The following is a 56,712-nucleotide window of genomic DNA, read 5'->3' on the forward strand; positions in this document are numbered from 1 at the left end:
CGAACTACAAGCCGATGGTCCCGAGATTGGGCTTGGCCTTGTGGAAGCCGGTGGCATCCTGGAACGCCTTGCCCAGCTTGAGCACGGCCGCCTCGTCATAAGGCTTGCCGAGGATCTGCACCGAGACGGGCAGTCCGCCGGACAGGCCGGCCGGCATGGCGAGGCCGCACAGGCCCAGATAGTTGCCCACGCGCGTATAGAGTGGCGGGATCGGCGCCTGTTCGTCGATCTCCGCCAGCGGCGCGGCAGGGATCGGCACGGTCGGCAACAGGACCGCATCGTGATAGCGGAACTGCTCCGCGAACGCGCGCCGCCGCTGGGCCATCAGGCGCAGTTCGGCGGCGTAGGCGCCGGGTTCGATCGTGCGGCCATTCTGGACGCGGGCGCGCACCGCCGGCCCGATCGGCAGCTTGGCATCGTCGATGTAGTCCTTGTGCAGCGCGAACGCTTCCGAACCGCTGATCGCCGTCGTGCTCGACATGACGTTGAAGAACCATTCCGGCATGCGCACGATCTCGACCTGGGCGCCCAGGCCCTCGAATGTCTTCGCGGCCTGCTGCCAGGCGGCCTTGACGTCGGCGTGCGTGTTGGGCGTGTCGGGCAGCGAGGCCGGGTCAGGCAGCGCGATGCGCATGCCGCGTACATCGGTGCCCGACCGTACGGCGGCCGTGAAATCCTCCAGCGGTTGTTCCAACGTTATCGGGTCGCGCGGATCGGGGCCGGCCAGCGCATTGAGCAGCAGGGCGCAATCCTCGACGCTGCGCGCCATCGGGCCGATCGAATCCAGGGTCCAACTCAGCAGCAGGGTTCCGTGGAGGCTGATGCGGCCGAAGGTGACCTTCAGTCCGACGATGCCGTTGAAGGCGCTGGGAATGCGCACCGAGCCGCCGGTGTCGCTGCCGATGCCGGCCGGCACCAGCCGCGCGGCCACCGCCACGCCGGTGCCGCTCGACGAGCCGCCCGGTGCGCGCTGCGTCTTGAGGTCCCAGGGATTCCACGGCGCGCCCATGTGCGGATTGGTGCCCCAGCCGCCATAGGCCCATTCGACCATGTGCAGCTTGCCCATGGGAATCATGCCGGCGGCCAGCAGGCGTTCGGCGGTCGCCGACGTCTGGGTGGCGACGCGCTTCTCCCACACCTTGGAGCCGCCGGTGCCGACGCGTCCGGCGACATCGCACAGATCCTTCAGCGCGATCGGCAGGCCGTGCAGGGGACCGACCGGCAGGCCGGTGGCGCGCACCGCGTCGGCTGCATCGGCCAACGCGCGGGCCTCGTTGCGGTAGACCTCGACGAAGCTGTGCAGCTTGCCGTCGCCCTTGTCGATGCGGTCCAGGAACACATCGATGATCTGGCGACTGGAGAATCTCTTGGCGGCCAGGCCGGCGGACAGCTCGGCCAGGGTCAACTCGGCGATATCGGACATCACACTTCCCTCAATCAGCGACGATGAAAGTCACCAGCTGAGGGTAAGCCGTGAGCAGGGCGACGGTCAAAATATCGGCGAGCACAAAAGGCCAGATCCCGCGGAATACGTCACCCAGCGGGATGTCGGGTCGCACGCCATTGACAACATAGCAGGCCAGCCCCACCGGCGGCGTCAGCAGGCCGATGCCGCACAGCTTCACCACCATGATGCCGAACCAGATCGGGTCGTAGCCCAGCGCCATCACCACCGGATAGAACACCGGCAGGGTCAGCAGCATCATGCCGATGGCATCCATGAACATGCCGAGGATGAAGTACACGAGGTAGATGGCGATGATCACCATCACCGGCGGCAGGGCGAGATCGACGACCCAGCTCGCGAAGGCATCCGGCAGGCGCGCGAAGCCCAGGAAGCGCACGAAGATCAGCACGCCCCAGATGATCGTGAAGATCATCACCGTGAGCTTGGCCGAGTCGAGCAGGGCGCCTTTCAGATCGCCCCATTTCATGCCGTACCACAGCGCGAAGCAGAACACCGAGAAGGCGCCCAGCGCGCCGGCCTCGGTGGGCGTTGCCCAGCCCCACAGCATGCTGGTGAAGATCAGCCCGATGACGATCCAGATCGGCGCCGTGCCGGGCAGGGACTCGAAGCGCTGCGCCCAGCTGTAGCCGGTGATGCGCGGACCGATGTCGGGATTGCGGGCACAGCGGATGTAGACGATCGCCGAGTACACCAGCGCCGAGATGAAGCCCGGCACGAAGCCGGCGACCAGCAGCTTGCCGATCGAGACCTCGACCAGGATGCCGTAGATCACCAGCAGGGCCGAGGGCGGGATCAGCGAGTCGAGCGTCGAGCCGGCGGCCACCACGCCGGCCGCCAGGCGACGATCGTACTTCGCCTTCAGCATCTCGGGGATGGCGACGCGCGAGAAGACGGCGGCCGCCGCGGTGCTGGCGCCCGAGACCGCGGAGAATGCCGCCACGGCGAAGATGGTGCCGATCGCCAGCCCACCCGGCAGCCAGCCGAACCAGCGTCGCGCCGCCTCGAAGCTGGTCTCGGTCATGCGTGCGTAGTAGGCGAGGTAGCCGATCAGGATGAACATCGGCAGTACCGACAGCGTGTACTTCACCGATTTGTCGAAGGGTATCGTGCCGGCGGTCATCAGGCCGGCGATGGGATTGGGCAGCATCACCATCAGTCCGACGGTGCCCACCAGCGCCGCCGCGAAGGCGATGCGTACACCGATGATCGCCAGCCCGACGAGACAGGCAGCGCCGATCATGCCGATCGTCAGCGGTTCCATGTGTCAGCCCCGTTTTCTTTGCCGCTGTTCGATCTCGAGCGCGCGCATGGCGTCGTCGATCTCCTTGCGCGCCGCCTCGGCCATGCTCTGTGCGACCGGCACTGCCACCGGCGTGCGCGTCGGGTCCAGGAACAGGCGCAGATAGCCCGCCAGCTGCAGCAGCAGCCGCAGCCAGAGCGTGGCAAGCGCCACCGGCACGACCAGCTTGGCGGGCCACAGCGGCAGCTTGATATCCATGCTCGAGTCGCCGATGCGCCAGGCGCGCTCGAAATTCTGCCAGGTGCTGTAGACCAGCAGCCCGATGACCACGAGCCCGATGACCACGGCGAGTGACTCGAAGAACCACAGCCGCCGCCCGCGCAGGGTGCCCAGCACGATCTCCATGCGGATATGGCCGCCCTGGCTCTGGCAGTAGGAGATGCCGGCGATGGCATAGAGGATGGCGAAGAACTCGATCCAGTCGATATAGCCGTCGATCGGGAAGTCGAAGACCGTGCGGCCCAGGATCTGGATCATGCCCACGATCATCAGCACGAAGATCGAGAGCGCGGCGAGCAGGTTCAGCCCTTCCTCGAGCCGGCCATACCAGTAGTCGAGCCGCGCGATCAGCGGCGCGTCAGCCGGCGGCCGGCCGGCGCTGGGCGAAGTGCCATGTGCGGCGGCCACGAAGCCTCCTGATGTGTTGTCCGGGAGCGCGGGCGTCCCGCCCGCTCATGTCAGATGAAAGCAAGGCTTTTGTCCGGATGCGGGCGAGATGCCCGCGCTCCCGGGGCTCAGCTCTTCTTGGCGGCGTCGCTCGCCGACTTGAGGATCAGGTCGAGCAGTTCCTGGGCAGGAATGCCCTTGGCCGACATGTCCTTCACCCACTTTTCCCACACCGGCTTGCCGCCGACCTCGCGGAAGGCCTCGAGGTCCTTGTCGCTATAGGTGACGAACTCGATCCCGCTCTTCTTGAACAGCGGCAGGTATTTCGCGTCCGCTTCGCTGTAGCCCTTGATCAGGTTGTCCTTGATGTGCGGCCGTGCTTCGTCGAACAGCGCCTTGTAGGCCGCCGGCAGCTTGGCCCAGGCGTCCTTGTTGATCAGGATCGGGCAGGCCTGCGTGCCGGGCGCCATGTTGGTGGTGAACCACTTGCTGATCTCGTACGTCTTGTACGAGCCGTGCGCGTAGGTGCTGGGAAACGACACGGCATCGACCGCGCCACGCTCCAGGGCCGTGTAGACCTCGGTCGCGTCGACCGAGGTCGGCACGGCGCCAAGATTGCGCATGGCCTCGCCGATGCCGCCGATGGCGCGGACCCGCAGGCCCTTGAAGTCGGCCAGTGTCTTGGGTGGCTTGCCACGGCCCATGAACTCGTACTGCGGCAGCAGGCTGGAGACGTAGAACGTGGCGTTCCACTTGCCCATTTCCTGCTGGATATAGGGATGCTTGTGGTAGGCGTCGTGCACCTTCCACTGCGTTTCGAAGTCGGGCAGCGGCAGGAAGGGCAGGTCGAGCCCCGTGTAGGCCGGCTGCTTGTCGGGGTGATACGACGAGCAGATCATCGTCATGTCGAGGCCGCCGACCGACAGGATGTCGAGCAGCTCCTTGGGACCGCCGAAGCTCTCATAGCCGATGGCGATCGCGAACTTGCCGCCGGTGCGCTCCTTGACGTGCTTGGCCAGCGTCTCGACACCGGCCGTGGCGGCGCGCGGCTTGCCCCATGTCGCCAGCTTCCAGTTGAGCTTGGGCCCATCGACGGTCTGCGCGCCGGCATTCGACACGGCGGCCAGCAGGAGCGCAACAGCGCCCGCCGCGATCTTCCACGGATACGTCATGACGTCCTCCCGACAAACAATGGGCGGCGTTGTCCGCCGCTCCGTGCTCTGATGTTAGACCGTGTCCTCGCAGGCTGGCAAACGATCATGTACCAGCCTGCGTCTGTCATCCCGAGCGCAGCGAGGGATCTTTCGATGTAGGCGCACCGCGCTTCACTTTCAGAAGATCCCTCGCTGCGCTCGGAATGACAACTGTATCTGACGCGTGATTCCCGATCCTACGCCGGCGACAGCACGTGGATCGCGCGGCTGGCGATCATGTCGCGTGTCTTGGCGGCGTAGCTCGCCATGTGTGGCGCCGCGGCATGGGCCTTCAGCGCCTCCATGCTTTCCCACTTCTCGATCACGACGAACGTGTCGGACCCCAGCTTGGCGCCGGCCGCGAAGCCGTCAGCATCCGTCGCCGGGCCATATTCGATGCAGCCTTTCTCGGCGTGCACGTTGGGGACGTTGGCACGGAACTCCTTGAGGACCGCCTCGCGTTGGCCGGGCTTGGTGGTGATGATGGCAAGAACATGGATCATGCGGTCTCCTCCGTCGTTGGGGGTGCCTACAATAGACACCCACGGAGGTCTTGTCGTGCTCAGAGCCGTTGCAGCATGTCGAGGACGCGTTGCTCCCAGAGGATGGCATGACTCAACAGGTCGTGGCCCTCGCGCGGGACGCCGGAATAGATCAACAGCTCGCCGGTGCCGCCGGCAGCGCGGTAGGCGTCGAAACCGCGTCGGATGAAGGGCACGCTGAAACAGCTGTCATTGTCGCCATAGAGCCACAGGGTGGGCTTGCGAACCGAAGCACCGGCCTTGGCGAAGCGGTCGACCGTATAGCGGCCCTTCAGGAAAGTCTGCTCGTCGCGTTCGCACCAGCCGCCGCCGGAGAAGTTGATGGCGCCGATCGCCGCATCGGGGCGCGCCGCGAGGTATTCGATCGCGATCATTCCGCCACGCGAATGGCCGCCCAGCATGATGCGACTGGCGTCGATATCGGGCCATGTGCGCACCGCTGCCACCACGGCATCGACGTCGGCGATATCGGCGGCAATGCGGCGATCGCCATAGGCTGCCGTCGGTGGACTGTCGGGGCGGAATTCCGGCAGCAGCGTGCCGCCGGAACCGCCGGTGCCGCGGCGCATCATCTCGAGGACGGCCCAGCCCTGGCTGACGAACAGGCGGGCCAGATCGCCGTGGCGTTTCACCAGGTATTCGTAACCGGGCGTGACGTCGCCGTGTCCCATCAACAGCAACGGCGCCGGCCCCCGACGGGATGACGGATAGTAGGTCGCCTTCAGCGTAATGGGCCGTCCTGTGTCGGGATCCGTCATCGGGATGTCGACCATGTGCCAGGGGCGTGCATCGGTGTTGGTCAGCGCGGTGCGGTGCGGTATCGCGGGCAGCCGATCGAACACGACGTAGCGCACGTCGTGCCATGTCCCGCGCCGCTCAAGGCGGCCGAACAAGCGACCGTCGGGCAAGATCCGATAGCGCGCGGAAACGTTCGGTGAGAGTTCCGCCCGCAACTCACCGTCGACGACGCGGCCAGGGCTGTCGGTGAAGCCGGCGGGGAAGGGGCGTCCCTTATCCCGATCGTATGCGAGTGTTACACGCAGGAGGCCCGCCGACGCGCCGCTCTGCACGACGAGTGCCGCCGGTCGTTCCTCGTTCCAGGCATCGTGCGCCCACACGCCGAGGAAGGCACGTTCGGCGCTGCCGGTGGACGCCGTCGGTGCAACAGTGATGTCGGCTGGCAGTGGAATCTCGGCGCGCGCGATTGTCGCGGTCCCGATGATCGCGCATGTCAACCAGACGCTTGCCAGGCAAGCCCGAACGATCGAGCGCATCCTCCGATCATATAGCCGATCGGTTGCTGATGCGCGTCCCCGGCGGTCAGCTCGCGCGACCGTGACGCAGCAATCGGCCGGGCAGGTTGCCGTCAGCCGCCGCGACGTCCTGGCCATTACGGCGGATCACGGCGCCGTTCACGATCACCGCGTCGATACCGTGGGCATCGGCGATCAGCCGGTCGGCACCGGCCGGCATGTCGTAGACGCGCCGCAGCTTGCTGGGCCCGACGGTGGCGGGATCGAAGACGACGACATCGGCCGGCCGTCCCGCCGCCAGCAGGCCGCGGTCGCTGATGCCGAACATCTCGGCCGGCCGCTGCGTCAGGTGATGCACCGCCTGCTCCAGCGACAGGGTCTTCTTCTCGCGCACCCAGTGGCCCAGCAGATAGGTGGAATAACAGGCGTCGCACAGCTGGCTGGCGTGCGCGCCGGCGTCCGACAGCGCGATCACCGTATGGGGGTCGGTGATCAGGTCGGCGACCTCGTTCTCGTCGAAGTTCAGCACGGCCATGCGGAAGCGCGCGCCCAGCGCATTGTCGAGGCTGAGGTCGAACGCCAGGTCGACGGGATCGATGCCGCGCTGGCGGGCGGCAACGCTCAGCGGCAATTCCTCCAGCTCGCGTGCCGTCGGCGCCCAGGCGATCACCGTGCGGTCCCACCAGTTGCGGAACACCGGCGTGAGTTCGGCCGTGAAGCGCTGGCGCCACGCCTTGTCGCGATAAGCGCGTTCGCGCGCGCCGGGCGAGCGCGCGTCCTCGGCGGCAAGCTCATTCATCATCTTCATGACATCGAAGATGAATGGTTCGGCGAACGTGAACTCGAAATTGAGCGGCCGGCAGCTGACCTGCGGGATCACGAGCGCGCCGCTCTTGCGTTGCTCGGCGGCGAGGTCGAGCTGGCGGCGATGGCCGCCCGGTCCGTACATGTAGGACAGCAGCGCCGTCCACGTCACCGGCACGCCATGCTTGCGGCTGACCTCGGCCATCTCCTTGGTCGAGAACGACTTGCCGATGGTGATCTGCATCAGGCCGCGCTTGAGCGAGCCCATCACCGACACCAGCTCATCCATCTCCTCGACAGTCGCCTGGCGGCTGGGCACCGGCTTGCCGCCGAAGCCGTTGTGGGTGATCGACGCCGAGGTGCCGAAGCCGATGGCGCCGGCTTCCATGGCCTCGCTCACCAGGCCTTTCATCGCCTTGACTTCGTCGGCGGTCGCGGCGCGCTCGGTGGCGTCCTCGCCCATCACGTAGAGACGCAGCGGCGTATGGCCGAACAGGGCCGCGATGTTGATCGCCGAGCCGCGCTTTTCCACGGCGTCGAGATACTGTGGAAAGGTCTCGAACGGCCAGTCGTCGCCCAGGCCCGCCTGGAGTGCATCCAGGCTCATGCCTTCGACCTTCTCCAGCGTCTGCAGGATCAGCTTGCGGTGCGCCGCCCGCGTCGGCGCGACGCCGAAGCCGCAGTTGCCGATCACGGTCGTCGTCACGCCGTGCCACGGCGAGATGCTGAGCATGCGATCCCACAGGATCTGCGCGTCGTAGTGCGTATGCACGTCGACGAAACCTGGCGCCACGACCCGGCCCTTGGCGTCGATGGTGGTGCGCGCATCACCCTGGGCCTTGCCCAGCGCGACGACCTTGCCGTCCTTGATGCCGACGTCGCCGGCGTAGCCCGCCTTGCCGCTGCCGTCGATGATGGTGCCGCCGGTGATCTTGAGGTCGAATGCCATGGCGGCCTCCCTGGGGTCCGTGTCCGATGTGAATGGTTGTTTACCGGCCGCATTGTGCCGACGGCAAATGCCGTCGGCAATGTCGCCGATGCATGGCTGGGGTAGCCGATAGGGGGAGCGGATGCCACCATTTGGGTTGGTACCGGCGATGTAGTAGAGTCCCGAGCCGGAGGCGTGACGGATGAAGCGGTTCGAAAAGCTAAGCGTGACATTGCCCGCTGAACTGGCCGAGATGGTCCGCGGCCGGGTTGAAGCTGGGGACTTCGCTTCTGACAGCGAGTTGGTTGGCGAAGCGCTGCGTATCTGGAAGGAGCGAGATGCCAGCTTGGAACAGGCGCTCCTGCGGGTACGCGCTAAGATCGAGGAAGCATTGAACGATCCACGGCCCTCGGTCTCGGATCACGATGTGGGTCAGCATCTTGAAGAACTGCATGCCGCGACGGTGAAAGCACGCGGCAATGCCGCGTGAGCTTATTTACCGGCCATTGGCTGAAGAAGATCTTCAGGACATTTATCTCTATATCGCCGCAGATAATCCGCAGCGCGCCTTCGACTTTGTGAGTGATATCCGTAGTCGGTGCGTGCTGCTGTGTGACACGCCTGCGTTGGGACCGTCCCGTCCGCGATTGGGTGCCGGTTTACGCATCTACCCCATCCGTCGTCGCGTTGTCGTGATCTACCGTGTCTTGGAGACCGCGATCGAAGTCGTGCGCGTCTTCTATGGTGGCCGCGACATTGAAACGCTATTGGCAGACAGCGAGTAAAACCTTTCGGCTCAAGCGGAGTAGAACGATGGCCACGCATAAGATCGCAGTGATTGCCGGGGACGGGATCGGCATGGAGGTGGTGCCGGCCGGCATCGAGGTGATCGAAGCGGCAGGGCGGCGCTTCGGCGTCGAGTTCCAGTGGACCGAATTCGACTGGAGTTGCGAGCGCTATGCCAAGACCGGCGAGATGATGCCCAAGGATGGGCTCGACCAGCTGCGGGCGTTCGAGTCGATCTTCCTGGGGGCGGTCGGCTGGCCCGGTGTGCCCGACCACGTGTCGCTGTGGGGGTTGCTGATTCCCATCCGGCGCGGCTTCGACCAGTACGCCAACGTGCGGCCGGTGCGGCTCTTCGAGGGCGTGCAGTGCCCGTTGGCCGGCCGCAAGCCCGGCGAGATCGACTTCTACGTCGTGCGCGAGAATACCGAGGGCGAGTATTCGTCGAGCGGCGGCCGCATGTTCGAGGGCACCGAGCGCGAGTTCGCCGTCCAGGAAGCGATCTTCACCCGCCACGGCGTCGATCGCATTCTGAAGTACGCCTTCGACATGGCGCGCACGCGCCAGAAGAAGCACGTGACGTCGGCCACCAAGTCCAACGGCATCATCCACACCATGCCGTTCTGGGACGAACGCTTCGCGGCCGTGAAGGAGCGCTACCCCGACGTCACGACCGACCAGTTCCACATCGACATCCTGACGGCGCACTTCGTGCGCAACCCGCACTGGTTCGACGTGGTGGTGGGCAGCAACCTGTTCGGCGACATCCTCTCCGACCTCGGCCCGGCGGTGGTGGGCTCGATCGGGATCGCGCCCAGCGGCAACATCAATCCGGAGCGGGCGCATCCCTCGATGTTCGAGCCGGTGCACGGCTCGGCCCCGGATATCGCCGGCAAGGGGATCGCCAACCCCATCGGCCAGGTGTGGTCGGGGGCCATGATGCTGGAGCATCTGGGCCACAAGGACGCCGCCGATGCCGTCGTGCGCGCCATTGAGATCGTGCTGGCGGGCGGGGGGCCCAAGACGCCTGACCTGGGCGGCAACGGCGGCACGCGCGACCTCACCCGCGCCATCGTCGAGGCGGTGAAGGTGGCCTGACCCGCCCGGTGGCGACTTTCCTCAGTCACCGATGTTGACGCCGATCACGATCCGATGCTGAGTCACCGCATCGGACGACGCACATTCGCATCGTCGATGAAATAAAGAGAACTCCGCAGGGGGTGTACAATGTCTAGACGTCTCTTCATCGGCCTGATGGGGGCCGCCGCCGTCGTGGCGCTGACCGGCCCGGCCGTAGCGCAGAACTACCCGACCAAGCCGATCACCATGATCGTGCCGTTCGCCGCCGGCGGTCCGACCGACGCTCTGGCCCGCGTGATCGGCCAGAAGATGAGCGAGAAGCTCGGCCAGCAAATCGTGGTCGACAATGCCGCCGGCGCCGGCGGCACCATCGGCGTCGCCAAGGCGGCGCGCGGCGCGCCCGACGGGTACACCGTGCTGTTCACCCATATGGGGACGCTGGCCGTCAACATCGCGCTCTACAAGTCGCTGCCCTATGACAGCCAGAAGGACCTCGTGCCGGTCGGGCTCGCGGGCACCAATCCGATGGTGCTGGTGACCAAGAAAGGCTTCCCGGCCAAGGACTTCAAGGAGTTCAAGGACTACGTGGCGGCCAACCAGAAGAAGGTGCAGTACGGGATGGCCGGCATCGGCGCCGCGTCGCACCTGGGTGGCCTGATGCTCAACAGCATGATGAAAGTCGAAGTGCTGGAGATCCCCTACAAGGGTACCGGCCCGGCGCTCAACGATCTCGTCGCCGGCCAGTTCGACTACATGGTCGACCAGGCTGTGAACGTGCTGGCGCAGATCCAGGCCGGCAACATCAAGCCGCTGGGTGTCAGCACCAAGAAGCGTCTGGCGCAGCTGCCCGACGTGCCGACCATCGACGAGTCCGGCCTGCCGGGCTACGAGGTGACGATCTGGAACGGCCTGTTCGCACCCAAGGGCACGCCGGAGGCGATCGTCACCAAGCTGAATGCCGTCCTGGGCGAGGTGCTGGCCGACGAGGCCGTGCGCAAGCGGCTGATGGATCTCGCCGTCGACCTGCCGACGAAGGAAGAGGCGACGCCGGCGGCGCTGGGTGCCCAGCTCAAAGCCTCGATCGACAAGTGGGTCCCGGCCGTCAAGGCCGCCGGCGTGCAGCCGGAGTAACCACCGAGCGTTCCAGAGCCTGTATTGAACTGGCGGCTGCCGACGCAGCCGCCAGTTTCCGCATGCTGCATCGAATGTGAAGATCGCAACGGTTGCTTCGCGTCCCGGTTTGCGATATGAACGCCGCCCTTGGCGATACCATTGAGCGCGGGAGGCGTGCATGTTGATCATCATCAGCCCGTTCGTCTATCGCGATCGTCCCGGTCTTCGGACCGGCCATTAGGTCGCCCTCGGGTGGCTCGGCCAGCGCAGCGGCCACACCCGTCTAACCCCGTCTTCTAAACGACAGCGCCTTGTGTCGGCGCCGCGATGCGGCGCCAGCGCGGCTTTGTCTCCAGCAAGGATCGGATGGTGCCCGCGCGCCATCCGTATGCGGCCATGACTCTGCGTTCCATTGAAAAAGCCGGTGATCCGTTCCGGCGAACCCTGCGCTTCGTCTTCGCGCAATGGCGGCGTCAGCCCAGACTGGCGCTGACGATCATCGCCTGTGTCGTCGTCTTGACCTTGGTCGAGCTGTTGATCCCGCTGCTCGCCGGCAAGCTGATCGACGTGGTGGCCGATCGACTCGCCGATCGCCGGACGTCGCTCGATGCGGCGATCGAAATCTTCATCGGCCTCGCCGGCATGGGTGCTGCCATGGTGGCGCTGCGCTTCGGCCTGTTCCGCGGCATCGTGCGCTTCACCTTGCACATGATGAAGCAGGTGGCGGAGGAGGCATTCTGGCGCGTGCAGCGCTTCTCGACCGACTGGCACGCCAACAACTTCGCGGGCTCGACGGTGCGCAAGGTCAGCCGCGGCATGTGGGCGTTCGACCAGCTCAACGACACGCTGATGCTGGCGCTGCTGCCCGCGGTCTCGGTGCTGGTGCTGGCCACGATATCGTTCGGCGCCCGCTGGCCCGTCATGGGCCTGGTGATCGGCGTCGGCAGCTCGGCCTATATCGTGTTCGCCTCGTTGATGGCGCTGCGCTACGTGGCGCCGATCGCACAGCTGTCGAACCGCTGGGATACGCGCCTGGGCGGCACGCTGGCGGACGCCATCACCTGCAACCCTGTGGTCAAGGCATTCGGCGCCGAGGACCGCGAGGATGTGCGGTTGGGGCGCGTGTTGAAGCGCTGGCAGTCGCGCACGCGGATGACGTGGAGCCGCGCGGTCATCAACGGCACTGTGCAACAGGTCGTGCTGCTGTCGATCCGCCTGTCGGTGACGGGCGGCGTGATCGTGCTGTGGTGGCAAGGGAACGCCACGGCCGGTGACGTCGCCTATGTGCTGACGACCTACGGCGTCATCAACGGCTACCTGCACAACATCGGTGATCACGTCACCAACGTGCAGCGCGCGGTGAACGAGCTGGAGGAACTGGTCGGCTTCCATGACGAGCCGCTGGGCGTCGACGATCAGGCTGGCGCCGTGCCGCTGCAGGTGAAGGAGGGGCGCATTGCCTTCGACAAGGTGATCTTCCGCTATCCCGGGCAGACACGGTCGGTCTACACCGACTTCTCGGTGGCGATCGCGGCGGGCGAGCGTGTCGGCCTGGTCGGTCACTCCGGCTCCGGCAAGACGACGTTCGTCAAGCTGGTGCAGCGCCTGTACGACCTCGATGCTGGCCGCGTGCTGATCGACGGCCAGGACATCGCCGGCGTGACCCAGACCAGCCTGCGCCGGCAGATCGCCATCGTTCAGCAGGAGCCGGTGTTGTTCCACCGGTCGCTGGCCGAGAACATCGCCTACGCGCGGCCTGATGCCAGCCTGGCGGCGATCCAGGAGGCGGCGACGCTGGCGCACGCGCACGACTTCATCGCGCGCCTGCCCAAGGGCTACGACACCCTGGTCGGCGAGCGCGGCGTGAAGCTGTCAGGCGGCGAGCGTCAGCGGGTGGCGCTGGCCCGTGCGTTCCTGGCCAATGCGCCGATCCTGATTCTCGACGAGGCGACATCGAGCCTCGACAGTGAATCGGAGGCGCTGATCCAGCTGGCGATGCAGAAGCTGATGCGCGGCCGCACCACGCTGGTGATTGCGCACCGCCTGTCGACGGTGCGCCAGCTCGACCGCATCCTGGTGTTCGACGAGGGCCGCATCGTCGAACAGGGCGACCACGAGGCGCTGGTCGCCCGGCCGGACGGCCTCTACCGCCGCCTGGTCGAGCGCCAGATGGACGGACCGGCATCGCGCCTGGTGGCGTAGATGCCTGTGACACCGGTGTAGCGAAGGATCTCCGCGGACTTCAGGGCCGAGCGATTCTTCGCTACAGTTCGAGACCAAAGCAACGGGCACGGGCGCACATGCTTCGATGTTTCTTCCTCGGCCTGGTGACGGCCATCCACCTGGGGCTGTCGGCGGCTGGTGCCCGGGCCGGTGACGGGGCTGCCCTGAACGTGCTGGGCTTCTCCGACGATGGCCGTTATTTCGCGTTTGAACAGTACGGCACACAGGATGGTTCGGCGTTTCCGTTCGCCGAGATCGCCCTTGTCGACACGCAAGCGGCGACCAGCCACGACCGGCCTTTCATGGTCATTCGCGAGGTGATCCAGAGCGAGAATGCCGGGCAGGAAACCGTCCGCGCCAACGTCCTTGCGCGGGCGCGACCCCATCTCGCCGCCATGAAGATCCAGCGGCAGGGCATGGTCGTCGCCATCGACCCCGTGGCGCGTCCGTTCGAGGCGCTGCTGCCGATGGATGTGCCTGTCGTACGCCGGCTGGAGGCCAGCGAGCTGCGGCTGTCAGATCCCACGCGCGGCGGTGCCCTGGTGCTAGGCCTCAAGCAATGGAAGATGTCCAGCCCGCACTGCTCAACCGTGGCGCCCGGGGAGACCTGGGCCTTTGCGGTCACGGTGTCGAAGGACGGCTCGCCGGCCCGGGACATTCATGTCGACGCCGAACTACCCGATGCGCGGCGCTGTCCGCATACCTACGGCCTGGTCGGGGCATACATGCAGGCTCGCAAAAGTGGCGGCGCCGTGATCGCCGTGGTCGTCAGCTACTACCCGGTTGGATTCGAGGGGCTCGATCGCCGCTTTCTGGTCGTCACCGCCGATCTCAAGTGACCTAGGAGCGCGGACCGCTGGTCCGTCCGTGTTCAGACTTTCCGAGGGCGGAGATCGGTGCCGACCGTCACGTCCAGCTCGAACTTCACTTCATACGGCTTGCCTTCGAACATTGAGACGGTGCCATTCGTCTTGAACCGTCCCTCGACGCGGTTGCCGGCGAGCTTCACGTCGGACCCTTTGACGGGGCCGATGGCCGTTATGGGGCTCTGCGGAAAGCTGGGGTGGATGAGCTGGGCTTCGAAGAGCTCGCCACCGGGGCTGTGGAGCGAGATCGTTACCGCGCTGCCGAGTTCGCCGAACTCCGCGTCCGACCGGGGATTTTTCGAGGCTGCCTGGTCCTTCTCGGAAAGAACGATCACGACGGCATCCTTGCCCGACTGACCGTCGCGCTTGTAGGCGCCGGCAAAGCGCAACTTGGCTTCCTTGCCGTTGCCGACGAAACGGCCGGTGACGGTATCGGCAGCGAACACCGCACCAGGCACCAGCGGGATGAACGCACTGCCCGCCATGAAAAATCGCCGATTCATATAATCCCCCCATTGTCCATTGGGGTCGATCATACCAGCCCAGGGCACCGTTATCTGACCAGCCGGGGATCCGCGCCGCCGTTACCTGATGGAGGTCATGCTGGTTTGAGGCCGTCCAGGTGCACCTCGGCCCGGCGCACGGCTTGGCCCGCTTCGTCGCGGATGGCCAGGGCGACCTTGCCCTCCCACCAGTCGACGTCAATGGTGCCGAAATTGGGCGCGCCGTAGACGCCGCCCAGCCGGTTGGGGCCGGCTTCGCGCGGGTTGGGGAAGAACTTGTTCAGCCCGCTCGAGGTGGCCTCCAGCAGCGGATAGGGTGTCCCGTTGGTCTCGCGATAGAGCGCACCCAGATGCCGATCGCCCGAGATCAGCACCACGCCGTTGGCGCCGGTATCGCGGATGGTGTCGTAGAGCTTCTGCCGCTCGCGCGGGAAGTTGCCCCAGCGCTCCCAGCCGTGGCCGTCGGCCACCATCTGGATGCCGGAGCCGATGATCCGCAGATCCGCCGGCACGCGCAGCTGCTCGGCCAGCCACGCCCATTGCGCTTCGCCCAGGATCGTCTTGGCGGGATCCTCGTCGGGCAGGTAGCGCTCCTTGCCTGCCGCATTGCGCTCGTCCGTCGGGCGCCATGGCGACTTCGACCAGCGCACATCCAGCAGGATCACCTGCACCCGCTGGCCGGCCTGTCCGAACAGGCGGGCGTCATGGACACCCTCGCGCGACCGCCGCGGGTCGTCGGCCGCCGCCTTCCAGAAATCAAGGAAGATCGATTTCGCCTCATCCTTCAGCGCGAAGCCGACGCCACCGTCATTCTGGCCGTAGTCGTGATCGTCCCACACAGCCATGTGCTGTACATCGTGCCGCAACCGGGCGTAGCCCTCGATTCCGTCCGTGGCGGAATAAGCCGTCCGCATGCTCTCGATCGTGGCCGGGCCCGCCACGTAGTCGGCATAGACGTTGTCGCCGAGAAACAGGAACAGGTCGGGCCGGTATCCCAACACGGCATCCCACACCGGCTGCGGCTTGGCCTGGTCGGCGCATGAGCCGAAGGCGATGCGGGTGACGGGCCGCGGCTGGGCTTGCGCGATCGTGGGAAGCGCGACGGAGGCGATCGACGCGGCGATCGCCTGGCGGCGAAGGAGGGGGCGCGACATGAGACTCTCGACCTGACCTGAAGCTGACCTGTGGCTCGGGCAACCGGGCGGCGGAAGAATACGTCAGCCGAGCGAAAAGTAAGTGACAATGTTGTCCCGCGCGCTACCACGACTCCATGTAGGGCCTGAGATCCATTTCGAATGTCCACGCGTCCCGCGGTTGGGCGTGCAGGAAGTAATAGGCGTCGGCGATGTGGTCGGGGTCCATGATGCCGTCCGCTGCCTTCAGCGCGTACTTTTCCGGAAAGAGGCGGCTGACGGGCGCGGTGTCGATCAGGCCGTCGATGACCACGTGTGCGACGTGGATGTTCTGGGGGCCCAGTTCCTTGGCGGCGGATTGGGCCAGCGCCCGCAGCGCCTGCTTGGCGCCGGAGAAGGCAGCGTACGCCTTGATGCCGCGCAGTGATGCCGTCGCGCCCGTAATGAGAATGGTGCCACGCCCGTGCCGTGCCATGCGCCGCGCCGCCTCGCGCACGCACAGAAACCCGGAGAAGCAGGCGATTTCCCAGGTCTTGAGGTATTTCTGGGACTCGGTCTCGAGCAGGGGCCACCACACATTGGGACCGATGTTGAAGACCAGGACACGCGGCGGGCCGGCTTCCCGCTCGGCGCGATCGAACAAGGCCTGAGCGTCGTGCTCCTCGCGCGCGTCGGCGCCGATCGGCAGGCAGTGGCCGCCGCTCTCGCAGATCTGGTCGGCGAGCGTCGCGAGCTTCTCGGCCTGCCGCCGCACCGGCACCGCGACCAGGCCGGCGGCCGCGAAGCGGCGCGCGATGGCGCTGCCCAGTGCATCGCCGGCACCGATGACGACACAGGCTTCGCGCGCCGACGCGGTCATGGTTGCCGCGCCGGTTTGGCCGGGCGCCGCCCGGCCACCGGCCCTCGGCGCAGGCGCACCTTGGCGCCGTCGCGTGCGCGCTTCTGGGTCATGAGCGCATCGCGTTCGTCACTCATCAGGCGGCCCGGCTCGATCACGACGTCGCGGGCGCTGATCGGCTGACCGCAGCAATCGCAGACCAGGTTCAGCGCCGTCGCGTGACCGCAGGCTTTGTGCCGCATCGCCGCCGGTGGGCCACCCTTGAAGCCGCCCCAGCGATCGCCCCAATGCTTGAGCGCCACCATCAGGGGCCACAGGTCGAGCCCTTTCTCGGTGAGGTGATATTCGTGGCGCAGCGGTCGTGCGTTGTACGAGCGCTTGGCGATGATCCCGTTGGCCTCCAGCGCCCGCAATCGGGTGGTGATGAGGACAGGCGAGGCGCGGACCTGGGCCTCGAACTGATCGAACCGGTGCGAGCCCAGGAAGAGCTCGCGCACGATCATCAGTGTCCACGGATCACCGACATCGCCGATGGCCCGCGCCACAGGGCAAGTCAGGTCCCCCACGTCGGTACTGCGCATGGCTCCTCCTTGGATTCCGTCATAGCGTGAGCCGGATGCCTTGTCACTTCAAAAAATGAAGTGCTATGGTTCCGGCATGCCGCTGCGCACATGGGGAGGTCGCGAGACTGCAAATCGATGACGCGTGACCGGAATGAGGAAAAAGAAATCCTGGTCTGCCTCGAGTGCGGGCAGCTCATCACCGTGACGATCCCGGCGGGCATGACGGAAGCCGAGTTCGCCCGCGGCATGAACCGCGGCAGATTCATGATGCTGGCGATCGGCGTCGTCGTCTTCGCCGTGATGTGGTCGGTGCTACTGCTGGTGGCGTAACGATCGTGCGTGATGCCCGTCGTAGAGACTCTCGCTACACGTCGGCGATACCTTCGTGCTCGTCGCTCTGCACGTTGACAGCCGACGTGATCGCCGTCCGCAGCCAGCGGTGGCCGCTGTGACTGTGAGTGCGCTCGTGCCATACCATCCCGACGGCGAATCCCTCGACGGGGAAAGGACAATCGACGGCCTGCAGCGCGCCGGCATGATCGCGGATCAATCGTTCCGGGACCAGGGCCACGAAATCCGATTGAGCCACCATCGCCGGCACGAAAAGGAACGAGGTTGCCGACAACACCACGTTGCGGCTGTGACCGAGCGCCGCCAGCGTGTTGTCCACGGGCGTGACGAAATCACCGCCGCGCAGGGATACGATCACATGCTCCAACGCGGCGAATTCCGCGACGGTGAGTCCCGGCCGCAGGCGCGGATGATCGCGGCGGCCGATCAGCACATAGCGCTCGTCGAACAGATGGCTGGTGTACAGATGGGGCGGGGCAACCTGCGGCGTCATCAGCGCCAGGTCGACATCGCCGCGCGCCATCTGCGCCTCCAGGTGCGATATGTCGAGATTGCGCAGCGCGACGCGGATGCCGGGCGCCATCGTTCTCAGCTCGGTGACGAACGGCATGATCACCGCCGCCTGCAGGTAATCGGTGCAGGCGATCGCCACGGTCAAGGTGGCCGTGGCGGGATCGAACGGCCGGTGCGTGTCGACCGCGGCGCGAACCTGATCAAGCGCCTGGTGCAGTGGGTCGAGCAGCTCGATGGCCTTGGCCGTTGCCGTCATCCCGCGCTGGGCGGGGATGAGCAGCTGGTCGTCGAACACGTCCCGCAGGCGATTGAGCTGGGCGCTGACCGCGGGTTGGCTGAGATTCAGGCGGGCAGCCGCCCGGGTGACGTTCTGCTCCTCCAGCAACGCCTCCAATGTGACCAGCAGGTTGAGGTCGAGGCGCTTGCTATCCATGCCGTGGATGGTAGCGGAACACATCCGTGATTTCAAACAAGGCCCGGCGCCACCGACATTCCCGCCAGTACACAACGGTTGGATTGTCCCATGAAGAAGAAAATTCTGATCGTCCATGCGCATCCCGAGCCGACGTCGCTGACGCGCCAGCTCGTCGACGTGTCGGTGCAGACGCTGGAGCAGCAAGGTCATGACGTCCTGCTGTCGGACCTGTACGGCATGCGCTGGAAGGCCGTGTTCGACGCCGACGACTTTCCCGCACGCGCCGATCCGCAGCGACTGTCCTTCATCGCCGAGTCCGGGCATTCCTATGCCAGCGGCCGGCAATCGGCCGACATCGCCGCCGAGCAGGACAAGCTGCTGGCCGCGGATGCCGTGATCCTGCAGTTCCCGCTGTGGTGGTTCGGCATGCCCGCCATCATGAAGGGCTGGGTGGACCGGGTGTGGGCCTATGGCCTGGCGTACGGCTACAAGGACGCCGGCAACCGGTATCGCTACGGCGACGGCGGTTTCAAGGGCCGGCGTGCGCTGCTGTCGGTGATGGTCGGCGGCCCCGCGGAAGACTATCTGCCGCGCGGTATCAACGGACCGCTCGACCAGCTGCTGTTTCCGATCACCCACGGCACGCTGTTCTTTCCCGGCATGGACGTGCTGCCCACGCACGCCGTCTACGGCGCCGGGCGCATCACGGCAGAAGGCGTGGCGGCGGCGAAAGAGGGGTGGCGCCAGCGCCTGGCACGCCTCTTCGAAGAAGCGCCGATTCCCTTCCGGCCGCAGAACGGCGGCGACTATCCGGACGGCCATGTGCTGGCGGGCCACGTCGCGGTCGGCCAGAGCGGATTGACGGCTCATGTCGCCGAACCATCGCTCGCACCGCGTGCGCGTCTGGTGGGAGCCGTGACGTGAAGAATTCCCTTCTCCCCGCGCAGGCGGGGAGAAGGTGCCCGTTTCGGTACTTCGACGCTTTGCGTCGAAGTACCTGAGGCGGATGAGGGGCTTCGCGATGTTGATGCCGATCGCGTTGATGCAAGAAAAACTGCATTCGATCGCGATACCGATGAAGCCCTCATCCGGCCGCCGCTTCGCGGCGTCCACCTTCTCCCCGCCTGCGCGGGGAGAGGGGCATCGCGCGCTCTAAGTCTCGGCCAATCCGGCGCTTCGTCGAAGCGGCACCAAGGGCGCGCCAGCTATCCACACGATGGATGGCAGCCCAGCACATCGGCGATTTCAAGGATCGCATCCGGCGATCGAGATTGCGCCCGCCACACACGCCATCAGGAGTCCTTTTCGATGTCCACGCTGGTCATCATCGGCAGCGCCAAGGCCAAGCCCGGCAAGGCCGACGCCGTGCGCCCGATCCTCAAATCGCTGCTGCTGCCCACCTTGGCCGAGGAAGGCTGCCTTCGCTACGAGATGAACGAATCCGAAGACGGCCAGAGCTGGGTGTTCACCGAACTGTGGGAAAGCCGTGCCCTGTGGGAGCGCCACATGGAGTCGGCGCAGGTGGCCCGCTTCAGGGCGATCGCCGGCGACATGACGGAATACTGGGAGATCTTCCAGGGCCACCTGGTGCGCCCGGGCAGCTGATCCCATCCCTCATCCGTTCGAAGCGAAGCCATGCCCGCCACCAGCCTTTTCCACATCGCCATCAAGACCGGCAAGCCCGACGCGACCCGGCGCTTCTACGAGCAGGTCTTCGGCATGACCGAAGCGCCGCGACCACCGTTCGAATTCCCGGGCTACTGGATGCAGCTCAGCACGCCCTACGGCGGTTCGATCTTCCACGTCTACACGGGGCCGGCGGCCCTGGGTAACGACGGACGCGTACCGGTGGGCAGCGGCGCCATCGACCATATCGCGCTGTCGGCCCATGGGTTCGCCGAGACGCGCGCGCGCTGCCGGGCCTTGGGCGTTCCCTATCGCGAGCGGTCGGTGCCGGGCTTTCCGCTGTGGCAGCTCTTTGCCTACGACCCCAACGGCATCCAGTTCGAGCTGAACTTCCACTCGGCCTTCGAGGCACGCGAGGGCGTGGCGGTGGACCCCGACAACTTCATCAAGGCGGGCCTGGAGTGGTTCGACCCGCAGGCTTACCGGCAGTTCGAGACGGCGTGACGCCGTCTGCGTCAATCGATCAAGGGAGGAAACATCAATGAACATGAAATCAACGGCATGGCGCACGGCCGTGCGCGTGCTGACGGCGAGTGCTGTTGTCGTGGGTGGTGCGGCGACGGCGCTGGCGCAGGCGGACAAGCCGTTGACGATCGGCGTCATCGAGCTGTTTCCCAATCCTCACTTCGCCGAGGCGCGCAAGGGCATCGAGGCGTTTGCCAGGGACAACAACGTCAAGGTGATCGTCCAGAACGCGAACCTGGATGCCACCAAGGAAGCGCAGTTCGTCCAGACGTTCATCACGCGCAAGGTCGATGCCATCCTGATGTCGGCCGTCTCGCCGACGGGCTCGCTGTCGGCGCTGCGTCTGGCCAAATCAGCCCGCATCCCGGTCGTCTGCTACACCACCTGCGTCAACCCGCCGGACGACAAGGACCTGGTCCAGGCCTTCATCAAGAGCGACAACCGGGGCCTGGGTGTCACCACCGGCCAGCAGGCCGCAGCTCATATCAGGAACGCGTTGGGCGGCAAGGCCCGGATCCTGATGCTGACCTGCGAGTCCTATGATGTCTGCAAGGAACGGCGCAAAGGACTGAACGAGCAGCTCGCCGGCCTCGACGTCAAGATCCTGGCGGAGCAGGAGGGCTTCCAGGTCGACAAGGCGCGTCCCATCGCCGACTCGATGCTGGCGGCCCATCCCGACGCCAATGTCTTCATCGCCCAGAACGAGGACGGGATCATCGCCGCGGCGCAGGCGATCAAGGCCAAGGGGCTCGCCGGCAAGGTCGCGGTGTTCGGCATCGACATCAACACCCAGGTCGCCCAGCTGATCGCAGCGCCTGACGGCATCGTTCATTGGACCACGGGACAGGATCCCTACAGCCTGGGCACGCGCGGCCTGGCGGCTGCGGTCAAGGTCGCCCGCCAGCAGTCCGTCGGCGACTTCTATCAGCTCGCGGCCTCGCCGACCTTCAGCAAGGACAACCCGGCCGCGGCGCGGAAATATGCTGCCGACCGTCGCTAGGCCGGACGCGGCCGTCGACGCGACGACGCTGATGAAATCCTATCCCGGCGTGCAGGCCCTGAACCGTGTCGACTTCGCGGTTGCGCCGGGTGAGGTGCGGGCGCTGCTGGGCAAGAATGGCGCCGGCAAGTCGACGCTGGTCAGGATCCTCTGCGGCGCCGAAGCACCCGACGGCGGTACCGTGCGGATCGCCGGCCGCGCGGTCGACATGTTCACGCCGCGGCATGCCCGTGCGCTGGGCATCGCCACGGTCCACCAGGAGCTCAGCCTGGTGCCGGAGTTGAGTGTCGCCGAGAATATCCTGCTGGGGCGTTGGCACCGCAGCCGGCGTGGCGGGTTCATCGCCCGGCAGGCTCTGGAGCGCGAGGCTGGCGCCGTGCTGGCCGCGTTCGGTGTGGCGATCGATCCCGCCGTCAAGGTGCGCACGCTCTCGATTGCCCAGCAGCAGCTGGTCGAGATCGCGCGCGGCCTCTCGTTGCAGCCCAGGGTTCTCATCCTCGACGAGCCGACGAGCTCGCTGCCGGCCTCGGAGGTCGACATCCTGCTGCGGACCATCCGTGCTTTGTCGGATCGCGGCGTGGCGGTGATCTACGTCTCCCATCGCATGGACGAAATCCAGCGGATCGCCCACAGCGTCACCGTGCTGCGTGACGGCCGCCACATCGAGACCCGTCCGATCGCCCATGCGTCGACGGCCGAGATCGTGCGACTGATGACCGGCGGGCCGGATGCCGCCGCATCGGGCCCACGCGGGATGCGGCCTTTGGGCGACGTCGCGCTCAAGGTGAGAGGACTGACGACCGCCAAGCTGCGCAGCGTGACTTTCGATGTCCGCGCCGGCGAGATCGTCGGCCTCGCCGGTCTGCTGGGCTCGGGGCGCACCGAACTGCTGCGCGCGATCTACGGCCTCGATCCTGTCGTGGCGGGCGGCATCGCGATCTTTGGTCGCGAACCGGCCGGCCGCTCGCCGCGCGCCATGATCCGCCAGGGCGTCGGCCTGGCGCCGGAGGATCGCAAGAAGGAGGGGCTCGTGCTCGACATGAGCATCGCGGCCAACCTCGTGCTGGCGGCGATGCACAAGGTCGTGCACCGCATGATGCTGTCGCGCCATCGCCAGGCACAGCTGTCGCAACGCACCGCTGCGCGCCTGTCGATCAGGCTGGCGCGTCCGTCGGATCTGGTGCGCACCCTGTCGGGCGGCAATCAGCAGAAGGTCGTGCTCGGCAAATACCTGAACGCCGATGTGAAGGTGTTCCTGCTCGACGAGCCGACGCGTGGCGTCGACATCGACACCAAGCGCCAGATCTACGCACTTCTCGACCAACTGGCGGCACAGGGGACTGCGGTGCTCGTCGCATCCTCCGAGGTCGAGGAGCTGATGTTGCTGTGCGACCGGCTGCTGCTGATGAAGGACGGCGGCATCGTGGACGAGCGCATCGTCGCGCAAACGAGCCTCGCCGACGTGATGGCGATTGCCATGGACGGCGCACACGAAGCAGGGATGGACGGACGACCATGACGATCAGAATGATGATCTCCAGTGCCGCAGAGCGCCCGGCAGCGCCCCGATGGTTCGGGCGGCTGGAGGGCGAAATCTCGGGCCTGCTGGCAGCGTTGATCCTGGTGAGCGTGCTGGCGGCGCTGTTCGCGCCCAACTTCGCGACGACCGGCAATCTTCTGGACATTCTCCGGCAGGCCGCCTTCACCGGGATCATCGCCTGCGGCATGACGTTGATCATCGTTGCCGGCGAGATCGACGTCAGCGTCGGATCGGCGATCGCGTTTTCCTCGGCCTTGTTCGGGATCCTCACGGCCTCGTTTCAGCTGCCGTTGTGGGTGGCTGCGCTCGGCGTCGTCGCCTTCGGGGTTGCGGCCGGCGCCGGTGCCGGCGCCATCCGCGCGTACTTCAACATTCCGTCATTCATCGTGACGCTGGCGATGTTCTCGGCCCTGCGCGGTGCCGCCATGCTGATGACCGATGCGATACCGGTGCCGATCCTCGATGAGGGCTTTCAGGTCTGGGGCAACGGCACCGTCCTGGGCTTGCCCGTGCCGGCGCTGATCCTGCTGGCGAGCGTCGCGGTGTTCACCGTCCTTGCCGCATGCACTGTCTTCGGCCGCTCGGTGTATGCCATCGGCGGCAACGCTGATGCCGCGCGCCTGTCCGGCATCCCGGTCAAGCGCATCCGAACGGTGCTCTTCGCCCTGACCGGCGGGCTGGCCGCGATCAGCGGCCTGCTGATGACGTCACGCCTGGGCGCCGGCAACCCCAACATCGGCTTTGGCGTCGAGTTCGCAGTCATCACGTCGGTGATCGTCGGCGGTGCCAGCCTGTTCGGCGGCAAGGGCTCGATGCTGGGCACGCTGCTGGGCGGCCTGTTCATAGCCGTACTCAACAACGCCATGGTGCTGCTGGGCATCAACGCCTACGCCCAGGACGTCGCCAACGGCATCGTCGTGCTGCTGGCCGTGCTGGTCAGCACGCGCGCCGCGGACTGGGGGCGCCTGCGCCGCAGACTGTGATGCCGGCGTTGCTGCTGCCAGGGATCTTTACCTTCCCCCGCTTGCGGGGGAAGGTGGCGCGCAGCGCCGGATGGGATGTGTTGCAGCGCAAATGGCGCTCGCCACCGAATGTCGACGCTGTTTCCGCAACCCCCATCCGCCCTTCGGGCACCTTCCCCCGCAAGCGGGGGAAGGTAAAGAATTATGCGCCGTCCTGGCGCTTTGCCTTGCGATAATCGTAGGTCGAGTCGAAACGTTGCTTCAGGTAGTCGCCCCAGGTGATGGGCGGGTATTTCGGCGCCTCGCCGTCGCGGTTGCAGCCGGGTATGCATTCGACCAGCGTGTGATAGGTCGGATCGAAGAAGAACGGGATCGAGTACCGCTCACGCCCCGTGGTGTTGATCACGCGATGCGGCGTCGACAGCCAGCGGTCGTTGGTCCATCGCTTCAGCATGTCGGCGATGTTGACGACGAACGTGCCGGGGACATAGGGCGCGTCGATCCAGCCGCCGTCGCGGCGGCGCACCTGCAGGCCGCCGACCTCGTCCTGGGCCAGGATGGTGACGAAGCCGTAGTCGGTGTGCGGGGCGATGCCGAATTCGTTCTCGGCCCGCGTCGGCGGCTGCGGCGGATAGTGCAGCAGGCGCACGAAGGGCATCGGCTTCTTGAAATAGGGCAGGAAATAATCTTCGTCGAGATCAAGCGCGCGGCCGAAGATGCGCAGCACGGTATCGCCCACGTCCCTCAGGGCATTGAAATAGGTATCGATGGCCGGGCGCAGCGCCGGCATGGCGGTAGGCCACTGGTTGGGCCCATGCAGCGGCACGCCCGCTTTCACGTCCGGATCGTCGGGCCCGAGGTCGAGGCCGGCCAGGAATGTCTCGTTGAAGTTCGGCTTGAGGTCGGCGGTGTATGTCGAGTTGTTGATCGGCATGAAGCCGCGGTGGGAATTGTTGATCTTGACCGTCAGCTTGTCAGCCTCGGGCAGGGCGAAGAAGGCGCGCGACGCATTGAAGGCACCGTCGATCACCGCCTGGTCGACGCCGTGCCCGGCGATATAGAGGAAGCCCACGGTCTCGGCCGCTTCCTGCACCTGGCGGACCACCTGGTCCTTGGCCGATCCGTCGCGGAACCCCGCGATGTCGATGATCGGGATCGTATCGACGGCCACGTCGCTATGCTCAGGCATCTTTGTCCTCCCTCGCGTTCACAGTCCCAGGAACGCCGTCTTGACGAATGGATCGTCCAGCAGCGTCGGGCCGTCGCCCGACAGCACGACGCGTCCTTTCTCGATGACGAAGGCGCGGTCGGCCAGCTGCAGGCTCTGGCGCACGTTCTGCTCGACCAGCAGGATGGTGATCCCCGCGGCGTTCAATTGCCGGATCAGCCCGAACGTCTCGGCCACCACCTTGGGTGCCAGGCCGAGCGAGGGCTCGTCCAGGATCATGAGCCGCGGTTCGGCCATCAGGCCGCGGGCGATGGCCAGCATCTGCTGCTCGCCGCCCGACATGCTGCCGCCGAGCTGGCCGCGCCTCTGCGCCAGGCGCGGGAACAGCGTGAAGACGCGATCGAGGTTGCGGGCCAGGTTGGCCGCGGCGCGCCGGTTCAGGGCGCCCATCAACAGGTTTTCCTCGACCGTCATGCGCGCGAAGATCAGTCGGCCTTCGGGCACCAGCGTGATGCCACGGCCGACCATGGCGGGGCAGTCGAGGCCGCTCACCGTCTCGCCGTCGAAGCGGATCGTGCCGCCGCTCGGCCGGATCGCGCCGGCGATGACCTGGACGGTCGTGGTTTTGCCGGCGCCGTTGGCACCGACCAGCACGACGATGGTGCCCGGCGCCACGGTGAAATCGAGACCGCGCACGGCCAGTGCCCCGCCATAGCCGGCGGCCAATCCCTGGACGCTCAGCAGGTCGGTCGCGGTCATGGTGCCTCCTGGCCGAGGTAGGCCTCGATCACCCGGGGATCGCGGTTGACGTCCTCGGGCCGGCCGTCGGCGATCAGCCGACCGGCCTCCAGGACGATGACGCGGTCGGACACCTTCATGACCGCAGGCATGTCATGCTCGACCAGTAGAACGCCGGCGCCGCGGGCGGCCAGCGCCTTCAGGCTGGCCAGGATCTCCGCCGACTCCGCAGGCACCAGGCCGGCCAGCGGCTCGTCGGCCAGCAGCAGGTGAGGCCGCGCGGCGAAGGCACGCCCGAGCTCGAGCTTGCGCAGTTGCCCGATCGTCAGCTCGGCTGCCGGCCGTTCGGCCAGCGCCGTAAGGCCCGCCAGTGCCAGCGCCTCGTCGACGATCCCAGGGCCGCGCTTGTCGCGGTTGCCGAACAGGGCGCCGACCTTGACGTTGTCGCGCACGCTCAGCCCGCGGAAGGGGCGTGCGATCTGGAAGGCGCGGGCGACGCCGAGCTCGGCGATGCGGCAGGTATTCATGCCGTCGATGCGCCGGCCGCGGAAGGTGACGCTGCCGCGGCTGAGCGGCAGGTAACCGGTCAGCAGGTTGAAGATCGTCGACTTGCCGGCGCCGTTCGGGCCGATCAGGCTGACGATGCGGCCGGCTTCGGCGGTGAACGAGACATCGTCGACCGCCGCCAGCGCGCCGAACCGCCGGCTGAGCCCTGTGACGTCGAGCAGCGGCGTGGTCATCACTCGGCCTCGCGCGCCCGCCGGCGGCGCCACAGCCCGACAATGCCGTCGGGCGCGAGGAGAACCACGGCGATGATCAGGATGCCGGTGATGGCGAGGTGGTACTCGAGCAGGTCGGCCAGGACCAGCTTGGTGACGCCGGTCATGACCGCGGCGCCGATCACCGGCCCGAGGATCGATCCCATGCCGCCGACCAGGCTGTTGACGATCATTTCCAGGCTGAGCGAGCCGCGGAATACCGAATCGCTGGTGATGTAGCCGAGGTTCAAGGCATAGACCGCGCCGATCGATCCGGTCAGCGCGCCTGACAGCACGAAGGCCACGACCTTGAAGCGCGTCGTCGGCACGCCCAGCATCTGCGCGGCGTCCTCGTCCTCGCGGATCGCGGCCAGGCCATAGCCCAGCCGGCTGCGCGAGATCGCCCAGGCGATGGCCAGCACGACGGCCAGCAGCGCCAGCGCAATCCAGTAGAAGAAGGCCTCGACGCGCACACTCATCGGCGCCAGGTTCGGCAGCGCCAGACCGGTCGATCCGCCGAAAACGGGAAAGGCGGCAACGGCCTCACCCAGCACCAGCGCGACGGCCAGCATGGCGATGGTGAAGTAGTGGCCGCGCAGCCGCAGGATCGGCCAAGCGATGATCGTCGCGATACCGCCGGCGACCACTAGGCCGGCACCGAGGGCCCAGGCGAGCTGCAGCGCAGGGGCGGCCTCGGGCACGGCGCGCAGGGCGAGCGCCGCGGCGAAGGCGCCGATGCCGACGAAGGCGGTGTGGCCGAAGCTGTAGTAGGACGTGAAGCCGGCCAGCAGCCACCAGCAAACGGCGAAGCCCGCCGACAGGAAGATCGACAGACCGACGCGGACGTAGAACGCCTTGAGGAAGAAGGGCAGTATCGCCAGCGCGGCGATCAGCAGCACGGCCAGCAGCAGGATGGTGATCCGGCGCGCCATGTCAGCGGCTGGCCTTGAATGCGCTGCCCAGGATGCCGTTCGGGCGTACCAGCAACGTGACCAGCAGGATCAGGAACATCACCATGTTGGTGTAGACGGCCCCGAGATAAGTCTGGGTCAGGGTCGAGACCAGCCCGAGCAAGAGACCGCCCAGCATGGCGCCCCCCAGGCTGCCGACACCGCCCAGCGTGACGACGATGAAGGCATAGACCGTCCACGTCACTTCCTCGGCCGGCGTGAAGGGCAGCATCATGCCGATCAGCACGCCCGAGGCGGCGGCGAAAGCGCTGGCCACCGCGAAGGTCAGCGCATAGACCGCGCGGGCATCGACGCCGCACAGCCGGGCGCCGAGTTCGGACAGCGCCGTCGCCCTGATGACGCGGCCCCAGCGCGAGAAGCGCAGGAACGAACCGAGGATGGCGATCAGTGCCAGGCCGCAGGCGAAGGCGACCAGCCGCACCAGGTCGATCGAGATGTCGCCGACCCGCAGGTTGATGAAGGAATAGGACGGGCTGATCGACCGCACCGACGACGAGAAGGTGACCGTCAGCAGGTTCACGGCGATCAGGGTGAAGCCGAACGTGACGAGCAGGGCCGCGACCGGGTTGCCGCGTTCGACGGCCGGCTGGATCACCAGGCGCTGGCAGCCCCAACCCAGGGCGAAAGCCACGAGCATCAGCGGCGGAATCGACAGCAGCGGGTCGATGCCCAGCACCGACCACGCCACCAGGGCGCCATAGGCGCCGCCGATGACGAAGATGCCGTGGGTGAGGTTGATGACGCTCATCACCCCGAAGATCAGCGAGAAGCCGACGGCGGCGATCGAGAGAATGCCGCCGTAGAGCAGCCCGTTGACCAGCGTCTGGACCAGTGCCGTCACGATGGCGTCAGCGCTTCGACCAGGGCTCGATCGGCCACTGCGGCGCGGCTTCGCGCAGGCGTTCCGGCGCGATCACCTTGATGTCGCCGCCCTGCACCTGGGTCACTGCCGATCCCATCAGCACCGGATCGCCGTCGCCCTGCGGTGTGAACTTGATGCGGCCGTAGAGCGATTCGATATCGAGCTTGGCCAATGCATCGCGCACCGCGATCGGATCGTCGGTGCGGCCGACCGTCTGCAGGGCGTTGACATAGGCAACGATGCAGGCGGCTGCCGTGCCCTGATGGTAGATCAGCGGCAGGGTGTTGTTGGCGCGGTAGTATTCGGCAAACTTCGCCGTCGAGCCGAAGATCGGGTCCGTGTAGGGAAAGGTCGGCGACCAGGTCGAGATGCAGGTGATGCCGCCGGCGTACTTGCCCAGCGCCTCGCGGAAGCTGGCGGCCTGCGGTCCCAGCGACGTGAACAGCATCTTCACATCGGTCCGGCTCTGCGCCATCTGGCGCGCGATCAGCAGTGAGTTCTGGTCCGACGTCAGGCACATGACGATGTCGGGCGCATCCTCGCGCACCGAGGTCAGCACCGCTGAAACGTCCTGCAGCTGGGCCGGCAGCTCGAACACCTTGACGACCTGCATGCCCTTTTCCTTCAGGCGCTCGATCACGCCCAGCCCTTGAGGCTTGGAGAACGGGTCGTTGGTGTAGACGACAGTGAAGGTCTTGGGCTTGGGCGACAGCGCCTCGAAGGCGTCGACCGCGGGGAAGGCCGAGCGCGAGGCGCGTGGATACATGCCGAAGACGAACTTGTAGCCCTGCGTGAAGATCGGATCGCCGCCGCCGCCAGCCTGCACCATCGGCTTGCGTGCCCGTTCGGTCAGCGCGACCTGGGGCAGGATGATGGGTGTCGAGTACGAGCCCAGGAAGAAACGCACGTCGTCGTCGATCTGCTTCTGCAGCAGGGTCGTGGCGCGCTGCGGATCGGAGGCATCGTCGACCAGGCGCAGTTCCAGCCGGTGGCGCTTGCCGCCGATGTCGATCCCGCCCTTCACCTCGTTGACGTATTTGACGACGGTCTGGTAGCCGGCATGGACGCTCTGGCCGATTTCGGCCCAGCGGCCGCTGAAGGGGATGGTGCCGCCGAAGATGACGGAGGGCTGGGTCTGTGCCGCCACGCGGCCCGAGGCCCCGAGAGTCCCGATGCCGATGGTCGCCGAAACTGCCTTGATCGATCCGCGTCGCGTGATGCGGTACACCATGGGCCCCCTCCGTTTACCTCTCTGTCGTTGAAGCGTTTTGTGCGGGCGGCGCGTGGCGGCCTGCCGTGGTGGTTGGCAGAGATTTTCAAACACCACTACGGCGATATAGTATTTGACACGCGCCGGAGCGGCAAGGCAAATTTCAAAAAGAATATCGCCGTTCTCTTATGTGATACAGGGGGCGCGAATGGCAGGGCGGAAACAGGGGGCGGCTGCGACGGCGCGCCCGGCAGGCTTCGGCGACAAGCAGTTGCGCTCGCTCGGGCGGCGGCTGCGGCAGCTGCGCGAGGCACGCAACTGGTCGCTGAAGAAGATGGCTCTCGAAAGCGGCATCAGCATCGCAGCGATCCAGAAGATCGAAGTCGGCGAGGCCAATCCCAGTCTGCTGACCGTGCTGGCGATGACGGAAGTGCTGGGCGAGCCGGTTGACCGGTTGATCGAGGCGTCGCGCGAACTGGATCGCGCCGTCAACGTCGTGCGCGGCACGCTGCCGACGCGGGCGCAGGCCGCCGTGGCGCTGGTCACCGACCTCGACAGCCCGCAGATGGAGGCGCACCTGATCCCGGTCGACTCGAAGGAACGCTTCGACCTGCGCGGCCATGGCGTGGCCGGCGCAGCCTTCGCCTATGTGCTGGATGGTACGGTCGCCATCGACCAGGGGGGCGATAGCACGCCCCGCGTGCTGCGTGCCGGCGATGCGGTGCATCTCAACGCCGATGTGGCCCTCGGCATGACCGGCCAGCTTGCCCGGCGCAGCCACGTGCTGTGCCTGGCCGACCGCCGCGATCCCAACGACAGGGCAGAACCGAAATGACCAAGGGCCGCAAGTATCTCGTCGCGACGGATGTCGGCGGCACCTGCACGGATACCATCGTGTTCGCGTCGGGAGAGCCGGTGCGGCTCGGCAAGGCGCTCTCGACACCGCCGGACTTCGCCACCGGCGTGCTCGATTCGATCCGCTCGGCGGCAACCTCGATGGGTCTGACGCTGGAGGCGTTGCTGGCGCAGACGTCGCTGTTCATGCACGGCTCGACCGTCGTCGACAACGCGGTGCTGACTCGCGACGGCTCTCGCACCGGCCTGCTGACGACCGAAGGCTTCGAGGACACCGTCCTGGTGACGCGCGGCGCCTACGGCCGCTGGGGTGGTTTGACCGAGGACCGCATCAAGCATCCGGTCAAGACGGACCGCGCGCCGGCCCTGGTCGATGCCGCCCGCATCATGGGCGTCGCCGAGCGCGTCGACTACAAGGGCGCGGTATTGCGCGAGCTGGAAGAGGCCCAGGTCGAGCGCGCGGTGCGCCATCTGATCGACCGTCACCGGGTCGATGCCATCGCCGTGTCGTTCCTGTGGTCGTTCTACAACCCGGTCAACGAACAGAAGGTCAAGGCGCTGATCAACCGTATCGCGCCCGACGTCTACTGCACGCTGTCGAGCGACATTGCGCCGGTGCCCGGCGAATACGAGCGCAGCTCGACCGTCGTGATCAACGCCTATGCCGGCCGCATCACGCGCGCCTATCTGTCGAGCCTGGAAACGCTGCTGGCCGGGACGGGTTATGACGGCCCGGTCCTGGTGATGCAGGGCTATGGCGGCCTGTTGCCGGCGCACGAGGCGGCGGACCGCGCGATCGGCATGCTGGAATGCGGGCCCGCCGCCGGCGTCATCGGTAGCCGGGCACTGGGCCAGCTGCTGGACCAGCCCGATGTGATCGCGACCGATATGGGAGGCACCACGTTCAAGGTGTCGGTGATCCAGGGCGGTACGATCGAATATGCGCGCGAGCCGATGGTCGACCGCTTCCACTACACCCAGCCCAAGATCGAGGTCGTCTCGATCGGGTCGGGCGGCGGGTCGATCGTCACCTTGGAGCCCGGCTCGAACGCACCGCGGGTCGGCCCGCGTTCGGCCGGTTCGCGGCCCGGCCCGGTATGCTACGGCCTCGGCGGCGACGAGCCGACCTTGACCGACGTGTTCATGCTGATCGGCTACATGGACCCCGAGATTTTCCTCGGCGGCAGCATGCGGCTCGATCGCGAGCGGGCACGGCAGGTGTTCGAGCAGAAGATCGCCCGCCCGCTGGGGCTGTCGGTCGAGACCGCCGCGATCGGCGTCTATCGGGTCGCCGCGGCCCAGATCACCGACCTGATCCGCCAGATCACGGTCGAGCGCGGCCTGGATCCGCGCGACTTCGTGCTGCACGCCTTCGGCGGATCCTGTGGCATGGTCGCCGGCATGTTCGGCGCCGAGCTCAACGTGCGGCGCATGGTGGTGCCCTATACCGCCTCGGTGAATTGTGCCTTCGGCCTGATTTCGGCCGATATCGTGCACGAATACGCCACGACGGCGCTGCTGCCGGTGCCGTCGCCGGCCGAGGCGGTCAACCGGCTGTTCGCGCCGATGGTCGAGAAGGCGCGGGCCCAGTTGGCGCAGGAGGGCTTCACCGGCGATCGCGTGCGGTTGGAAGGCGCGGTCGACCTGCGCTATTCCCGGCAAGTGCACGAGGTCACCACGCCGCTCCGCGGCAGCGTGCCGCTCGACGATGCGGCGCTGGCCGGCGTGGTCGCCGATTTCGAGGCGCTCTACGAACGCAAGTACGGCAAGGGTTCGGCCTATCGCGAAGCCGGCATGGAGATGACCCAGTTCCGGCTGACGGCGCGCGGGTTGATGGAACGGCCTGAGATCGAGGCCGAGGCGACGGGCGGGGCGGATGCCGCGGGTGCGCGCGTCGGCCGGCGGCCGATCTTCGTCGACGCCGAGGACGGCATGGTACCATCAGACATCTACGATTTCGAGAAGCTGCGCCCGGGCAATGTCGTGGCGGGGCCAGCGGTGATCCACACGCCGATCACGACCATCGTGCTGCAGGCGGGCCAGCGTGGCACGCTCGACGGCTATCGCAACGTCATTATCGATTTCGCCTGAGCGCCACGGAGACACCGATGGATCCGATCACGTTCTCGATCATCCGTCACCGCCTGTTTCGCGTCGTCGAAGAGGCGGTCATGACGCTGAAGCATGTTTCGGGCAGTGCCATCACCAACGAAGGGCACGACCTGATGGTCTCGCTCTATCGTGCCGATGGTTCGCTGCTGATGGGGGGCGTTGGCTTCCTGCACCACCTGACCAGCGCTGCCGAGGCCTGCAAGGCGATCATCCGCCGCTTCGACGGACAGATCCACGAAGGCGACCTGTTCCTGCTGAACGACCCCTATACGGCGGCGTTGCATACGTCCGACATCTACCTGATCGCGCCGATCCATTACGAAGGCCGGCTGGTCGCGTGGAGCGCCTGTTTCGTCCACGTCTTCGACATCGGCGCGATGAACCCGGGCGGCTTCGCGCCTGACGCCGTCGACATCTTCACCGAAGGCTTCTCGTCGCCCGGCCTGAAGCTGATCGACCGGGGCGAGATGCGCCAGGACGTGTGGGACACCATCCTGAACATGGTGCGCGGCCCCGAGATGGTCGCCCTCGACCTGCGCTCGATGATCGCCTGCAACAACGTTGCTGGTGAGCGGCTGATCGCGCTGTTCGAGAAGTACGGCGCCGAGACCGTCGACCATGCCTGCCGCATGCTGATCGAGCAGTCCGAGCAGCGGTTGCGCGAGCGCCTGCGCGAACTGCCCGATGGGCAGTGGCAGTCGCGCCAGTATCTCGAGGTCAAGGGCGAGACCTACAGGGTCGTGCTCACCATGCGCAAGCAGGGTGACGAGCTGGTGTTCGATTTCACCGGGTCCTCGCCGCAATCGAAATACAGCGTCAACTGTTCGAAATGGGCGTCGCTGGGCGGGCTGTTCGCGCCGCTGTTCCCGCTGCTGTGCTACGACATCACCTGGAACGAAGGCGTCATCCGCCCGGTGCGCATGATCGCGCCGGAAGGCAGCATCGTGAACTGCGCGCGGCCGGCGCCGGTGTCGGTGGCGACGGTCGGCGCCATCCAGTCGGTCAACAATGCGGCCTGCGCCACCATCGGCAAGATGCTGGCGGCCAGTGAGCGGTACGCCGAGGAATCGACGGCGGTATGGCATGCCAATCACTTCGCCATCTTCATGTTCGGCACCAACCAGCGCGGCGGCTTGTCGATCGGCATCCTGACCGAGACCTTCGCCGGCGCGGGAGGCGCGCGGCATGTCGGTGACGGCGTCGATATCGGCGGCGAGATCCCGAACCCGATCTCGCGCATGGCCAATGTCGAGACCATCGAGGCGACGTTCCCGGTGCGCTACCTGTTCCGCCGCCGCCTGAAGGATTCGGGCGGGCCCGGCCGCCATCGCGGCGGCACCGGCGGCGAGATGATGATCGTCGCCCATGACGCGCCCGACGGCGGCATCGACTATGTCGTCTCCGGCAAGGGCACCAAGTTTCCGCAAAGCGACGGGCTGGCCGGCGGCTATCCCGGCGCGCTGAACGACTATGTCTGGATACATGCCGACGAGTCCGACGCGACGGCTTTTGCTGGCAGCCTCGCCGACATGAAGGGCCGGCACGAACCGATTTCCTGGGGCGTTTATCCGCTGCGCGGCAAGGATGGCCTCTATGTGCGCTGGAACGGCGGCGGCGGCCTGGGCGATCCGCTCGACCGGCCGGCCGAGCAGGTGGTGAACGATGTGACCGCCGGCGCGATCTCGACCCGCGCTGCTGAGGAGGTCTACGGCGTCGCCTTCAAGGACGGCGTCCTCGATGCCACCCTGACCGAAACCCGGCGGCGCGACCTGAAGGCCCGCCGCCTGCAGGAGGTCGCGTGATGGCTCGCCGGCGATTTTCCGACACCCTGGTCCTCGCCGACGGCAAGATCTGCTGCGGCGCCTGCGAGCGGCCGTTGGCCGCGGCCGATCGATCGTGGAAAGAGCAGGCCGCGCTCACCGTGGTGCCGGTCGCGTCGCTGCCCGGCGCCGGCCTCGGCACCGACAGCCGCATCGTGCTGCGCCGCTTCGCCTGCAGCGGTTGCGGCTCCCTGCTGGAGACCGAGGTGGCGTTGCCCGAGGATCCCTTCCTCGAAGACCGCATCGTCGTGGCAGGCTGAGCCATGGCGCGGCGCAAGGCGGCGCAGCCGGTCGAGGCGAAATCGGCGTACGAGACCGAGCTGGTCGGTGAGCGGCTGCGGGCCCTTCGCCTGGCGCAGACACTGACCTTGAGTCAGTTGTCGGCGCTGTCCGGCGTGCCGGCCTCGACCATCTCCAAGATCGAGAACGGCCAGCTGCGCCCCAACCTGGTGCATGCCATCAATCTGGCCGAAGCCCTGGAGGAGAACCTGGGGTTCCTGATCGGCCGCTATCGTGACCGGCCCGAGCCGGTCGTCGTGGTCAAGGCGCAGGAACGCAGCACCATCCACTACGGCGACATGGGTCTGACGCTGCAGGACCTCAACGGACACTTCAAGCCCGGTGTCCTCGAATCGCGCGTCGGCATCATGGCGCCGGGCGCGCATTCCGGCGTCGATGCAATGACGCATCAGGGCGAAGAGTTCTGCTACATCATCGCCGGCGCCATTCGCTATCGCATCGCCGACGAGATCATCGAGTTGACGGCCGGCGACTACCTGCAATTCAAAAGCGACATCCGCCATTCCTGGGAAAATGCCCATTCGGGAGAGACTCGAGTGCTGTGGGTGTTCTCCAACGGTCTCTCGTTCTGAGGAAGTACCAGATGCACAACGTGTCCATTCGCCAGGAAATCGTCGATCGCGTCATCGCGCGCCGCGGCCGCGTCCATTGGTTCGACAGTCTTGACCCGGCGCGGACGGCTGTCGTCGTCATCGACATGCAGAACACGTTCTGTGCGCCGGGCGGTCCGGCCGAGGTGCCGACCTCGCGCGGCATCACCGCCGGCATCGACCGGCTGAACCATGCCGCCCGCGAACGCGGCATGCCGGTGATCTGGGTCCTGCACGCCAATACCCACTGGCGCGGCCGCAGCGACTGGGAGCTGTTCTTCAATCACGTGGTCGCCGACGAGGTGAAGGCGCGCACCATCGAGAGCCTGGCGGCCGGGCGCCAGGACGTCTGGTCGGAACTGCACACGGAACCCGCCGACCTTGTCGTGTTCAAGAACCGCTACAGCGCGCTGATCTCGGGTGCCTCCAACCTCGAGCGCGTGCTGCGCAACCTCGGTGTCGACACGGTGCTGATCGCCGGCACCAAGACCAACGTCTGCTGCGAGGCGACGGCGCGCGATGCGATGATGCTCGATTTCAAGGTCGTGATGGTGTCGGATTGTTGCGCTGCGCTGTCCGACGACGAGCATCGCGCCACGTTGGAGACCTTCATCCAGCAGTTCGGTGACGTGATGACGGCGGACGAGGTCATCGCCTGCCTGGATCGCGGCCGCAGCGACACATGACGCCGGTCGCCTACCATCGGCCTGCCGACCTCGCGGCCGTGCTGGCGCTGCTGGCTGCCGACGAGGAGGCCCGGCCGCTGGCGGGCGGCCAGACATTGGTGCCGATGCTCAATCTCGAGCTGCTGGCTCCGACGGCGATCATCTCGCTGATCGATGTTGCCGAGCTGCGCGGGATCCGGCGCCTCGACGACGGCGCGGTCCGGATCGGCGCGATGGAGACCCACGCCCGGATCGCCGTCAGCGACGCCTTCCGTGACGGCCAGGCCCTGATCCCCGACACGGCGCGGCAGATCGCGAGCCCGGCGATCCGCAATTTCGGCACCATCGGCGGCGCCTGCGCGCACGGCGATCCCGCCTCGGACTGGCCGGCGGCCTTGGTCGGCGCCGGTGCCACGATCGAGATCGCCGGCCGCGACGGCATCCGCAAGATCGCCGCCGAGGATTTTTTTCTGCAGTTCCTGACGACGGCGCTGGAGCCGGGCGAGCTGGTCACGGCGATCCTCGTGCCGCCGTTGCCGGGGCGAGGGCGATACTACCGCTTTGCGCGCGTCGATTCCGACTACCCCATCCTGTCCATCGCCTGCGTCGCCGATATCGCCGGCGGCCTCTGCCGTTTCGTGCGGTTGGCGGCCGGCGCCTGCGGCCCGACGCCGGTCCGTGTCGCGGCGGCCGAAGCGCTGCTGGCCGGCCGTCCACGCGATGCCGCTCTGGTGCGGCAGGTCGGGACGATGCTTGCCAGTGCCGCTGAGCCGATCGACGACGTCCGCGGCAGCGCCGACTATCGCCGCCGCATCCTGCCCGGGCTGGTCGCGCGCGTCCTGGACGAGGTGGCCGGCCCATGATCACGACGACGCTGACGGTCAACGATCGTGTCCACGCCGTCACCGCCGAGGCGACGGCGACGGTTCTCGACATCTTGCGCGACCATCTCGGCCTGACCGGCGCCAAGCGCGGCTGCAATTACGGCGTCTGCGGTACCTGCAGCGTGCTGATCGACGGCAAGCTGGCGCGCGCCTGCCTGTCCCTGGCCGCCAACTGCGCGGGGCGCGCGGTCACGACGATCGAAGCGATCGGGCAGGGCGAGGCGCTCGACCCGCTGCAGCGTTGCCTGGTCGAGACCGGCGCGGTGCAATGCGGGTTCTGCAGCCCGGCCATGGTGCTGGCGATCAAGGCGTTGCTGGCGGTGAACCCGCATCCGACGGCGGCGGAGATCGGCGCTGCGATCTCGGGCAACATCTGCCGGTGTTCGGGCTACGGCGCGATCATCGAAGCGGTGACGCGCGCGACCGGGGGCGCCGCGCCATGACCGACATGACCGTGGTGGGCCAGTCGGCCCCGCGCCTGGAAGGGCAGGAGAAAATCACCGGCCGCACGGTCTATGTCGATGACATGCAGCGGCCCGGCATGCTGCAGGCGGCGGTGTTGCGCTCGCCCTATGCCCATGCGCGGCTGGTGTCGTTGGATGCGACCGCGGCACGTGCCCTGCCGGGTGTCCATGGCGTGCTGACCGGCGCGGATTTTCCCCATCACTATGGTGCCTTCGTCCAGGATGAGGTGGCGCTGGCACGGGGCAAGGTGCGCTACGTGGGTGAGCCCGTGGCGGTGGTGGCTGCCGACACGCTCGCCGTGGCGCGCCAGGCGCTGGGTCTGATCGCGATCGACTACCAGGAATTACCGGGTGTGATGACGCCGGCCGACGCGCTGGCACCGGACGCACCGCTGGTACACGACGATTTCGCCGCCTACGGGCGCCGTGTTGCCGTGCCGCTGCCCGCCAATGTCTGCGCCGCGACCACGATCGCCGAGGGCGACGTCGAGGCGGCCTTCGCCGGCTGCGACGTGGTGGTCGAAGGCACCTACGAGACCCAGGCCCAGGTCCACTGCTATCTCGAGCCCTGTGGCGCATTGGCCGAGGCCGATGCCGCCGGCAAGGTCACCGTGTGGTCGTCATGCCAGTCGGTGTTCCGGGTGCAGGCGACGGTGGCCGAGGTGCTGGGCATGCCGATGTCGCGCGTCCGGGCCATCGCGACCCGTGTCGGTGGCGCGTTCGGCGGCAAGTCCGACGTCACCGTGCAGCCGCTGGCCGCGCTGCTGGCCTTGCGCACCCGCCGGCCGGTCAAGCTGGTGCTGAGCCGCGACGACGATTTCATGATGATGCGCACGCGGCACCCGGCGACGATCTGGATGAAGACCGGGGCCATGGCCGATGGCCGGCTGGTGGCGCGCGCGGCGCGCGTCACGCTCGACGGCGGCGCTTATGCCGAGGATTCGTCGGCTGTGCTGGGCTTCGCCCTGCTGATCGCACGCGGTCCCTATCGCATCGACCACATCCGGATGGAAGGTCAGGTCGCCTACACCAACCGCCTGCGCGCGGCCGGGTTCCGCGGTTACGGCAACCCGCAGGTCACCTTCGCCGGCGAATGCCAGGTCGACGAGATCGCTGCCCGTCTCGGACGCGATCCGATCGACCTGCGCCTGCAGAATGCGGTGCGCGCCGGGGATCGCTGGGTCGGCGGCCAGGCGATCGAGGCCTGCGGCTTTGCCGAATGCCTCGAGAAGCTGCGTGACGCGTTGCCGCCGCGCATGCCGAGTCGTGGTATCGGCGTGGCCTGCGTCGCCCATATCTCCGGCATTCTCTCGACCAGCGCCATCGTGCGCGTGCTGGAAGACGGCACGGTGACGCTCAACACCGGCGCGGTCGATCTGGGCGAGGGGGCTGATACGGTGCTGGCGCAGATCTGCGCCGAGACGCTGAAGATCCCGCTGGACCGCATCAACTACACGGTGCCCGATACCGACGGTTCGCCCTACAACTGGTCGACCGGCGGCTCGCGCGTCACCTACATGGTCGGGCGTGCAGTCGCAGGCGCTGCAGGCCAGGCCCGTGATCGATTGTTCGAGCATGCCGCCGAGATGCTGGAATGCGGGACGGGTGATCTCGAACTGCGTGCCGGCGGGCGTGTCGGCATCGTCGGTGTGCCGGGGGCCGAGGTCCCGTTCCGCGATATCTCCGGCCGTGCCCACTGGGTCGTGGGCGGCCCGATCATCGGCACGACCTCGGTGATGTTCGAGGGCGGCGGCTTCGATCCCAAGCGCAGTGCCGTGACCGGCAACGGCATCGGCAACCTCGGCACGTTCGTCTTTGGCGCACAGGCGGCCGAGGTCGATGTCGACGACGTGACCGGCCAGATCGCGGTTCGCCGGATCTGGGCGGCGCACGATGTCGGCCGCGCGATCAATCCGACGGCGGTGGAAGGCCAGATCGCCGGCGGCATCGTCCAGGGCCTGGGCTATGCCCTCTACGAGGATCTGCGCTTCGACGGGCCCAACCCGGCCAATCCGACGCTGATGGACTACAAGGTACCTGGAGCACTCGACATACCGGAGATCACCCCGATCATCGTCGAGCACCCCGAGCCGTCCGGGCCGTTCGGCGCCAAGGGCATCGGCGAGCCGCCGCTGGTGCCGGTCGCACCGGCCATCGCCAACGCGGTGGCGGATGCACGCGGCGTGCGGATGAGGGCGCTCCCGATGACCCCGGAACGCGTGCTCGCCGCGCTGGACGGTGGTCAAGCTGTCATCCCGAGCGCAGCGAGGGATCCAGGGCACGCCTAGACTAGGGCGAATCACTGTCGTCCTGAGCGAAGCGAAGGACCCTGCGGTGCGCCGACCCGCACGAACGCGCGGTCATGAGAAGGAAGACTTCACCACAGAGGCACAGAGAGCACAGAGAAACACAGAGGACAATCTTCGCGCGCGCCGAACGTGCGCCATGGCCTTATCTCTGTGTCCTCTGTGCCTCTGTGGTGAAGTCTTCATTCCGTACATGTCAGCCGGTGCGGTCGGCGCACCGCAGGATCCTTCGCTTCGCTCAGGATGATAGCAAATCCAGGCCCCAGACGACCGTCACCGTGGATGGGGCACGACGGCTGTTGCCTGGATCTCGACCTTGGCCTGGTCCTCCATCAGCGCCACCACCTGGACCGCGGCCATGGTCGGGAAGTGGCGTCCGATGACGTCGCGGTAGACTTTGCCGATGCCGTCGAGATGGGCGAGATAGTCCTTCCTGTCCGTCAGGTACCAGGTCATCGACACGATGTGCTCCGGCCCGGCACCGGCTTCGCCCAGCACCTCGACGACGTTCAGCAGGGTCTGGCGCACCTGGCCGACGAGATCATCGCACTCGAACCGGTTCTGCCGGTTCCAGCCGATCTGCCCGGCGACGAAGACGGACCTGCCCTCAGCCGCAATGCCGTTGGCGTAGCCCTTGGGTTTGGCCCAGCCGGCGGGCAGCAGGATCGTGTGCATCATGATCGTTCCTGGTTTCTCAGCTGGAAGCGCTGGATCTTGCCCGTCTGCGTCTTGGGCAGGGCTGATGTGAACTTCACCGAGCGCGGATACTTGTAAGGCGCGATCGTTGCCTTGACGTGATCCTGCAGCCGCTTCGCGGTCTCGCCGTCGTCGGGCACGCCGTCGGCGAGCACGACGTGCGCTTCCACGATCTGGCCGCGCTCGGCGTCGGCGACGCCGATGACGGCGCATTCGCGCACGTCGGGATGGGTCAGCAACGCAGCTTCGACTTCCGGGCCGGCGATGTTGTAGCCGGCCGAGACGATCATGTCGTCCGAACGCGCGGCGAAATGAAAGAAGCCAGCCGCGTCCTGCGAGAACGAATCGCCCGTGAGGTTCCAGCCGTCGCGGACGTAAGCCCGCTGCCGGGCATCGGCGAGATAGCGGCAGCCGGTCGGGCCGCGCACCGCAAGCCGGCCGACGGTGCCGCGCGGCAGCTCGTTCATGTCGTCATCGACGATTCTCGCTTCGTATCCGCGCACCGGCTTGCCGGTCGAACCGGGCGCCAGGTCGTCGAGCCGGTTGGAGATGAAGATGTGCAGCATCTCGGTGGCGCCGATGCCGTCCAGGATCGGCTTGCCGGTTTTTTGCATCCAGTCGTTGAACACCGGGGTCGGCAGGGTCTCGCCGGCCGAGACGGCCACGCGCAGCGAGGACAGGTCGGCGCCCGTGTCCATGGCCGCGAGCATGGCGCGGTAGGCCGTGGGCGCCGTGAAGCTGATGGTGGCGCGATAGGTTTCGATGATCTCGATCATGTTCGCGGGCGAGGCGTTCTCCAGAAGCGTCGCCGCCGCACCGAAGCGCAGGGGGAAGATGGCCAGGCCGCCCAGGCCGAAGGTGAACGCCAGCGGCGGCGAGCCCACGAAGACGTCATCCGGCGTCACCCCCAGCACGTCCTTGGCATAGCCGTCGGCGATGACCAGCAGGTCGCGATGGAAGTGCATCGTGGCCTTGGGCACGCCGGTGGTGCCCGAGGTGAAACCCAGCAGCGCCACGTCGTCGCGGCCGGTGGCGACGGCCTCGAAGCGCACCGGCTTGTTGAGCGCGATGCGGTCGAGCTCGGCGTCGTGATTGGCCGTGCCGTCGAAGCCCACGACCTGTTCGAGGTGCGGGCTGTCCTTGGCGCACGCCACCAGTTCGTCCATCAGCCGGGTATCGCAGAGCGCCAGGGCAATCTTCGCCTTGTCGACGATCTGCGTCAGCTCGCCGGCGCGCAGCATGGGCATGGTGTTGACCACGACCGCGCCCGCCTTGGTCGCCGCCAGCCAGCAGGCGACCATGGCCGGATTGTTGGCGGCGCGGATCAGGATCCGGTTGCCGGGACGCACGCCGTAGTTTTCGACCAGGGCATGCGCGAGCCGGTTGGTCCAGTCGCTCAGCTCCTTGTACGTCCGGCGCCGGCCGTTGCCGATCAGCGCCGTGTGATCGCCGAAGCCCTTCTGGACCAAGCGGTCGGTGAGCTCGACGCCGACATTGAGATGCTCGGGATAGTCGAAGCCGGCGAGCGGCAGATCGGGCCATTGCCCGGGCGGCGGCAGGTTGTCCCGGGCAAACGTGTCGACATGGGCGGTCGGTCCCAGCATGGCGTCAGCTCCCCTCGAAGACAGGCCTCTCACGGGCGACAAAGGCGCGGTAGGCGCGCTCGAAGTCACGCGTCTGCATGCAGATCGCCTGCGCCTGGGCTTCGGCTTCGATCGCCTGGTCGAGCCCCATCGACCATTCCTGATTGAGCTGGGTCTTGGTGATGCCGTGCGCAAAGGTCGGCCCGGCCACGATGCTGCGGGCCATATCGAGCGCCTCGGTCTCCAGTGCCGTGGCGTCGACCAGGCGGTTGTAGAAACCCCAGCGCTCGCCTTCCGCGGCCGACATGCTGCGGCCGGTGTAGAGCAGCTCGGCGGTGCGGCCCTGGCCGATGATGCGCGGCAGGATGGCGCAAGCGCCCATGTCGCAGCCGGCCAACCCGACGCGCGTGAACAGGAACGCCGTCTTGGCTGCGGGCGTGGCGATGCGGATGTCGGAGGCCATGACGATGATCGCGCCGGCACCGACGGCCACGCCGTCGACGGCGGTGATGATCGGCTTGCCGCACGACAGCATCGCCTTGACGAGATCGCCGGTCATGCGCGTGAAGGCGAGCAGCTCCTTCATCTCCATGTCGACCAGCGGGCCGATGATGTCATGCACGTCGCCGCCGGAGCAGAAATTGCCGCCGTTGGGCAGGAAGACCACCGCGTCGACGTCATCGGCATAGCGCAGCTCGCGAAAGGTATCGCGCAGCTCGGCATAGGATTGAAAGGTCAACGGGTTCTTGCGCTCCGGGCGGTCCAGCCGCACGCATGCCACCTTGGCCTCGACCTGCCAGAGGAAGTGCTTGGGCCTGAAGCCCGCCATCTGTGTCATGCCCGTCCCTCCCAATTGCTGCGAAAAGCCTTCAGCATCGACGTCAGCTGCCGTGCATCGCTGCGGGTGACGCCGGCCAGCAGTTCATCGACCCAGCGTTCGTGCGCCGCCGCCATGGTGCGAAAAGAATCCTTGCCGGTCCGCGTGAGGTGAACGATCGACGTCCGCCGATCGCCGTTGCGCTGGCTGCGCTGCACCAGGCCTTCCGACACCAGCCGATCGACGATGCCGGTGACATTGCCGTTGGACACCAGCAGGAAGCGCGACAGGTCGCTCATCAGCATGCCGTCGGGCGTGCGATAGAGTGCCGCCATGACGTCGAACCGGGGCAGGGTGGTGTCGAACTCCTTGTTCAGGCGGTCGCGCAGTTCGCCCTCGATGGTGCGCGACGCGCGCAGCAGCCGGATCCAGAGTCTCAGCTTCTCCTTCGAGGCGGACAGCGGACCGCTCACCAAGTCTCGCCTCCCGACAGTGACAGCGTCTGGCCGGTGATCGAGGCGCCGGCCTCGCTGCAGAGCCACAGCACGGCCGCGGCAACCTCCTGCGGCTGGATGAAGCGGCCCTGCGGATTGGTCGCCGCCAGGCTCGCGCGCGCCTGCTCGACCGTGCGGCCGGTCTTCTCGATGATCCGCTGGACCGACTCCTGCAGCATGTCGGTCTCGACGAAACCGGGGCAGACCGCATTCACGGTCACGCCGGTCCTGACCAGCTCCGTCGCCAGGGCCCGCATGAGGCCCACGACGCCGTGCTTGGCGGCAACGTAGGGCGCGACATAGGCGTAGCCCTTCAGCCCGGCAGTTGACGCGACGAACACGATGCGGCCCGACTTGCGGGCGGTCATGCCGGCGAGCGCCGGCTTCACGGTCAGGAACGAGCCGGTCAGGTTGACGTCGAGCGTGTGCTGCCAGTCGGCGAGCGAGGTCCGATGCGCCGGGCTGCTACCCGACATGCCGGCGTTGGCGACGACGATGTCGAAGGGCCCTCGTGCCTTTTCGGCATCCGCGTGCAGCGCGGCCATGGCCGCTTCATCGGTGACGTCGGCCGCGATGGCGACGACACGATCGTTTTCGCGCGCGACAGTGGCGAGCTGCTCTGGCCGCCGGCCGCAGATGGTCACGGCGGCGCCGGCCTCGGCGAGGGCAAGAGCAACTGCCCGGCCGACACCTGTGCCGCCGCCGGTCACCAGCGCGTGTTTTCCCGTCATCATACTTTCTGCCCCGTGGTTGTGGTGCGTTCGGTCAGGCGATAGAGCTGGTCGCGGCCCGCGAGATAGGGGTCAGGCCATTTCAAGTCGCGATCGCCCAGCTGTGCCGCGGCGTGCAGGGTCCAGTAGGGATCCGCAAGATGCGGCCGCGCCAGGCAGACGAGATCGGCGCGGCCGGCCAGCAGGATCGAGTTGACATGATCGGGCTCGTAGATGTTGCCCACCGCCATGGTGGCCATGCCGGTCTCGTTGCGGATGCGATCGGAAAACGGCGTCTGGAACATGCGCCCGTAGACGGGGCGGGCGCGGATCGATGTCTGGCCGGCCGACACGTCGCAGATATCGACGCCCGCCGCTTGCAGGAGCCGCGCGATCTCGACGGCTTCCTCGGGCGTCACCCCGTCGTCGCCGACCCAGTCGTTGGCGGAGATGCGCATCGAGATCGGCTTGTGTGCCGGCCAGGCCGCGCGCACGGCGCTGAAGACTTCCAGCGGGTAGCGCAGGCGGTTCTCCAGCGAGCCGCCATAGGCGTCGGTCCGCCTGTTGGTGAGCGGCGTGATGAAGGACGACAACAGATAGCCGTGCGCGGCATGGATCTCCAGCATGTCGAACCCGCAGCGCGCCGCCATGGCGGCCGCGGCGGCGAACTGCTCGCGCACCCGGGTCATGTCGGTGCGGTCCATCGCCTTGGGCACCTGGTTGGCGGCCGACCAGCCCACGGCGGAAGCAGCCATCAGCGGCCAGTTGCCCGTGGCCAGCGGCGCGTCCATCTGCTGCCAGCCGAGTTGGGTCGAGCCTTTGGGACCGGAATGCCCGATCTGGGCGCAGATCTTGGCCTCGGTCTCGGCATGCACGAAATCGACCAGGCGCTTCCAGGCAGCCTCGTGCGCGGGCGCATAGAAGCCGGTGCAGCCCGGCGTGATCCGTCCTTCGGGGCTCACGCAGGTCATCTCGATATGGATCAGCCCGGCGCCACCCTTGGCCCGCTCGGCGTAGTGGACGAAGTGCCAGTCGGTGGGGCAGCCGTCGACAGCCTTGTACTGCGCCATCGGCGACACGACGATGCGGTTCTTCAGCGTCAGCTCGCGCAGCCGGAACGGCGCGAACATCGGGGCACGCCGCGCATTGTCGGTGTTGCCGGCGCGGCGCTGGAACCAGGCTTCCGCCTCGCCCAGCCACTGGGGATCGCGCAGGCGCAGGTTCTCGTGGCTGATGCGCTGCGAGCGGGTCAGCAGCGAGTAGTTGAACTGCACGGGATCGAGGTGGAGGTAGCGCTGGACCTCCTCGAACCATTCCAGCGAGTTGCGTGCCGCCGACTGCAGGCGCAGCACCTCGGCACGACGCGTGCTTTCGTATTTCTCGAAAGCCGCCTCCAGCGTCGTCTCTGAATGCACATAGTCAGCGAGCGCGACGGCACTTTCCAGCGCGAGCTTGGTGCCGGAGCCGATGGAGAAGTGCGCGCTGGCCGCCGCATCGCCCATCAGGGCGAGGTTCTTGTGCGACCATCGCTGACACAGCACGCGCGGAAAGTTGATCCAGGCCGAGCCGCGCAGATGGTTGGCATTGGACATCAGAGGATGGCCGCCGAGATACTTGGCGAAGATCCGCTCGCAGGCGGCGATCGACTCCTCGCGACTCATGTCGCCGAAGCCCCACTTGTGCCAGGTCTCTTCGCTGCATTCGACGATGAAGGTCGCCGTCTCCGGTTCGAACTGGTAGGCATGCGCCCATATCCAGCCGTGCTCGGTCTCCTCGAAGATGAAGGTGAAGGCGTCGTCGAACTTCTGCCGGGTGCCGAGCCAAACGAACTTGCACTTGCGCACGTCGATGTCGGGCTTGAAGACGTCGGCAAATGCCGTCCTTGACCGCGAGTTCAGCCCGTCGGTGGCGACGACAAGGTCATGCGACGCCATGAGGGGGGCGGGGTCGGCGACCTCGGATTCGAAGACCAGCTCGACGCCCAGCTCGCGGGCGCGCCGCTGCAGCAGCAGGAGCAGCCGCTTGCGGCCGATGCCGCAGAAGCCGTGCCCGGTCGAGACGATGCGCGTGTCCTTGTGGATGACGGCGATATCGTCCCAGTATGCGAAGTACTCGCGGATCCATGCCGCGCTTACGGGGTCGTTGGCTTCAAGGTTGTCGAGCGTTTCCGCCGACAGCACGACCCCCCAGCCGAACGTGTCGTCAGCGCGGTTGCGTTCGATCACGGTGATCTCGTGCGCAGGGTTCCTGCGCTTCATCGAGATCGCGAAATAGAGGCCGGCGGGTCCGGCGCCGAGGACAACAACCTTCATGTCGAGGGTCCTCCCGTCTGGGGACGCCTCTATGCCATCCCATCAGCCTGATCATTTCAAGTATAAAATTTTAACCTTGAAATTTAAATCGGCTACGTGCCGGCGGGCCGGAGCGTCGGGTTGCGCCGATGGCGTGTCAGGAACGCCGGAAGACGCTGGGTGTGACGCCGGTGGCGCGTTTGAAGCTGGTGGCGAAGTGAGCGGCCGACGAGAAGCCGCAGGCGAGTGCGACCTCGGTCGTGGTGAGATTGCCGGTACCCAGCAGAGCCTTGGCGCGGTGCAGGCGGCGCTGCAGCAGGTAGCGGTGAGGGGACTCGCCGGTGGTTGCCTTGAAGGCACGGGCGAAGTGGAACGGGCTGAGGCAGGCCTCGCGCGCCAGTTCGTCCAGTGTCAGGTCGCGATCGAGATGGCTGTCGATGAGCTGCAGCACGCGCGCCAGCCGGCGGCCGTCGAGCATGCCTTTCGCCGGCGGCTGTGGGTGCGCGGTGGGACAGAGGTTGGAATAGCTGCGCAGGATGTAGGCACCCAGCGCCGCCGATAGCGTACCGATCAGCAGGGTGGCGACCGGGCTGGGGTGGCGAAGCTCTTCCGCCACGGTGCGGCCGATGGCCTCGATCACCGGGTCGTGGAAGCCGCCCTCGTAGCGCAACCGTACCCGATCGGGGTCGACATCGAGGTCGGCCAGCGCCGTCTGCGACAGCGGCATGGCCGGCAGATAGAGGTGAACGCTCTCGCGGATCTCGCCGTAGAGATGGATCATGTCCTCGCGGATGCCGGCCGGGCACAGCCACACCGTTCCCGGCATGGCGTGGTGCTGTTGCAGCTTGCCGTCACCGCGGCGGCGCACGCGCAGCTTGCCGTCGAGCATCACGATGACCTCGGTGTCGCGCGGCAGCACCTCGCCGAGATCGCCTTCGGCATGCTGCCAGCGCTCGGCCAGCAAGCCATGCCATCCCCGGCCGCGGCTGGAGCCGAGGCAGGTCCCGGTCGTGTACTTCGACTTGCTGTGCCCGATCAGCCGCGCCATGCCGGGTGCCTTCGAGGCAGGGGAGGCGAATGCTTCCGTACGCAGGTCCGCTACGCACGACGCTAAGCCTTTCATGCCGCCGCGACCCTGACAAGGTCTCTGTCTGGGAGCGCGGGCGTCTCGCCCATTGGCGCTAACTTTGACGATGTTCCAACCAATGACCTCATCCTGAGGAGGCCGCGTAGCGGCCGTCTCGAAGGATAGGCTACAGGCGAAGTCTTGGAAAAAGCGTGTTCGCAGCGCCTGCGTCGTTACCCACCCTTCGAGACGCGGCCCTGCGGGCCGCTCCTCAGGGTGAGGTTCATGCGTAAGTTAGCGCCTATGGGCGTCTCGCCCGCATCTTGACCTCCCCAGCTTCGCTGGGGAGGTGCCCCGAAGGGGCGGAGGGGAGCCGACGTGGTCTATGAAGGGAAGATGCGGGCGAGACGCCCGCGCTCTCAGGCATGCTACGGCTCGATCCCGTCTGCCAGACAGCAAGTTTCCGAAACCCGGCAGCAAGGCCGTGAAAGCCAAGGACCGCGACATCGCTAGACTTCCCCCTAAGCACAAGCGCCGTCAGGGAGGACGACATGGCCGAACAAAAGATCTTCAGCGCCTGTCCGCACGATTGTCCGGACACTTGTGCCATGATCACCACGGTGCGGGACGGCAAGGCGGTCGCGGTGCGCGGCAACCCGGACCACCCGTTCACGCGCGGCGGTCTGTGCGTCAAGGTCAACGACTACCAGAACCGGGTCTACAGCCCCGATCGCGTGCTCTTTCCGCTCAAGCGCATCGGCCCGAAGGGCGCCGGGCAGTTCGAGCGCATCACCTGGGATGCGGCGCTGGCCGAGATCAAGACCCAGTGGACGGCGATCATCGACCGGCATGGCCCGGCCGCCATCCTGCCCTACAGCTATCTCGGCACCGAGGGCATCCTCAACGGGCTCGGCGCCGGCGACGCCTTCTTCAACAAGCTGGGGGCTGCGATCTCCGAGCGGACGTTCTGTGATTCGGCGGCGATCAGCGCCTTCTTCATGTCGTGCGGCCCGACGGCGGCGGTTGACCCGGAAAGCTTCGTTCATTCCAGGTACATCGTGCTGTGGGCGATCAACACCATCAGCAACAACCTGCACCACTGGCCGTTCATCGCCGAAGCGCAGGCGCGCGGTGCCAAGGTGGTGGTGATCGATCCTGTCGCCACGCGGACGGCGAAGAAGGCCGACTGGCATATCCGCATCCGTCCGGGGACCGACGCGGCGCTGGCGCTGGGCATGATGAACGTGATCATCGCCGAGGGCCTGGTCGACCACGACTATGTCGACAAGTACACCGTCGGCTACGAGGACCTGAAGCAACGCGCCGCGCAATTCCCGCCCGACAAGGTGGCGGCCATCACCGGTGTCGCCGCCGACGACGTGCGGACGCTGGCGCGCGAGTTCGCTACCGCGCAGCCCTCGGTGATCCGCATGGGCGTCGCCATCGAGCGCAGTGCCGGCGGCGGCAACACCGTGCGCGCGCTGTCGTGCCTGCCGGCCTTGGTCGGGTCCTGGCGCCACTGCGGCGGCGGCATCCTGCACATGCCGATCTGGGCTTTCCCGGTCAACTGGGACGCCGTCAGCCGGCCCGACTGGATCAGGCCCGGCACGCCCGTCGTCAATCAGTGGCGGCTCGGGCCGGCCCTGACCGGCGAACTGCCGCTCAAGACGCCGATCCAGTCGCTGTTCGTCTTCAACTCCAATCCGATGGTCGTGATCGCTGAGCAGGAAAAGCTCGAACGGGGCCTGGCGCGCGAGGATCTGTTCACGGTGGTCAGCGAGCAGTTCCTGACCGATACGGCGCTCTATGCCGACATCGTGCTGCCGGCCACGACCCAGCTCGAGCAGTTCGACGTCATGTTCTCCTGGGGCCATCTCTACCTGACGCTGAACGAACCGGCGGTCGCGCCGCTGGGCGAGGCGGTGTCGAACACCGAGCTCTTCCGGCGCCTGGCCCGCGCCATGGGCTTCAACGACGACTACTGGCAGCGCAATGACGAGGAGATGGTGGCCGCGGCGCTGGACTGGAACAACCCGGTGCTCGAGGGGATCGATCTGGCATCGCTGCGCCGCACGGGCTATGCGCGATTGAAGGTCGGCACGCCCGATACGTTCGTGCCGCATCGCGAAGGCAACTTCCCGACACCGTCCGGCAAATGCGAGTTCAAGTCGTCGATCGCGGCCGGCGGCAACATGGTCCTGCCGCTGTTCCGCCAGGGCTACGCCGGCGACCAGAGCGGCGAGGCACTCGATCCGCTGCCGAACTACATCCCGCCCAACGAGTCGCCGGCGACCAACCCGGCGCTGGCGAGCCGCTACACGCTGAACATGCTGTCGCCCAAGAGCCATGCCTTCCTCAACTCGTCCTACGGCAACATGGCCCTGCAGCAGCATCACGCCGGCGCGCAGAAGGTCATCCTGAATCCGCACGACGCCACCGTGCGGGGCATCGCCGGCGGCGAGGTGGTGCGGGTGTTCAACGACCGCGGCGCCTTCGAGGCCATCGCCGAAATCTCCGGCGATACCATGGCGGGCATCGTGGTGGCGCCGATGGGCTACTGGCCGCACCACAACCGCTCACGGCGCAGCGTCAACGCCATCAACCCGCCGGCCTTCGCCGACTACGGCAACGCGCCGACGTTCTCCGATACGCTGGTCGAGGTGGCAAAGGCATCTCTTCTCCCGCAAGCGGGAAGGGAAGGGGCCCACCGTGCGTAGCACGGTGGGAAGGTGAGGGCCCAAGGACGAGGCGCCATGCGTGAAGCCCTCACCCAGCGAGCGCAGCGCGAGCGCCGACCTCACCCGCTTGTGGGAGAGGTGACAAAGCAAAGGGGCCGCTTGCACGGCCCCTTCGCATGTCGTCCGGTCGGCGGGATTAGACGGTCGGGCAGTGGTTTGGTGGACAGCTTCCCGGCTTCAAAGGAACTCCACTCCGGGATCGACCCGGTAATTTTCCCGAATCTTAGAACGTGTTCGATATCCGCGATGCCACGACATTCACTGACATGGATCAGTGGTGATCTGAATTGGAGAAATGGGAAGGGTAGTTCCGGGACTACGCCAAGCAAGGACGGCTCGTGGTCGGGTATCAGGACATCACGACGCCGCAGGGTGGGTCTCTGAGAATGTCCCGATGGATCATGAAGGACCCTCAGGATGGAGAGGTGGCGGACTTCTTGAACCTTCGTCCGCAGTATCCGGGCATGCTCGTGGACCTGACCGACTTCAACGCGACGCGTGGCGTTGATCCCGAGGGATCGGACTACGATTACGAATCTGCGAAGAAGGCAGGTTTCGCACCGGATGAAACCGGACACTGGCCAAGCCGCGCACCGTTGGACCGGGAAGAATCCAAGCGGCTCGGACTCCCGAAGATTACGGGCTGATACTCAAGGGCCGTGCTCACGAAACGTGGAACATGGCTATCGAGGAAGACCAGAAGCTTGGCTATCGGCTGGAGCAACGCGAAGGGCGGTATTACTCGGTGAAAGACGACGAACCCAAGCAGTGAAAGAACCCGGGGGACCTGGCATAGGCTCGATCCTAACCGGACCTAATCCAAATCGGTATGTGGCGGGATCGTGGTAGGGTAATGCGGGAGCACAACTTGAGGGATACGGATGAGGCTGCGAGGGCTGTTGGTGCTGCTGGGATTGGTTGCGTTATCTCTGCCGGTCGCGGCTCAGCAAAATCCGTACACTGGTAATGAGGTACTCCCGGGGTGCCGAACGATCCTCAATGACCGGGCAACTCTGGACTTCAAGGCCGGCCTATGCGCGGGGATGGTGCAGTCGCTCCTCGTGGCGGGGAGCATCATAAAGCCCGAGTTCGAAATCTGCCCACCAAAGCTGATTACGCTGGAGCAGGCGATTCGGGTCGTGGTGGCATCTGCGGACAAAAACTCGCAAGACACCCATAAGGGGTTTCATGTGCTAGTGATGATTGCGTTATTGAACGCGTGGCCGTGCAAGTGAAAAAAATAAGCAGGGGGAGCGGATGTTCGAAGGATGGCCCGGAGAGAAGCTCTGCATTCAGGTGTGGCAGTCCATCGATAAGCTTGGAACCGGATTACTTGGGCCTTTGCAGGCAAGACGAATGGGACAAGCCCTTGCGGAAGTCCGCCGTCAGGATGCCCTCATGGATGCACAGACCAAGAAGGACGTTGAAAAGATTCTCTCAGGTGAGGCGACTGTCGACGCATCCGGCAAGCTGATCGGTGCGCCGGATAGATCGGTTCCCGTCCGGATAGAACCGATCCCGCCGGCACTCTCATACGACCCTGAAAAAATTGATGCGTTCGTTCAGAATCGGGAACACGCCAAGGCGACCCGCCGGCTGATGAATCTCCGGAGCACCGTCCGGATGGTAGAGGATGAACTGATCGAACAAGCTAAGTTGGAGGGAGAAGAAAAAGTTCCAGAGACCCCCCCGAAGGTTGACCCGGATTTGCTGTTTCGGTGGGCTGCTGCGGTGGAGGAAATCTCTAACGAGGACATGCAACGGCTCTGGGCACGTGTGCTCGCTAAGGAGAGTCAGAGGCCCGGGTCGTTCTCGTTGAGAACGCTCGAAGTGCTACGTGCTATCAAGAGGTCCGAGGCAGAACTGATCGAGAAGGCCGCTAAGCTTGCTATCGATGGAAACTTCATTCTCAAAGATGACAAACTTGTCGCGCGGTACATCGGTTTTGGCGAATTGATGGTGCTCCAGGACCTCGGCATCCTAAGTGGATTGGGATCAATGGGCGGTGTGAACAGAACGATCGGCGTTGCTCGGCAGGATTCTGGGGACTTCGCAGCGGTGATCATGTTCCACGGCAACATCGCCATCCTCGCGCAGACGAGCACGGTAGATTCTATACCTTTGCCTTGTTATCCGCTCACTGGCGTCGGGAAGGAGATCATTCGTTTGTGCCGCACTTCTGCTGATCTGGAATACCTGTACGCTCTTGGTCATCATGTTAGAAAGCTGCGGAATGTTACGAAGGTCCAATGGGCTATAGTACGTCCTGTGCCAGAGGGAGATGGCGTACTAGTGGAAGCCACGTTTGAGTTGCCAAATGGGACAGGCACCTCACAGGGCTAAGGCTGCGCCGTATCTGGAATACCGTGCGTTGGATCAGGCCACCTTCCTAAAGCGCTTGTCATTGTCGTTCGCTGTGTAGGGCCTGGCGGGGAACCCAAACCCCGGTGAGTTTGGCAAATCGTCTACGTCCCTTGATATCGGTGACGCAACTATGGCTGACCCCGTACTGGGTGGCGATCTCTGAGTACCGACGTGAATCGTTCTAGATCGCTACGAAGTCATCCGGAGATAGCTTTGTGAGTTTACTCAGTGCAGTCGTGATCCCAGTGATGGAACACCACGACCGACCTGAGTGGATGTGAGAAACGGTTGCTTTGGCGATCCTATAGTTTGCAGCGATAACCGAGTAGGGACGGGGATCGGACATGATCGCGAGAACCTGTTCGTTGGTCAGCTTGGTTGTGTTTTGTCCTGACCGCGAGGCGACCCGGTAGACGCGCGGTAACGCGGTCCGAACCGTCTCTACTTTCGGACTCTCCGCACGAGCTTGCGCTGCGCTACTGTTGTGTAATGACGGTCGGGGCGGGGTGGTTCGGTAAAATAGATTTGTCGGGGGGGCGACCATTCTCCCCAGCATTCCTTGTAATGGCTTACGGCGGGGCCGGTGTCCGAAAGGGCATCGGCCCTTTGGTGTCGTCAATCCAATTTGAATCTGCGCCGGATGCTAATGAAGAACATTGCTACGGACAGCAGACCGATCAATCCAAGTGTATGGAACGGAATTAGTAGGGACGTGTCCCGCAGCACGAGAAGGGACTTGCCGCCAAAAACGCCAAGCGGGTTCAGGATCAGTTGACCGGCGAGGAGAAGGCCCTTTAGGATTCGCTCACCAAAGCCTAGACACGAGACAGGGTCGGCGCCGATGCAGTGCAACGACTTCTGCCATCCAACCGCTTGGGAAGGGTCCGCGAGGACGGCAGCGGACAGAAGAGCATCAAGCAGAACGATTGCGCCCAGTACGATAAGGAAACAGAGGAGTGCCCGATTGGGAGAGTTTCCGTAGCTGCAGCCAATGTCGTAGATGCGGCTTACTGCTTGATTGGTACAACTCTCGTTAGGGCGTTCAATGGCCAGTTCTGCCGCGTGGAAGTATCCGGCAGCGAGGGAATGATTTTCTTTGGAAAAGAACGTTCGGACTTTCCGCAACGCGTGCAAGCTGGGCTTGTTGTCGATCTGTTTGCGCGGTATCCAAGTCCCTTGAATTAGGGTGTCTCCGGTCACAAGGATGCCATCACCGGCCTGAACGTCGTGAATCCCTCCACTTTTTATGGTCAGATGCCTGTAGCCCTTGTTTTCGAACTTGAGAACGCCAACCCAGCAATTGGTCAGGTGTATCGTTGCCTCAACGGTGGCCTGTGGCTGAATAGTTCCAATGTAGCAGTTGGTTAGGTGCAGCCGAGAGTTTGCCCGAAGGTCAACTTCCTCGATCTGGCAGCTCTCTCGTTGGAACGTTCGGCTGGCATCGACAGTCAGTCTGCCAAACCGTTTGATCGCAAGCTGGTCGATGACTTCCGCGAAGTCCTGCCGATACCCGACGTTAACATATCCGGTCTCTGGTACCCGGCCCAACTCGCGGTGCGCCCACTCGTAGCGGCTTCTGGGTGCCGTGCTTTTGCCTTTCTCGTAGGCGCGTTCTGATATCTCCAGATGCACTTGCTTATCGGCTCGCTGCCACGCGAGAAATCTTTCGAATTCTGGGGGCGCAAGCCAAGAGTCTACCTTGGTCGCTAGCTTCGTCCGATAGTGTTGGAACACTGGTTCCCCCGATCTACTTGAACACAACTTTAGAGCAGTGGACGAACGATCGCTGTTTCGCTTTATGGATCTATGCGCTTCATAGCATTCATGATCCTGTTTTTGTCCAACGAAGCGGCACGCCATATAGCTGCCGCCTTGCTTGTCCGTCATGCCTCGGAACAGGCTTTTCCCTGCCCAGGTGGGTAGCGCGTTTGCGGATTTTCCCGAGGCGTGCTCGATTGCAAGCCTGATCGGCTCGACCGTGATGACTGCTTTCTGGCTAATTACCCGACGGTGGTGACTTGGATTCACCGTCTGTTCCGGGTATAATACGACCAACTAACAAGACAGACTTCTCACTGTCTCGTGGTTGGGTATAGGGGGTGGTCTGGACCCTCGGGGAAACACCCAGCACACGAACAGTCATTTGACTCGATACGCCTTTTCCTCGCGGGGGCAGTTCGGGTCGTGCTGTTCGGTGCGCACGATGACTACGATCAAAGTCTCTGTAACTGCAATCTGTGTCGTCCTGGCCGGGCTGGTCCTGCACCTACCGCCGGATGATCCCGCGCGTCCGTTCGTGGTCGGGCTTTTGTGCGTACTGCCTCTGGTCGCGATCTTTCGAAATCAGCCCCCGGACCGAAAGCCGAGCCAGACGCGAAGTAGAAAGAAAACCGACGACGGTGGACGACGATAATACAAATTCTGCCCATGTTGGGAGACACTTTGGGGGTCAGAACCGAGTCCCGACCCCCGTATAAGTAGTTGATTTTAAATGATTTTAATTATATGCTGTAGTACATCTTGTACTCGACTGGGGCCGGCTGGTGCTCCCAGTTGTAGACCTCTTCCCACTTCAGCTCCATGTAGCCGTCGATCTGGTCGTCGGTGAAGACGCCGCCCTTGGTGAGGAAGGCGCGATCGGCGTTGAGGCTATTGAGGGCTTCGCGCAGCGAGCCGCACACGGTGGGGACCTTGACCAGTTCCTCCGGCGGCAGCTCGTAGAGGTTCTTGTCCATCGCGTCGCCGGGATGGATCTTGTTCTGGATGCCGTCGATGCCGGCCAGCAGCATGGCGGCGAAGGCGAGGTAGGGGTTGGCGCTGGGGTCGGGGAAGCGCACCTCGACGCGCTTGCCCTTGGGCGAGGCGACGTAGGGGATGCGGCACGACGCCGAGCGGTTGCGCGCCGAGTAGGCCAGCAGCACCGGCGCCTCGAAGCCCGGGATCACGCGCTTGTAGCTGTTGGTCGAGGCGTTGCAGAAGGCGTTGAGCGCCTTGGCGTGCTTGATGATGCCGCCGATGTAGTACAGCGCCGTTTCCGACAGGTCGGCATAGCCGTTGCCGGCGAACAGCGGCTTGCCGCCGTTCCAGATCGACTGGTGGACATGCATGCCCGAACCGTTGTCGCCGTAGAGCGGCTTGGGCATGAAGGTCGCCGTCTTGCCCCACTGAGCCGAGACGTTGTGCACGCCGTACTTGTACTTCTGCACGTTGTCGGCGGTCGACACCAGGGTCGAGAAGGCGAAGCCCAGCTCGTTCTGGCCCGGCGCCACCTCGTGGTGGTGGATCATCATGTTGAGACCCATCTCGCCCAGCACCGAGCACATCTCGGCGCGCAGGTCGGCCAGCGCGTCGACCGGCGGCACCGGGAAGTAGCCGCCCTTGACGCCCGGACGATGGGCGAGGTTGCCGCCCTCGATGTCGGCGCCGGTGTTGTGCGGCGCCTCGGCGTAGTCGAGCTTGTAGAACGAGCCGCGCATCTGGACGTCGTACTTGACGTCGTCGAACACGAAGAACTCGAGCTCCGGACCGAAATAGCAGGTGTCGCCGATGCCGGACTGCTTCAGGTAGGCCTCGGCGCGCTTGGCCGTGGCGCGCGGGCAGCGGGCGTAGCCCTGCATGGTCGACGGCTCGATGACGTCGCAGAACAGGATCAACGTGGTCTGCGCCGCAAATGGATCGAGCGTGGCCGTCGCCGGATCGGGCATCAGGATCATGTCGGACTCGTTGATCGCCTTCCAGCCGGCGATCGAGGAGCCGTCGAACATCACGCCGTCGTTGAACGTGCCTTCGTCGACCGAATGGGCCGTGTAGGCAGTGTGCTGCCACTTGCCGCGCGGATCGGTGAAGCGGAAGGACACGAACTTGACGTCCTTCTCCTTGATCGTCTGCAGAACGGATTTGGCGTCGGCCATGTCCCTGCGTCCTTTCTGATTGTCCCTGGTTGCGATTGCTGGTCCTCGCCGCGCACGACCGCGGCGCTGTCAAACGGCTCCGTCAGACCGCCTCGTTGCCGCGTTCGCCGGTGCGGATGCGCACCGCTTCCTCGATGGGCGACACGAAGATCTTCCCGTCGCCGATGCGCCCGGTCTGGGCCGCGGTGCGAATCGCCTCCACGGCCTTCTC

54 protein-coding genes (1 of these 54 running past the window's edge) are annotated in these 56,712 nt (G+C 65.9%); 26 read left to right on the forward strand and 28 right to left on the reverse strand.

All coding sequences use genetic code 11. From position 1 onward, the window contains the following. Positions 1-4: 4 nt before the first annotated feature. From FQU96_RS20190 to FQU96_RS20220, 7 genes are all read right to left on the reverse strand, one after another. On the reverse strand, positions 5-1,423 hold the full coding sequence (locus FQU96_RS20190) for an amidase (protein WP_146543136.1): 1,419 nt from the start codon (positions 1,421-1,423) through the stop codon (positions 5-7). A 10-nt stretch (positions 1,424-1,433) separates the two neighbouring features. After that, on the reverse strand, positions 1,434-2,729 hold the full coding sequence (locus FQU96_RS20195) for a TRAP transporter large permease (RefSeq protein WP_146543137.1): 1,296 nt from the start codon (positions 2,727-2,729) through the stop codon (positions 1,434-1,436). Between the two features lie 3 nt (positions 2,730-2,732). Beyond that, positions 2,733-3,395 (reverse strand): TRAP transporter small permease subunit, encoded by a 663-nt coding sequence (locus FQU96_RS20200; protein WP_255468420.1) that lies wholly within the window; start codon positions 3,393-3,395, stop codon positions 2,733-2,735. A gap of 107 nt (positions 3,396-3,502) precedes the next feature. Then, complete coding sequence (gene dctP, locus FQU96_RS20205) at positions 3,503-4,546, reverse strand: TRAP transporter substrate-binding protein DctP (protein WP_146543138.1); 1,044 nt, start codon at positions 4,544-4,546, stop codon at positions 3,503-3,505. Between the two features lie 218 nt (positions 4,547-4,764). Further along, positions 4,765-5,070: a putative quinol monooxygenase gene (locus FQU96_RS20210; protein ID WP_146543139.1), complete on the reverse strand. Its 306-nt coding sequence runs from the start codon at positions 5,068-5,070 to the stop codon at positions 4,765-4,767. Between the two features lie 59 nt (positions 5,071-5,129). Beyond that, entirely contained in the window at positions 5,130-6,383 is a 1,254-nt protein-coding gene (locus FQU96_RS20215; protein ID WP_178130605.1) for a S9 family peptidase, read from the reverse strand. A 46-nt stretch (positions 6,384-6,429) separates the two neighbouring features. Next, on the reverse strand, positions 6,430-8,115 hold the full coding sequence (locus tag FQU96_RS20220) for an amidohydrolase family protein (RefSeq protein ID WP_146543141.1): 1,686 nt from the start codon (positions 8,113-8,115) through the stop codon (positions 6,430-6,432). 181 nt (positions 8,116-8,296) lie between these two features. Here FQU96_RS20220 and FQU96_RS20225 point away from each other — a divergent pair, with 181 nt between their 5' ends. From FQU96_RS20225 to FQU96_RS20250, 6 genes are all read left to right on the forward strand, one after another. Beyond that, positions 8,297-8,584, forward strand: a complete 288-nt coding sequence (locus FQU96_RS20225; RefSeq protein WP_146543142.1) for a type II toxin-antitoxin system ParD family antitoxin — start codon at positions 8,297-8,299, stop codon at positions 8,582-8,584. After that, on the forward strand, positions 8,574-8,879 hold the full coding sequence (locus tag FQU96_RS20230; protein ID WP_146543143.1) for a type II toxin-antitoxin system RelE/ParE family toxin: 306 nt from the start codon (positions 8,574-8,576) through the stop codon (positions 8,877-8,879). The genes FQU96_RS20225 and FQU96_RS20230 overlap by 11 nt, the downstream gene beginning before the upstream one ends. A 28-nt stretch (positions 8,880-8,907) precedes the next feature. Further along, a complete protein-coding gene (locus FQU96_RS20235; protein WP_146543144.1) occupies positions 8,908-9,975 on the forward strand; it encodes a tartrate dehydrogenase in 1,068 nt (355 codons plus the stop codon). Between the two features lie 129 nt (positions 9,976-10,104). After that, the gene (locus FQU96_RS20240) at positions 10,105-11,088 is read left to right on the forward strand and encodes a tripartite tricarboxylate transporter substrate-binding protein (RefSeq protein WP_146543145.1); all 984 of its coding nucleotides are present in this window, start codon (positions 10,105-10,107) and stop codon (positions 11,086-11,088) included. 378 nt (positions 11,089-11,466) lie between these two features. Then, positions 11,467-13,272: an ABC transporter ATP-binding protein gene (locus FQU96_RS20245; RefSeq protein WP_146543146.1), complete on the forward strand. Its 1,806-nt coding sequence runs from the start codon at positions 11,467-11,469 to the stop codon at positions 13,270-13,272. 98 nt (positions 13,273-13,370) lie between these two features. Next, a complete protein-coding gene (locus tag FQU96_RS20250) occupies positions 13,371-14,132 on the forward strand; it encodes a DUF2259 domain-containing protein (protein WP_146543147.1) in 762 nt (253 codons plus the stop codon). Between the two features lie 32 nt (positions 14,133-14,164). Here FQU96_RS20250 and FQU96_RS20255 read toward each other — a convergent pair whose 3' ends face one another. The 4 genes from FQU96_RS20255 to FQU96_RS20270 form a co-directional block, all read right to left on the reverse strand. After that, positions 14,165-14,644: a hypothetical protein gene (locus FQU96_RS20255; protein ID WP_146543148.1), complete on the reverse strand. Its 480-nt coding sequence runs from the start codon at positions 14,642-14,644 to the stop codon at positions 14,165-14,167. 113 nt (positions 14,645-14,757) lie between these two features. Then, positions 14,758-15,816, reverse strand: a complete 1,059-nt coding sequence (locus FQU96_RS20260; RefSeq protein WP_146543149.1) for an alkaline phosphatase D family protein — start codon at positions 15,814-15,816, stop codon at positions 14,758-14,760. A gap of 103 nt (positions 15,817-15,919) precedes the next feature. Continuing rightward, entirely contained in the window at positions 15,920-16,654 is a 735-nt protein-coding gene (locus FQU96_RS20265) for an SDR family NAD(P)-dependent oxidoreductase (RefSeq protein WP_146543150.1), read from the reverse strand. Then, on the reverse strand, positions 16,651-17,214 hold the full coding sequence (locus FQU96_RS20270) for a helix-turn-helix domain-containing protein (protein WP_146543151.1): 564 nt from the start codon (positions 17,212-17,214) through the stop codon (positions 16,651-16,653). Before FQU96_RS20270 ends, FQU96_RS20265 begins: the two co-directional genes overlap by 4 nt. A gap of 117 nt (positions 17,215-17,331) precedes the next feature. On the opposite strand from FQU96_RS20270, the gene FQU96_RS20275 reads away from it, so the two are divergent. After that, on the forward strand, positions 17,332-17,526 hold the full coding sequence (locus tag FQU96_RS20275; RefSeq protein WP_146543152.1) for a hypothetical protein: 195 nt from the start codon (positions 17,332-17,334) through the stop codon (positions 17,524-17,526). 34 nt (positions 17,527-17,560) lie between these two features. Here FQU96_RS20275 and FQU96_RS20280 read toward each other — a convergent pair whose 3' ends face one another. Next, a complete protein-coding gene (locus tag FQU96_RS20280) occupies positions 17,561-18,493 on the reverse strand; it encodes a LysR family transcriptional regulator (protein ID WP_146543153.1) in 933 nt (310 codons plus the stop codon). 90 nt (positions 18,494-18,583) lie between these two features. On the opposite strand from FQU96_RS20280, the gene FQU96_RS20285 reads away from it, so the two are divergent. From FQU96_RS20285 to FQU96_RS20310, 6 genes are all read left to right on the forward strand, one after another. Then, the gene (locus tag FQU96_RS20285; protein ID WP_146543154.1) at positions 18,584-19,399 is read left to right on the forward strand and encodes an NAD(P)H-dependent oxidoreductase; all 816 of its coding nucleotides are present in this window, start codon (positions 18,584-18,586) and stop codon (positions 19,397-19,399) included. A gap of 384 nt (positions 19,400-19,783) precedes the next feature. Then, positions 19,784-20,080: a putative quinol monooxygenase gene (locus FQU96_RS20290; protein ID WP_146543155.1), complete on the forward strand. Its 297-nt coding sequence runs from the start codon at positions 19,784-19,786 to the stop codon at positions 20,078-20,080. A 30-nt stretch (positions 20,081-20,110) separates the two neighbouring features. Further along, positions 20,111-20,605, forward strand: coding sequence for a VOC family protein (locus FQU96_RS20295; protein ID WP_146543156.1), 495 nt, complete (start codon positions 20,111-20,113; stop codon positions 20,603-20,605). A gap of 37 nt (positions 20,606-20,642) precedes the next feature. After that, the gene (locus FQU96_RS20300; RefSeq protein WP_146543157.1) at positions 20,643-21,626 is read left to right on the forward strand and encodes a substrate-binding domain-containing protein; all 984 of its coding nucleotides are present in this window, start codon (positions 20,643-20,645) and stop codon (positions 21,624-21,626) included. Then, positions 21,607-23,145: a sugar ABC transporter ATP-binding protein gene (locus FQU96_RS20305; protein ID WP_146543158.1), complete on the forward strand. Its 1,539-nt coding sequence runs from the start codon at positions 21,607-21,609 to the stop codon at positions 23,143-23,145. Before FQU96_RS20300 ends, FQU96_RS20305 begins: the two co-directional genes overlap by 20 nt. After that, the gene (locus FQU96_RS20310; RefSeq protein WP_146543159.1) at positions 23,142-24,149 is read left to right on the forward strand and encodes an ABC transporter permease; all 1,008 of its coding nucleotides are present in this window, start codon (positions 23,142-23,144) and stop codon (positions 24,147-24,149) included. The genes FQU96_RS20305 and FQU96_RS20310 overlap by 4 nt, the downstream gene beginning before the upstream one ends. A gap of 181 nt (positions 24,150-24,330) precedes the next feature. Here FQU96_RS20310 and FQU96_RS20315 read toward each other — a convergent pair whose 3' ends face one another. Genes FQU96_RS20315 through FQU96_RS20340 form a run of 6 tightly spaced genes read right to left on the reverse strand, consistent with a single transcriptional unit; the run spans position 24,331 to position 29,856 of the window. After that, the gene (locus FQU96_RS20315) at positions 24,331-25,317 is read right to left on the reverse strand and encodes an isopenicillin N synthase family oxygenase (protein ID WP_146543160.1); all 987 of its coding nucleotides are present in this window, start codon (positions 25,315-25,317) and stop codon (positions 24,331-24,333) included. 18 nt (positions 25,318-25,335) lie between these two features. Next, entirely contained in the window at positions 25,336-26,055 is a 720-nt protein-coding gene (locus FQU96_RS20320) for an ABC transporter ATP-binding protein (RefSeq protein WP_146543161.1), read from the reverse strand. Continuing rightward, positions 26,052-26,774 (reverse strand): ABC transporter ATP-binding protein, encoded by a 723-nt coding sequence (locus tag FQU96_RS20325; RefSeq protein ID WP_146543162.1) that lies wholly within the window; start codon positions 26,772-26,774, stop codon positions 26,052-26,054. Before FQU96_RS20325 ends, FQU96_RS20320 begins: the two co-directional genes overlap by 4 nt. Beyond that, positions 26,774-27,724 carry a branched-chain amino acid ABC transporter permease gene (locus FQU96_RS20330; protein ID WP_146543163.1) on the reverse strand — a complete coding sequence of 317 codons (951 nt, stop codon included), beginning with the start codon at positions 27,722-27,724 and terminating at the stop codon, positions 26,774-26,776. Before FQU96_RS20330 ends, FQU96_RS20325 begins: the two co-directional genes overlap by 1 nt. A 1-nt stretch (position 27,725) precedes the next feature. Continuing rightward, positions 27,726-28,604 (reverse strand): branched-chain amino acid ABC transporter permease, encoded by an 879-nt coding sequence (locus FQU96_RS20335; protein WP_178130606.1) that lies wholly within the window; start codon positions 28,602-28,604, stop codon positions 27,726-27,728. A gap of 7 nt (positions 28,605-28,611) precedes the next feature. Then, the gene (locus FQU96_RS20340) at positions 28,612-29,856 is read right to left on the reverse strand and encodes an amino acid ABC transporter substrate-binding protein (protein WP_146543165.1); all 1,245 of its coding nucleotides are present in this window, start codon (positions 29,854-29,856) and stop codon (positions 28,612-28,614) included. A 187-nt stretch (positions 29,857-30,043) separates the two neighbouring features. Between FQU96_RS20340 and FQU96_RS20345 the strand changes: the two genes are divergently transcribed. Genes FQU96_RS20345 through FQU96_RS20385 form a run of 9 tightly spaced genes read left to right on the forward strand, consistent with a single transcriptional unit; the run spans position 30,044 to position 39,813 of the window. Further along, complete coding sequence (locus tag FQU96_RS20345; protein WP_146543166.1) at positions 30,044-30,670, forward strand: XRE family transcriptional regulator; 627 nt, start codon at positions 30,044-30,046, stop codon at positions 30,668-30,670. Further along, positions 30,667-32,781, forward strand: coding sequence for a hydantoinase/oxoprolinase family protein (locus FQU96_RS20350; RefSeq protein ID WP_146543167.1), 2,115 nt, complete (start codon positions 30,667-30,669; stop codon positions 32,779-32,781). Before FQU96_RS20345 ends, FQU96_RS20350 begins: the two co-directional genes overlap by 4 nt. A gap of 17 nt (positions 32,782-32,798) precedes the next feature. Further along, a complete protein-coding gene (locus FQU96_RS20355) occupies positions 32,799-34,604 on the forward strand; it encodes a hydantoinase B/oxoprolinase family protein (RefSeq protein ID WP_146543168.1) in 1,806 nt (601 codons plus the stop codon). Then, positions 34,604-34,882 carry a hypothetical protein gene (locus FQU96_RS20360; protein ID WP_146543169.1) on the forward strand — a complete coding sequence of 93 codons (279 nt, stop codon included), beginning with the start codon at positions 34,604-34,606 and terminating at the stop codon, positions 34,880-34,882. The genes FQU96_RS20355 and FQU96_RS20360 overlap by 1 nt, the downstream gene beginning before the upstream one ends. 3 nt (positions 34,883-34,885) lie before the next feature. Then, positions 34,886-35,494, forward strand: coding sequence for a helix-turn-helix domain-containing protein (locus FQU96_RS20365; RefSeq protein ID WP_146543170.1), 609 nt, complete (start codon positions 34,886-34,888; stop codon positions 35,492-35,494). Between the two features lie 11 nt (positions 35,495-35,505). After that, entirely contained in the window at positions 35,506-36,198 is a 693-nt protein-coding gene (locus FQU96_RS20370) for an isochorismatase family protein (protein ID WP_146543171.1), read from the forward strand. Further along, entirely contained in the window at positions 36,195-37,040 is an 846-nt protein-coding gene (locus FQU96_RS20375) for a xanthine dehydrogenase family protein subunit M (RefSeq protein WP_146543172.1), read from the forward strand. Before FQU96_RS20370 ends, FQU96_RS20375 begins: the two co-directional genes overlap by 4 nt. Next, positions 37,037-37,504, forward strand: coding sequence for a (2Fe-2S)-binding protein (locus FQU96_RS20380; RefSeq protein WP_146543173.1), 468 nt, complete (start codon positions 37,037-37,039; stop codon positions 37,502-37,504). Before FQU96_RS20375 ends, FQU96_RS20380 begins: the two co-directional genes overlap by 4 nt. Further along, the gene (locus FQU96_RS20385) at positions 37,501-39,813 is read left to right on the forward strand and encodes a xanthine dehydrogenase family protein molybdopterin-binding subunit (protein ID WP_146543174.1); all 2,313 of its coding nucleotides are present in this window, start codon (positions 37,501-37,503) and stop codon (positions 39,811-39,813) included. The genes FQU96_RS20380 and FQU96_RS20385 overlap by 4 nt, the downstream gene beginning before the upstream one ends. 291 nt (positions 39,814-40,104) lie before the next feature. On the opposite strand, the gene FQU96_RS20390 is transcribed toward FQU96_RS20385, so the two are convergent. From FQU96_RS20390 to FQU96_RS20420, 7 genes are all read right to left on the reverse strand, one after another. Beyond that, the gene (locus FQU96_RS20390) at positions 40,105-40,506 is read right to left on the reverse strand and encodes a RidA family protein (RefSeq protein WP_146543376.1); all 402 of its coding nucleotides are present in this window, start codon (positions 40,504-40,506) and stop codon (positions 40,105-40,107) included. Then, positions 40,506-42,131, reverse strand: a complete 1,626-nt coding sequence (locus tag FQU96_RS20395; protein ID WP_146543175.1) for an AMP-binding protein — start codon at positions 42,129-42,131, stop codon at positions 40,506-40,508. Before FQU96_RS20395 ends, FQU96_RS20390 begins: the two co-directional genes overlap by 1 nt. A 4-nt stretch (positions 42,132-42,135) precedes the next feature. Further along, positions 42,136-42,948 (reverse strand): enoyl-CoA hydratase family protein, encoded by an 813-nt coding sequence (locus tag FQU96_RS20400; protein ID WP_146543176.1) that lies wholly within the window; start codon positions 42,946-42,948, stop codon positions 42,136-42,138. Next, entirely contained in the window at positions 42,945-43,403 is a 459-nt protein-coding gene (locus FQU96_RS20405) for a MarR family winged helix-turn-helix transcriptional regulator (protein WP_146543177.1), read from the reverse strand. Before FQU96_RS20405 ends, FQU96_RS20400 begins: the two co-directional genes overlap by 4 nt. After that, positions 43,397-44,155 carry an SDR family NAD(P)-dependent oxidoreductase gene (locus FQU96_RS20410; RefSeq protein ID WP_146543178.1) on the reverse strand — a complete coding sequence of 253 codons (759 nt, stop codon included), beginning with the start codon at positions 44,153-44,155 and terminating at the stop codon, positions 43,397-43,399. Before FQU96_RS20410 ends, FQU96_RS20405 begins: the two co-directional genes overlap by 7 nt. Then, positions 44,152-46,443: a bifunctional salicylyl-CoA 5-hydroxylase/oxidoreductase gene (locus FQU96_RS20415; protein WP_146543179.1), complete on the reverse strand. Its 2,292-nt coding sequence runs from the start codon at positions 46,441-46,443 to the stop codon at positions 44,152-44,154. Before FQU96_RS20415 ends, FQU96_RS20410 begins: the two co-directional genes overlap by 4 nt. A 136-nt stretch (positions 46,444-46,579) precedes the next feature. Further along, positions 46,580-47,470: an AraC family transcriptional regulator gene (locus tag FQU96_RS20420; RefSeq protein ID WP_178130607.1), complete on the reverse strand. Its 891-nt coding sequence runs from the start codon at positions 47,468-47,470 to the stop codon at positions 46,580-46,582. Positions 47,471-48,039: 569 nt separating this feature from the next. Here FQU96_RS20420 and FQU96_RS20425 point away from each other — a divergent pair. From FQU96_RS20425 to FQU96_RS20440, 4 genes are all read left to right on the forward strand, one after another. After that, entirely contained in the window at positions 48,040-50,205 is a 2,166-nt protein-coding gene (locus FQU96_RS20425; protein ID WP_146543181.1) for a molybdopterin-dependent oxidoreductase, read from the forward strand. Between the two features lie 446 nt (positions 50,206-50,651). Further along, the gene (locus tag FQU96_RS20430) at positions 50,652-50,873 is read left to right on the forward strand and encodes a hypothetical protein (RefSeq protein ID WP_146543182.1); all 222 of its coding nucleotides are present in this window, start codon (positions 50,652-50,654) and stop codon (positions 50,871-50,873) included. 255 nt (positions 50,874-51,128) lie between these two features. After that, the gene (locus FQU96_RS20435; RefSeq protein WP_255468431.1) at positions 51,129-51,461 is read left to right on the forward strand and encodes a Rap1a/Tai family immunity protein; all 333 of its coding nucleotides are present in this window, start codon (positions 51,129-51,131) and stop codon (positions 51,459-51,461) included. Positions 51,462-51,624: 163 nt separating this feature from the next. Next, complete coding sequence (locus FQU96_RS20440; protein WP_178130608.1) at positions 51,625-52,569, forward strand: DUF2806 domain-containing protein; 945 nt, start codon at positions 51,625-51,627, stop codon at positions 52,567-52,569. A gap of 636 nt (positions 52,570-53,205) precedes the next feature. On the opposite strand, the gene FQU96_RS20445 is transcribed toward FQU96_RS20440, so the two are convergent. From FQU96_RS20445 to FQU96_RS20455, 3 genes are all read right to left on the reverse strand, one after another. Continuing rightward, the gene (locus FQU96_RS20445; protein WP_178130609.1) at positions 53,206-54,618 is read right to left on the reverse strand and encodes a hypothetical protein; all 1,413 of its coding nucleotides are present in this window, start codon (positions 54,616-54,618) and stop codon (positions 53,206-53,208) included. 473 nt (positions 54,619-55,091) lie between these two features. Continuing rightward, complete coding sequence (gene glnA / locus FQU96_RS20450) at positions 55,092-56,501, reverse strand: type I glutamate--ammonia ligase (protein WP_146543186.1); 1,410 nt, start codon at positions 56,499-56,501, stop codon at positions 55,092-55,094. Between the two features lie 82 nt (positions 56,502-56,583). Continuing rightward, positions 56,584-56,712 carry the final stretch of a P-II family nitrogen regulator gene (locus tag FQU96_RS20455; protein ID WP_146543187.1) on the reverse strand. 210 nt of this gene lie beyond the right edge of the window, so only the last 129 of its 339 coding nucleotides appear in the window; its start codon lies beyond the right edge, outside the window; its stop codon occupies positions 56,584-56,586.

The organism is Reyranella sp. CPCC 100927 (assembly GCF_007859315.1).
GTDB lineage: Bacteria > Pseudomonadota > Alphaproteobacteria > Reyranellales > Reyranellaceae > Vineibacter.

Coding starts and splice junctions, on each gene's coding strand:
- FQU96_RS20190 (WP_146543136.1), bottom strand. CDS start 1,423: ATGTCCGATATCGCCGAGTTGACCCTGGCCGAGCTGTCCGCCGGCCTG.
- FQU96_RS20195 (WP_146543137.1), bottom strand. CDS start 2,729: ATGGAACCGCTGACGATCGGCATGATCGGCGCTGCCTGTCTCGTCGGG.
- dctP (WP_146543138.1), bottom strand. CDS start 4,546: ATGACGTATCCGTGGAAGATCGCGGCGGGCGCTGTTGCGCTCCTGCTG.
- FQU96_RS20210 (WP_146543139.1), bottom strand. CDS start 5,070: ATGATCCATGTTCTTGCCATCATCACCACCAAGCCCGGCCAACGCGAG.
- FQU96_RS20215 (WP_178130605.1), bottom strand. CDS start 6,383: ATGCGCTCGATCGTTCGGGCTTGCCTGGCAAGCGTCTGGTTGACATGC.
- FQU96_RS20220 (WP_146543141.1), bottom strand. CDS start 8,115: ATGGCATTCGACCTCAAGATCACCGGCGGCACCATCATCGACGGCAGC.
- FQU96_RS20225 (WP_146543142.1), top strand. CDS start 8,297: ATGAAGCGGTTCGAAAAGCTAAGCGTGACATTGCCCGCTGAACTGGCC.
- FQU96_RS20230 (WP_146543143.1), top strand. CDS start 8,574: ATGCCGCGTGAGCTTATTTACCGGCCATTGGCTGAAGAAGATCTTCAG.
- FQU96_RS20235 (WP_146543144.1), top strand. CDS start 8,908: ATGGCCACGCATAAGATCGCAGTGATTGCCGGGGACGGGATCGGCATG.
- FQU96_RS20240 (WP_146543145.1), top strand. CDS start 10,105: ATGTCTAGACGTCTCTTCATCGGCCTGATGGGGGCCGCCGCCGTCGTG.
- FQU96_RS20245 (WP_146543146.1), top strand. CDS start 11,467: ATGACTCTGCGTTCCATTGAAAAAGCCGGTGATCCGTTCCGGCGAACC.
- FQU96_RS20250 (WP_146543147.1), top strand. CDS start 13,371: ATGCTTCGATGTTTCTTCCTCGGCCTGGTGACGGCCATCCACCTGGGG.
- FQU96_RS20255 (WP_146543148.1), bottom strand. CDS start 14,644: ATGGCGGGCAGTGCGTTCATCCCGCTGGTGCCTGGTGCGGTGTTCGCT.
- FQU96_RS20260 (WP_146543149.1), bottom strand. CDS start 15,816: ATGTCGCGCCCCCTCCTTCGCCGCCAGGCGATCGCCGCGTCGATCGCC.
- FQU96_RS20265 (WP_146543150.1), bottom strand. CDS start 16,654: ATGACCGCGTCGGCGCGCGAAGCCTGTGTCGTCATCGGTGCCGGCGAT.
- FQU96_RS20270 (WP_146543151.1), bottom strand. CDS start 17,214: ATGCGCAGTACCGACGTGGGGGACCTGACTTGCCCTGTGGCGCGGGCC.
- FQU96_RS20275 (WP_146543152.1), top strand. CDS start 17,332: ATGACGCGTGACCGGAATGAGGAAAAAGAAATCCTGGTCTGCCTCGAG.
- FQU96_RS20280 (WP_146543153.1), bottom strand. CDS start 18,493: ATGGATAGCAAGCGCCTCGACCTCAACCTGCTGGTCACATTGGAGGCG.
- FQU96_RS20285 (WP_146543154.1), top strand. CDS start 18,584: ATGAAGAAGAAAATTCTGATCGTCCATGCGCATCCCGAGCCGACGTCG.
- FQU96_RS20290 (WP_146543155.1), top strand. CDS start 19,784: ATGTCCACGCTGGTCATCATCGGCAGCGCCAAGGCCAAGCCCGGCAAG.
- FQU96_RS20295 (WP_146543156.1), top strand. CDS start 20,111: ATGCCCGCCACCAGCCTTTTCCACATCGCCATCAAGACCGGCAAGCCC.
- FQU96_RS20300 (WP_146543157.1), top strand. CDS start 20,643: ATGAACATGAAATCAACGGCATGGCGCACGGCCGTGCGCGTGCTGACG.
- FQU96_RS20305 (WP_146543158.1), top strand. CDS start 21,607: ATGCTGCCGACCGTCGCTAGGCCGGACGCGGCCGTCGACGCGACGACG.
- FQU96_RS20310 (WP_146543159.1), top strand. CDS start 23,142: ATGACGATCAGAATGATGATCTCCAGTGCCGCAGAGCGCCCGGCAGCG.
- FQU96_RS20315 (WP_146543160.1), bottom strand. CDS start 25,317: ATGCCTGAGCATAGCGACGTGGCCGTCGATACGATCCCGATCATCGAC.
- FQU96_RS20320 (WP_146543161.1), bottom strand. CDS start 26,055: ATGACCGCGACCGACCTGCTGAGCGTCCAGGGATTGGCCGCCGGCTAT.
- FQU96_RS20325 (WP_146543162.1), bottom strand. CDS start 26,774: ATGACCACGCCGCTGCTCGACGTCACAGGGCTCAGCCGGCGGTTCGGC.
- FQU96_RS20330 (WP_146543163.1), bottom strand. CDS start 27,724: ATGGCGCGCCGGATCACCATCCTGCTGCTGGCCGTGCTGCTGATCGCC.
- FQU96_RS20340 (WP_146543165.1), bottom strand. CDS start 29,856: ATGGTGTACCGCATCACGCGACGCGGATCGATCAAGGCAGTTTCGGCG.
- FQU96_RS20345 (WP_146543166.1), top strand. CDS start 30,044: ATGGCAGGGCGGAAACAGGGGGCGGCTGCGACGGCGCGCCCGGCAGGC.
- FQU96_RS20350 (WP_146543167.1), top strand. CDS start 30,667: ATGACCAAGGGCCGCAAGTATCTCGTCGCGACGGATGTCGGCGGCACC.
- FQU96_RS20355 (WP_146543168.1), top strand. CDS start 32,799: ATGGATCCGATCACGTTCTCGATCATCCGTCACCGCCTGTTTCGCGTC.
- FQU96_RS20360 (WP_146543169.1), top strand. CDS start 34,604: ATGGCTCGCCGGCGATTTTCCGACACCCTGGTCCTCGCCGACGGCAAG.
- FQU96_RS20365 (WP_146543170.1), top strand. CDS start 34,886: ATGGCGCGGCGCAAGGCGGCGCAGCCGGTCGAGGCGAAATCGGCGTAC.
- FQU96_RS20370 (WP_146543171.1), top strand. CDS start 35,506: ATGCACAACGTGTCCATTCGCCAGGAAATCGTCGATCGCGTCATCGCG.
- FQU96_RS20375 (WP_146543172.1), top strand. CDS start 36,195: ATGACGCCGGTCGCCTACCATCGGCCTGCCGACCTCGCGGCCGTGCTG.
- FQU96_RS20380 (WP_146543173.1), top strand. CDS start 37,037: ATGATCACGACGACGCTGACGGTCAACGATCGTGTCCACGCCGTCACC.
- FQU96_RS20385 (WP_146543174.1), top strand. CDS start 37,501: ATGACCGACATGACCGTGGTGGGCCAGTCGGCCCCGCGCCTGGAAGGG.
- FQU96_RS20390 (WP_146543376.1), bottom strand. CDS start 40,506: ATGCACACGATCCTGCTGCCCGCCGGCTGGGCCAAACCCAAGGGCTAC.
- FQU96_RS20395 (WP_146543175.1), bottom strand. CDS start 42,131: ATGCTGGGACCGACCGCCCATGTCGACACGTTTGCCCGGGACAACCTG.
- FQU96_RS20400 (WP_146543176.1), bottom strand. CDS start 42,948: ATGACACAGATGGCGGGCTTCAGGCCCAAGCACTTCCTCTGGCAGGTC.
- FQU96_RS20410 (WP_146543178.1), bottom strand. CDS start 44,155: ATGATGACGGGAAAACACGCGCTGGTGACCGGCGGCGGCACAGGTGTC.
- FQU96_RS20415 (WP_146543179.1), bottom strand. CDS start 46,443: ATGAAGGTTGTTGTCCTCGGCGCCGGACCCGCCGGCCTCTATTTCGCG.
- FQU96_RS20420 (WP_178130607.1), bottom strand. CDS start 47,470: ATGGCGCGGCTGATCGGGCACAGCAAGTCGAAGTACACGACCGGGACC.
- FQU96_RS20425 (WP_146543181.1), top strand. CDS start 48,040: ATGGCCGAACAAAAGATCTTCAGCGCCTGTCCGCACGATTGTCCGGAC.
- FQU96_RS20440 (WP_178130608.1), top strand. CDS start 51,625: ATGGATGCACAGACCAAGAAGGACGTTGAAAAGATTCTCTCAGGTGAG.
- glnA (WP_146543186.1), bottom strand. CDS start 56,501: ATGGCCGACGCCAAATCCGTTCTGCAGACGATCAAGGAGAAGGACGTC.